The organism is Microlunatus parietis (assembly GCF_013407955.1).
Lineage (GTDB): Bacteria > Actinomycetota > Actinomycetes > Propionibacteriales > Propionibacteriaceae > Microlunatus > Microlunatus parietis.
In genome coordinates this window covers 6,661,910-6,716,637 of record NZ_JACCBU010000001.1, presented here as the reverse complement: position 1 = coordinate 6,716,637, position 54,728 = coordinate 6,661,910, and the positions used below count along the sequence as shown (strand labels likewise).

58 protein-coding genes and 3 pseudogenes (2 of these 61 running past the window's edge) are annotated in these 54,728 nt (G+C 69.8%); 31 read left to right on the top strand and 30 right to left on the bottom strand.

Features of this window, described 5'->3' with window-relative positions; all coding sequences use genetic code 11:
* The 3 genes in view from BKA15_RS32305 to BKA15_RS32295 are tightly spaced (at most 7 nt apart) and all read right to left on the bottom strand, a layout consistent with a single transcriptional unit that may run on beyond the window.
* Window positions 1-122, bottom strand: the beginning of a protein-coding gene (locus BKA15_RS32305; RefSeq protein WP_179757743.1) for an ABC transporter permease. Its footprint begins 751 nt before the window's first position; 122 of the gene's 873 nt are visible here — the first part of the coding sequence; its start codon is at window positions 120-122; its stop codon lies off the left edge, out of view.
* Window positions 109-1,059, bottom strand: coding sequence for an ABC transporter ATP-binding protein (locus BKA15_RS32300; protein ID WP_179757742.1), 951 nt, complete (start codon window positions 1,057-1,059; stop codon window positions 109-111). Before BKA15_RS32300 ends, BKA15_RS32305 begins: the two co-directional genes overlap by 14 nt.
* 7 nt (window positions 1,060-1,066) lie before the next feature.
* Window positions 1,067-2,137 (bottom strand): LolA family protein, encoded by a 1,071-nt coding sequence (locus BKA15_RS32295; protein WP_179757741.1) that lies wholly within the window; start codon window positions 2,135-2,137, stop codon window positions 1,067-1,069.
* A gap of 188 nt (window positions 2,138-2,325) precedes the next feature.
* Here BKA15_RS32295 and BKA15_RS37440 point away from each other — a divergent pair.
* From BKA15_RS37440 to BKA15_RS36080, 4 genes and pseudogenes are all read left to right on the top strand, one after another.
* Window positions 2,326-2,670 (top strand): annotated as a pseudogene (locus BKA15_RS37440) (DUF998 domain-containing protein); the annotation flags it as partial.
* 28 nt (window positions 2,671-2,698) lie between these two features.
* Window positions 2,699-3,010, top strand: a pseudogene (locus BKA15_RS32285) (hypothetical protein); the annotation flags it as partial.
* A 100-nt stretch (window positions 3,011-3,110) separates the two neighbouring features.
* Window positions 3,111-3,860 (top strand): DUF998 domain-containing protein, encoded by a 750-nt coding sequence (locus BKA15_RS32280; protein ID WP_179757739.1) that lies wholly within the window; start codon window positions 3,111-3,113, stop codon window positions 3,858-3,860.
* Between the two features lie 159 nt (window positions 3,861-4,019).
* Window positions 4,020-4,688, top strand: a pseudogene (locus BKA15_RS36080) (DUF998 domain-containing protein); the annotation flags it as partial.
* A 111-nt stretch (window positions 4,689-4,799) separates the two neighbouring features.
* On the opposite strand, the gene BKA15_RS32275 reads toward BKA15_RS36080, so the two are convergent.
* The 3 genes from BKA15_RS32275 to imuA' are packed head-to-tail and all read right to left on the bottom strand — an operon-like array spanning window position 4,800 to window position 10,523.
* Complete coding sequence (locus BKA15_RS32275; protein WP_179757738.1) at window positions 4,800-8,261, bottom strand: error-prone DNA polymerase; 3,462 nt, start codon at window positions 8,259-8,261, stop codon at window positions 4,800-4,802.
* 17 nt (window positions 8,262-8,278) lie between these two features.
* Window positions 8,279-9,826 carry a DNA polymerase Y family protein gene (locus BKA15_RS32270; protein ID WP_179757737.1) on the bottom strand — a complete coding sequence of 516 codons (1,548 nt, stop codon included), beginning with the start codon at window positions 9,824-9,826 and terminating at the stop codon, window positions 8,279-8,281.
* Window positions 9,827-9,851: 25 nt separating this feature from the next.
* On the bottom strand, window positions 9,852-10,523 hold the full coding sequence (imuA', locus tag BKA15_RS32265) for a DnaE2-dependent mutagenesis accessory factor ImuA' (RefSeq protein ID WP_179757736.1): 672 nt from the start codon (window positions 10,521-10,523) through the stop codon (window positions 9,852-9,854).
* 513 nt (window positions 10,524-11,036) lie between these two features.
* On the opposite strand from imuA', the gene BKA15_RS32260 reads away from it, so the two are divergent.
* Window positions 11,037-11,579, top strand: a complete 543-nt coding sequence (locus tag BKA15_RS32260) for a hypothetical protein (RefSeq protein WP_179757735.1) — start codon at window positions 11,037-11,039, stop codon at window positions 11,577-11,579.
* Between the two features lie 38 nt (window positions 11,580-11,617).
* Here BKA15_RS32260 and BKA15_RS32255 read toward each other — a convergent pair whose 3' ends face one another.
* Both BKA15_RS32255 and BKA15_RS32250 read right to left on the bottom strand, forming a co-directional pair.
* Window positions 11,618-11,824, bottom strand: a complete 207-nt coding sequence (locus tag BKA15_RS32255; RefSeq protein WP_179757734.1) for a hypothetical protein — start codon at window positions 11,822-11,824, stop codon at window positions 11,618-11,620.
* A gap of 93 nt (window positions 11,825-11,917) precedes the next feature.
* Window positions 11,918-12,634, bottom strand: a complete 717-nt coding sequence (locus BKA15_RS32250) for a TetR/AcrR family transcriptional regulator (RefSeq protein ID WP_218871670.1) — start codon at window positions 12,632-12,634, stop codon at window positions 11,918-11,920.
* A 1-nt stretch (window position 12,635) separates the two neighbouring features.
* On the opposite strand from BKA15_RS32250, the gene BKA15_RS32245 reads away from it, so the two are divergent.
* From BKA15_RS32245 to BKA15_RS32230, 4 genes are all read left to right on the top strand, one after another.
* On the top strand, window positions 12,636-13,496 hold the full coding sequence (locus BKA15_RS32245) for an alpha/beta fold hydrolase (RefSeq protein ID WP_179757733.1): 861 nt from the start codon (window positions 12,636-12,638) through the stop codon (window positions 13,494-13,496).
* 131 nt (window positions 13,497-13,627) lie between these two features.
* Window positions 13,628-14,374, top strand: coding sequence for a DUF899 family protein (locus BKA15_RS32240; protein ID WP_179757732.1), 747 nt, complete (start codon window positions 13,628-13,630; stop codon window positions 14,372-14,374).
* The gene (locus tag BKA15_RS32235) at window positions 14,371-14,700 is read left to right on the top strand and encodes a YciI family protein (protein WP_179757731.1); all 330 of its coding nucleotides are present in this window, start codon (window positions 14,371-14,373) and stop codon (window positions 14,698-14,700) included. Before BKA15_RS32240 ends, BKA15_RS32235 begins: the two co-directional genes overlap by 4 nt.
* Window positions 14,697-15,953, top strand: a complete 1,257-nt coding sequence (locus tag BKA15_RS32230) for an MFS transporter (protein WP_218871669.1) — start codon at window positions 14,697-14,699, stop codon at window positions 15,951-15,953. Before BKA15_RS32235 ends, BKA15_RS32230 begins: the two co-directional genes overlap by 4 nt.
* A gap of 52 nt (window positions 15,954-16,005) precedes the next feature.
* Here BKA15_RS32230 and BKA15_RS32225 read toward each other — a convergent pair whose 3' ends face one another.
* Window positions 16,006-16,797, bottom strand: coding sequence for an SDR family NAD(P)-dependent oxidoreductase (locus tag BKA15_RS32225; RefSeq protein ID WP_179757730.1), 792 nt, complete (start codon window positions 16,795-16,797; stop codon window positions 16,006-16,008).
* A gap of 124 nt (window positions 16,798-16,921) precedes the next feature.
* Complete coding sequence (locus tag BKA15_RS32220; protein ID WP_179757729.1) at window positions 16,922-17,815, bottom strand: LysR family transcriptional regulator; 894 nt, start codon at window positions 17,813-17,815, stop codon at window positions 16,922-16,924.
* Between the two features lie 82 nt (window positions 17,816-17,897).
* Between BKA15_RS32220 and BKA15_RS32215 the strand changes: the two genes are divergently transcribed.
* From BKA15_RS32215 to BKA15_RS32205, 3 genes are read left to right on the top strand one after another with little or no spacing between them, the layout of a single operon-like run.
* Window positions 17,898-18,770 carry an alpha/beta fold hydrolase gene (locus tag BKA15_RS32215; RefSeq protein WP_246322470.1) on the top strand — a complete coding sequence of 291 codons (873 nt, stop codon included), beginning with the start codon at window positions 17,898-17,900 and terminating at the stop codon, window positions 18,768-18,770.
* 49 nt (window positions 18,771-18,819) lie between these two features.
* Complete coding sequence (locus BKA15_RS32210) at window positions 18,820-19,803, top strand: ABC transporter substrate-binding protein (RefSeq protein WP_179757728.1); 984 nt, start codon at window positions 18,820-18,822, stop codon at window positions 19,801-19,803.
* Window positions 19,804-19,805: 2 nt separating this feature from the next.
* Window positions 19,806-20,624 carry an alpha/beta fold hydrolase gene (locus BKA15_RS32205; RefSeq protein WP_179758835.1) on the top strand — a complete coding sequence of 273 codons (819 nt, stop codon included), beginning with the start codon at window positions 19,806-19,808 and terminating at the stop codon, window positions 20,622-20,624.
* A gap of 13 nt (window positions 20,625-20,637) precedes the next feature.
* On the opposite strand, the gene BKA15_RS32200 is transcribed toward BKA15_RS32205, so the two are convergent.
* Together BKA15_RS32200 and BKA15_RS32195 are read right to left on the bottom strand one after the other, a co-directional pair.
* A complete protein-coding gene (locus BKA15_RS32200; RefSeq protein ID WP_179757727.1) occupies window positions 20,638-22,161 on the bottom strand; it encodes a pectate lyase family protein in 1,524 nt (507 codons plus the stop codon).
* 269 nt (window positions 22,162-22,430) lie between these two features.
* Window positions 22,431-22,901, bottom strand: a complete 471-nt coding sequence (locus tag BKA15_RS32195) for a hypothetical protein (RefSeq protein WP_179757726.1) — start codon at window positions 22,899-22,901, stop codon at window positions 22,431-22,433.
* Between BKA15_RS32195 and BKA15_RS32190 the strand changes: the two genes are divergently transcribed.
* Window positions 22,842-23,711 (top strand): S1 family peptidase, encoded by an 870-nt coding sequence (locus tag BKA15_RS32190; protein WP_179757725.1) that lies wholly within the window; start codon window positions 22,842-22,844, stop codon window positions 23,709-23,711. The genes BKA15_RS32195 and BKA15_RS32190 overlap by 60 nt on opposite strands.
* Window positions 23,712-23,735: 24 nt before the next feature.
* Complete coding sequence (locus BKA15_RS37115) at window positions 23,736-24,755, top strand: CobW family GTP-binding protein (RefSeq protein ID WP_179757724.1); 1,020 nt, start codon at window positions 23,736-23,738, stop codon at window positions 24,753-24,755.
* Window positions 24,756-24,851: 96 nt separating this feature from the next.
* Here the strand turns inward: BKA15_RS37115 and BKA15_RS32180 are convergent, their stop codons facing one another.
* Entirely contained in the window at window positions 24,852-28,664 is a 3,813-nt protein-coding gene (locus BKA15_RS32180; protein ID WP_179757723.1) for an efflux RND transporter permease subunit, read from the bottom strand.
* A 163-nt stretch (window positions 28,665-28,827) separates the two neighbouring features.
* Window positions 28,828-29,232: a hypothetical protein gene (locus BKA15_RS32175; RefSeq protein WP_179757722.1), complete on the bottom strand. Its 405-nt coding sequence runs from the start codon at window positions 29,230-29,232 to the stop codon at window positions 28,828-28,830.
* A gap of 147 nt (window positions 29,233-29,379) precedes the next feature.
* On the opposite strand from BKA15_RS32175, the gene BKA15_RS32170 reads away from it, so the two are divergent.
* Entirely contained in the window at window positions 29,380-29,865 is a 486-nt protein-coding gene (locus BKA15_RS32170) for an HNH endonuclease (protein ID WP_179757721.1), read from the top strand.
* Between the two features lie 9 nt (window positions 29,866-29,874).
* Here the strand turns inward: BKA15_RS32170 and murQ are convergent, their stop codons facing one another.
* A complete protein-coding gene (gene murQ / locus BKA15_RS32165; protein WP_179757720.1) occupies window positions 29,875-30,816 on the bottom strand; it encodes an N-acetylmuramic acid 6-phosphate etherase in 942 nt (313 codons plus the stop codon).
* A gap of 115 nt (window positions 30,817-30,931) precedes the next feature.
* On the opposite strand from murQ, the gene BKA15_RS32160 reads away from it, so the two are divergent.
* Window positions 30,932-32,188, top strand: coding sequence for an exo-beta-N-acetylmuramidase NamZ family protein (locus BKA15_RS32160; RefSeq protein WP_179757719.1), 1,257 nt, complete (start codon window positions 30,932-30,934; stop codon window positions 32,186-32,188).
* Window positions 32,189-32,353: 165 nt separating this feature from the next.
* On the opposite strand, the gene BKA15_RS32155 is transcribed toward BKA15_RS32160, so the two are convergent.
* Window positions 32,354-32,533, bottom strand: a complete 180-nt coding sequence (locus BKA15_RS32155; protein ID WP_179757718.1) for a hypothetical protein — start codon at window positions 32,531-32,533, stop codon at window positions 32,354-32,356.
* A 222-nt stretch (window positions 32,534-32,755) separates the two neighbouring features.
* Complete coding sequence (locus BKA15_RS32150; RefSeq protein WP_179757717.1) at window positions 32,756-33,553, bottom strand: class I SAM-dependent DNA methyltransferase; 798 nt, start codon at window positions 33,551-33,553, stop codon at window positions 32,756-32,758.
* Window positions 33,554-33,629: 76 nt separating this feature from the next.
* Here BKA15_RS32150 and BKA15_RS32145 point away from each other — a divergent pair, with 76 nt between their 5' ends.
* From BKA15_RS32145 to BKA15_RS32135, 3 genes are all read left to right on the top strand, one after another.
* Window positions 33,630-34,112 (top strand): GNAT family N-acetyltransferase, encoded by a 483-nt coding sequence (locus BKA15_RS32145; protein ID WP_179757716.1) that lies wholly within the window; start codon window positions 33,630-33,632, stop codon window positions 34,110-34,112.
* 102 nt (window positions 34,113-34,214) lie between these two features.
* A complete protein-coding gene (locus tag BKA15_RS32140) occupies window positions 34,215-35,189 on the top strand; it encodes a GNAT family N-acetyltransferase (RefSeq protein WP_179757715.1) in 975 nt (324 codons plus the stop codon).
* Window positions 35,186-35,887 (top strand): PIG-L deacetylase family protein, encoded by a 702-nt coding sequence (locus tag BKA15_RS32135; protein ID WP_312879597.1) that lies wholly within the window; start codon window positions 35,186-35,188, stop codon window positions 35,885-35,887. Before BKA15_RS32140 ends, BKA15_RS32135 begins: the two co-directional genes overlap by 4 nt.
* 4 nt (window positions 35,888-35,891) lie before the next feature.
* Here the strand turns inward: BKA15_RS32135 and BKA15_RS32130 are convergent, their stop codons facing one another.
* On the bottom strand, window positions 35,892-36,803 hold the full coding sequence (locus BKA15_RS32130) for a MurR/RpiR family transcriptional regulator (RefSeq protein ID WP_179757714.1): 912 nt from the start codon (window positions 36,801-36,803) through the stop codon (window positions 35,892-35,894).
* A gap of 139 nt (window positions 36,804-36,942) precedes the next feature.
* Here BKA15_RS32130 and BKA15_RS35135 point away from each other — a divergent pair, with 139 nt between their 5' ends.
* From BKA15_RS35135 to BKA15_RS32090, 9 genes are all read left to right on the top strand, one after another.
* Window positions 36,943-37,128, top strand: a complete 186-nt coding sequence (locus BKA15_RS35135; protein WP_218871668.1) for a hypothetical protein — start codon at window positions 36,943-36,945, stop codon at window positions 37,126-37,128.
* A 56-nt stretch (window positions 37,129-37,184) separates the two neighbouring features.
* Window positions 37,185-37,361 carry a hypothetical protein gene (locus BKA15_RS35130; protein ID WP_218871667.1) on the top strand — a complete coding sequence of 59 codons (177 nt, stop codon included), beginning with the start codon at window positions 37,185-37,187 and terminating at the stop codon, window positions 37,359-37,361.
* A gap of 30 nt (window positions 37,362-37,391) precedes the next feature.
* On the top strand, window positions 37,392-38,156 hold the full coding sequence (locus tag BKA15_RS32120; RefSeq protein WP_179757713.1) for a trans-aconitate 2-methyltransferase: 765 nt from the start codon (window positions 37,392-37,394) through the stop codon (window positions 38,154-38,156).
* A 10-nt stretch (window positions 38,157-38,166) separates the two neighbouring features.
* On the top strand, window positions 38,167-38,772 hold the full coding sequence (locus BKA15_RS32115) for a GNAT family N-acetyltransferase (RefSeq protein ID WP_218871666.1): 606 nt from the start codon (window positions 38,167-38,169) through the stop codon (window positions 38,770-38,772).
* Window positions 38,769-39,065 carry a GNAT family N-acetyltransferase gene (locus tag BKA15_RS32110; protein WP_179757712.1) on the top strand — a complete coding sequence of 99 codons (297 nt, stop codon included), beginning with the start codon at window positions 38,769-38,771 and terminating at the stop codon, window positions 39,063-39,065. The genes BKA15_RS32115 and BKA15_RS32110 overlap by 4 nt, the downstream gene beginning before the upstream one ends.
* Before the next feature lie 79 nt (window positions 39,066-39,144).
* Window positions 39,145-40,485 (top strand): histidinol dehydrogenase, encoded by a 1,341-nt coding sequence (gene hisD / locus BKA15_RS32105; RefSeq protein ID WP_179757711.1) that lies wholly within the window; start codon window positions 39,145-39,147, stop codon window positions 40,483-40,485.
* On the top strand, window positions 40,482-41,216 hold the full coding sequence (locus tag BKA15_RS32100; protein WP_179757710.1) for an SDR family NAD(P)-dependent oxidoreductase: 735 nt from the start codon (window positions 40,482-40,484) through the stop codon (window positions 41,214-41,216). Before hisD ends, BKA15_RS32100 begins: the two co-directional genes overlap by 4 nt.
* Entirely contained in the window at window positions 41,213-42,139 is a 927-nt protein-coding gene (locus tag BKA15_RS32095; protein WP_179757709.1) for a 3-hydroxyacyl-CoA dehydrogenase family protein, read from the top strand. The genes BKA15_RS32100 and BKA15_RS32095 overlap by 4 nt, the downstream gene beginning before the upstream one ends.
* A 75-nt stretch (window positions 42,140-42,214) precedes the next feature.
* Entirely contained in the window at window positions 42,215-42,433 is a 219-nt protein-coding gene (locus BKA15_RS32090) for a GNAT family protein (protein WP_179757708.1), read from the top strand.
* A 64-nt stretch (window positions 42,434-42,497) separates the two neighbouring features.
* On the opposite strand, the gene BKA15_RS32085 is transcribed toward BKA15_RS32090, so the two are convergent.
* The 10 genes from BKA15_RS32085 to BKA15_RS32040 all read right to left on the bottom strand — a co-directional run bounded on the left by BKA15_RS32085 (window position 42,498) and on the right by BKA15_RS32040 (window position 52,059).
* Window positions 42,498-43,409 (bottom strand): carbohydrate ABC transporter permease, encoded by a 912-nt coding sequence (locus BKA15_RS32085; protein ID WP_179757707.1) that lies wholly within the window; start codon window positions 43,407-43,409, stop codon window positions 42,498-42,500.
* Complete coding sequence (locus BKA15_RS32080) at window positions 43,399-44,277, bottom strand: carbohydrate ABC transporter permease (RefSeq protein ID WP_179757706.1); 879 nt, start codon at window positions 44,275-44,277, stop codon at window positions 43,399-43,401. The genes BKA15_RS32085 and BKA15_RS32080 overlap by 11 nt, the downstream gene beginning before the upstream one ends.
* A gap of 2 nt (window positions 44,278-44,279) precedes the next feature.
* The gene (locus tag BKA15_RS32075) at window positions 44,280-45,626 is read right to left on the bottom strand and encodes an ABC transporter substrate-binding protein (protein ID WP_179757705.1); all 1,347 of its coding nucleotides are present in this window, start codon (window positions 45,624-45,626) and stop codon (window positions 44,280-44,282) included.
* A 120-nt stretch (window positions 45,627-45,746) separates the two neighbouring features.
* Window positions 45,747-46,730, bottom strand: coding sequence for a dihydrodipicolinate synthase family protein (locus BKA15_RS32070; RefSeq protein WP_246322469.1), 984 nt, complete (start codon window positions 46,728-46,730; stop codon window positions 45,747-45,749).
* Window positions 46,731-46,737: 7 nt separating this feature from the next.
* Window positions 46,738-47,487: an amidohydrolase family protein gene (locus BKA15_RS32065; protein ID WP_179757703.1), complete on the bottom strand. Its 750-nt coding sequence runs from the start codon at window positions 47,485-47,487 to the stop codon at window positions 46,738-46,740.
* Complete coding sequence (locus BKA15_RS32060) at window positions 47,484-48,374, bottom strand: amidohydrolase family protein (RefSeq protein ID WP_179757702.1); 891 nt, start codon at window positions 48,372-48,374, stop codon at window positions 47,484-47,486. Before BKA15_RS32060 ends, BKA15_RS32065 begins: the two co-directional genes overlap by 4 nt.
* On the bottom strand, window positions 48,371-49,138 hold the full coding sequence (locus BKA15_RS32055; protein WP_179757701.1) for an amidohydrolase family protein: 768 nt from the start codon (window positions 49,136-49,138) through the stop codon (window positions 48,371-48,373). Before BKA15_RS32055 ends, BKA15_RS32060 begins: the two co-directional genes overlap by 4 nt.
* 52 nt (window positions 49,139-49,190) lie before the next feature.
* Entirely contained in the window at window positions 49,191-49,964 is a 774-nt protein-coding gene (locus BKA15_RS32050; RefSeq protein ID WP_179757700.1) for a creatininase family protein, read from the bottom strand.
* Between the two features lie 13 nt (window positions 49,965-49,977).
* A complete protein-coding gene (locus BKA15_RS32045; RefSeq protein ID WP_312879594.1) occupies window positions 49,978-51,003 on the bottom strand; it encodes a Gfo/Idh/MocA family protein in 1,026 nt (341 codons plus the stop codon).
* A 255-nt stretch (window positions 51,004-51,258) separates the two neighbouring features.
* Window positions 51,259-52,059: an IclR family transcriptional regulator gene (locus BKA15_RS32040; protein WP_179757699.1), complete on the bottom strand. Its 801-nt coding sequence runs from the start codon at window positions 52,057-52,059 to the stop codon at window positions 51,259-51,261.
* A 108-nt stretch (window positions 52,060-52,167) separates the two neighbouring features.
* On the opposite strand from BKA15_RS32040, the gene BKA15_RS32035 reads away from it, so the two are divergent.
* From BKA15_RS32035 to BKA15_RS32025, 3 genes are all read left to right on the top strand, one after another.
* Window positions 52,168-52,641 (top strand): RidA family protein, encoded by a 474-nt coding sequence (locus BKA15_RS32035; RefSeq protein ID WP_179757698.1) that lies wholly within the window; start codon window positions 52,168-52,170, stop codon window positions 52,639-52,641.
* A gap of 128 nt (window positions 52,642-52,769) precedes the next feature.
* Window positions 52,770-53,003, top strand: a complete 234-nt coding sequence (locus BKA15_RS32030; protein ID WP_179757697.1) for an AbrB/MazE/SpoVT family DNA-binding domain-containing protein — start codon at window positions 52,770-52,772, stop codon at window positions 53,001-53,003.
* Window positions 52,987-53,427, top strand: a complete 441-nt coding sequence (locus BKA15_RS32025; RefSeq protein WP_218871664.1) for a type II toxin-antitoxin system VapC family toxin — start codon at window positions 52,987-52,989, stop codon at window positions 53,425-53,427. The genes BKA15_RS32030 and BKA15_RS32025 overlap by 17 nt, the downstream gene beginning before the upstream one ends.
* Window positions 53,428-53,441: 14 nt before the next feature.
* Here BKA15_RS32025 and BKA15_RS32020 read toward each other — a convergent pair whose 3' ends face one another.
* Both BKA15_RS32020 and BKA15_RS32015 read right to left on the bottom strand, forming a co-directional pair.
* On the bottom strand, window positions 53,442-54,560 hold the full coding sequence (locus BKA15_RS32020; RefSeq protein ID WP_312879593.1) for a mandelate racemase/muconate lactonizing enzyme family protein: 1,119 nt from the start codon (window positions 54,558-54,560) through the stop codon (window positions 53,442-53,444).
* 2 nt (window positions 54,561-54,562) lie between these two features.
* Window positions 54,563-54,728, bottom strand: partial view of an aldose epimerase family protein gene (locus tag BKA15_RS32015; RefSeq protein WP_179757696.1) — the 3' end only. Its footprint extends 665 nt past the window's final position; only the last 166 of its 831 coding nucleotides appear in the window; its start codon lies beyond the right edge, outside the window; it ends in the stop codon at window positions 54,563-54,565.

Sequence of the window (54,728 nt, the reverse complement as noted above, 5' to 3'; positions counted from 1 at the left end):
TTGCGCCGGCGGGTGAAGATCAGCCGCAGCTCGGAACCGAGCAGCCGCCCCGGCAGCCGGAACCGGCCGCCGGCCTCGAGTTGCTCGGCCCGCTCCCCCTGCACCGCCTCAGCCGCTGACATCGAAGCCCTCCCCGGTCAGCTCGACGTACACGTCCTCCAGGCTCGGCGCGTCGACGGCGAACCCGAGCACCGGCACGTCGGCCGCGACCAGGGCCGGCACGATCTCCCGTACGGGCACCGCGGTCGAGTCCGGCTCCGGCCCGTCCAGTTCCGCGCGCACGGCCGCCGCGTCGGTGCGCACCCGGCGCAGGCCGAGCCGGTCCAGCACCGCGGCCGCCTCGGCCGGCCGGTCGGTCTCGACCCGGACCGTCCGTACCGCCGCCGAGCCGAGGTCGCCGGTCAGACCCTGGGCGATCAGCCGGCCGTTGTTCATCACCCCGACGTGGGTGCAGAGCTGCTGCACCTCGGACAGCAGATGGGACGAGACCAGCACGGTCACGCCCTCGGCGGCCAGGCCGGCGATCAGGTGCCGCACCTCCCGGGTGCCCTGTGGATCGAGCCCGTTCGTCGGCTCGTCCAGCACCAACAGGTCCCGCGGCATCAACAGCGCCGCGGCCAGCGCGAGCCGTTGCCGCATGCCGAGCGAGTAGGCCCGGAAGTTCTTGCCGGCGGCGCTGAGCAGGCCGACCCGGTCCAGGGCGGAGTCGACCCGGCGGCCGCTGGTCCGCGGATCGGCCGCGCGGTCGGCGGCGTCCAGCCGGTTCAGGTTGGCCCGCCCGGAGAGGTACGGATGGAAGGCCGGCCCCTCGACCAGGGCGCCGACCCGCGGCAGCACGGCCCGGGTCGAGGCCGGCATGGGCAGGCCGAACATCTCGTGGCTGCCCGCGCTGGGCCGGATCAGGTCCAGCAGCATCCGGATGGTGGTGGTCTTGCCGGAGCCGTTCGGACCCAGGAAGCCGTACGTCGAGCCGGCCGGCACCACCAGGTCGATGGCGTCGACGGCCACCTGCCGTCCGAAGCGTTTGGTCAGGCCCGACGTGACGATCGGATCGGTCACCGGCCGGTCATCGGCCGAGCGCGTCGTAGAGCAGTTCCGGCCGCACCGCGCCGGCGGCGACCCGGCCGTCGTCGGCGATCACCGCCGAGACCAGCCGGGAGCTGAACAGCCGGCCGCTGCCCCAGGCGCCGGACACCCGCGGCAGCGCCTCGAGGGTCGCGTTGTCGGTGATCGTGCCGGCGTCGCCGCCATCGGCCAGGTAAACCGCGGTCCAGCCCTTGCCGATCACGTTCGGCTCACCAGCGTCCTTCGAGCCCCGGTCCGGCTTCGCGTTCTTGTCCGGGCGGGCCGGCTTCTCGCCCCGGTCGGTCCCTTCGCGCTTGACGTCGGTGCCGGGTGGCGGGGTGAACTCGAAGACGCTCGGGTCGGGCGCGGTGAAGGAGATCTCGGTGAACGCCGCCTCGACGGACGGCTCCGCAGCGCCCTCGCCGAACACCTGGACCCGGAGCGGCAGGAACCGCTCGCCGTCCACGGCGATCCGGACCTGCTCGATCAGCGACCGGTCGTCCTTGGGCTGCAGGACCAGTTCGTACGCGGCCCGGCCGGCGATGGTCACGTTGCGTGCGACGCTGACCTCGGTGGTCGGTTCGATGGCCGCGATGGCCTGGGCCGCGAGCTGCTGCGGCGTGAGCTCCGGCTCGTCGGAGTGCCGTTCGCCCCGGTCCGGCACCGTGCGGTGGATCGCCGTCTTCTCCTGGCTGTTCCAGAGCCACACGTCGGAGCCGTTGCGGATCAGATCGGACTCGCCGAACGTTCCGTGCACGGCGACCCGGCTCTGGTCCTCGGTTCCGGCCCAGACCCGCACCGTGTTGGTGCCGGCCAGCAGCGCCTCGAAGTCGCTGCCGCGGCGGCTGCCCGGCAGGGCCGGCAGGCCGAGTTCGGCGCGAGTCTCCGCCGTCCCGGAGAACTGGGTCGGCCGGGCCTGGGCGACCTCGGCGACGAGTTGCTCGGCGGACCGTTCGGGCAGCGACGGCTCGGCGACTGCCGTACCGGCGACCAGGCTGCCGGCCACCAGGGCCGTGGCCGCGGCCACCGGGATGATCCACCGCAGACGGGGGCGGGACTGGAATGCACGCATGCGCCCATTGTTGTTCCGGATCGGCGTCCGTTCCACCCCCCAGCGGGTGAACTCCGTGGGGAGCGTCACACCACGGTGCTACGCGAGCGGCCCGCAAGCCACTCCGCCGAGCGCTAGGGACAGCCCGACTGTCGATTCGGCGGTCTGCCCGATTCCGCCGGATCGGCGGCATCGGTCACTCTTGACGCATGCCGAACCCTCTCGGACCGGAACACCAGGCCACGCGGACCCTCTCGAACTGGGTCCCGCCGGCCGTCGTGATCACGCTGGCGATGCTGTCGCCGCTGCCGGTGCTGGCCGGCCAGTTCTCCGGTACGAGTCTCGACCCGCTGTCCGCCCCGATCAGCCAGTACGTCCATCTGCCGGGCGGCTACCCGATGGTGCTGCTCGGGGCCTGGCTGCTGGCCGGCTGCGGCGCGGTGATCGCGGCTGATCTGCTCCGCGACGCGGACAGCCGGCAGCAGCAGTTCGGCGCGGTCCTGCTGGCCAGCTTCGCCGTCTCGCTGATCGTGGTCGGCGTGGTGCCGACGGACCCGGCCGGCAGCCACCGTCGTCTCGAACCGGGAACTGGTGCACCGCGTCGCCGTCGGCTGGGCCTTCTTCTCGCTGCCGCTGGCCGGTCTGGTGCTGGCCCGGGCACCGCGCCTGCTGGGCGCCGCCGGCGGTGCCGCCCTGACCCGGCTCGCCGCGGCCCTGCTTGGCGGCGTGCTGCTCTTCGGGTCGGTCCAGCTCCCGCTGCTCGCCGTCGGCGCGGAGGGGATCCCGGCCCTCGGCCTGGTCGAACGGATCGCGTTCGGTTTCATGATCGGCTACCTGATCCTGCTCGCCGTCGTGCTGCGCAGCCCGGCCCGGGTCGCCGTACCCGTTCCATGATCATCCGGTCCGCACCACGTCGCGGGTGGGGTTAACCCGAGGTCCGGTTCGGGTGGCTGCCTGATCGATCGCGACGGCGAATTCCGGAACGCTGTTGATCATGCCGATCACCCGCTCCGCAAGGCCTGCCCCGACCTCGGCGACCCCCTCGGTGGTGGCGACGCTGTCGCTGATCTCGCTGGTCCCGATGGCCGTCCTGCACGTGACCGGGACCGGCCTGAACCCGGTCGTCGCGCCGATCAGCCACTACGTCTTCGTACCGGGCGGCTACCCGATGGTGCTGCTCGGCTCGCTGCTGCTGGCCGGCTGCGGGCTGGTCATCGCGGCCGACCTGATCCGCCGGTACGGCAGCGCCCGGGCCCGCGGTCCGCTGGCCGCCGCCGGCTTGTTGATCAGCTTCGCCGTCGCCCTGATCTTGGTCGGGCTGTTCCCGACCGACCCGCCGGGCAGCGCCGCCGGGGCCGCGACCCTCTCCGCGATCATCCACCGAATCGGGGCGGCCTGGTCCTTCCTGGCGCTGCCGCTGGCCGGCGTCCTAGTCGCCCGTACCTCCGGCTGGTGCCGGGCCGGGCACGCCCGGTCCCTGGTCGGGCTGGCGATCGGCCTGCTCGGTGCGGTGCTGATCTTCCTGTCGATCCACCTGCCGCTGGCCCTGGCCGGGTCGGGGCTGCCGGCCTTCGGCCTGCTGGAGCGGATCGGATTCGCGTTCCTGATCGGCTACCTGATCCTGCTGGCCGTGGCACTGCGACCGGCCACCACGGTGGCGCCGCCGGCGGCGATCAGGGTGCCCGCGCGCGAGGCCGTACCGGTGCTCGGCGGCGCGGACCGGAATAGCGTCGAGGCGGCCTGAGTTGACCCAGGTGTGCTGCCGGGGAGCGTGACGACCACCAGGGTTGTCGCGACATACGGAACGAGGAGCGGCGCGCGTGCGCCGCTCGACGATATCCTGTCCGGGGTCTCCAGTGGCTGAACGTCCGGGTGGACCGGAAAGGGGTCGTAGCTGAGGCTCATGTCGAACGCGTCGAAGGCTTCTCGCTCGGCCCGGTCGAAGCAGTCGCGGTCGAAGTTCTCGCAATCATCGCTGCGGACCCAGACCTGGGTGACGGTCGGTGCACTGCTGGCCATCCCGCCCATGGTGATCGCTCATCTGACCGGAGCGGCGACGATCAACCCCGTGTTCGCACCGGTCAGCGACTACGTCTGGATCCCCGGCGGCTACCTCATGGTGTGGTTCAGCGCCTCGCTGCTGGCCGGGTGCGGCGTCATCCTGGCCCACCGGGTGCACCGGGCGGCCAAGCTGTGGCCGGAGCTGCGCGGTCGGCTGCGCTGGGTGGTCGGCCTGTTGATCAGCTTCGCCGTCGGTCTGTTCATCTCCGGCGTACTGCCGACGGACCTTCCGGAAGCCGTCAGCCCGACGGTCAGCTCGATGATCCACCGGATCGGAGCCGGCTGGGCGCTGCTGGCGCTGCCGGCAGCCGGACTGGTGCTGGCCCGCTCCGCCCCGGCCGTGGTGCTGGCCGGCTATCCCGGCAAGCTGACCACGGTCGCCAGTTGGCTGCTGTACGGGGTGCTGGCCGCCCTGGTGGTGCATTTCGCGATGTTCTTGATCACCGGGACCGGGCTGCCGGCCTTCGGGTTGTTCGAACGGATCGGCTTCGGCGTCCTGATCCAGAACCTGATCCTGCTCGGGTTCGCGTTCGGCAATCAGACCGCGGCCGAGCTGAACGCCGCCGCCGCTGCCGCCGAGGAACGGTTGATCAGCGCCAACGGCGGCCTAGTGACGGGTCCGCTAATGAAAGTCGCGGGAGCTATGGCGAGCCGGGATCATCGCGCCGAGCTCACCGAGCACGTTGGCGAGCGTTTCGATCCGGTCCGCGACCAGATTGGTGACGCCCGACGTGTGCTCGATCACGCCGCGGATGACCAGGCTGTTGCTGCCCCGCGCCGGCCGCCGATAGCGGGACCACAGGGACGCTGAACAGACCACGTTGAGCATCCCGGTCTCGTCCTCGAGATTGAGGAAGGTGACCCCCTTCGCGGTGCCCGGCCGCTGCCGGTGGGTGACCAGGCCGGCCACCCTGACCCGGCGCCGGTCGTACGCCGCGCCGAGGGCCGCGACCGGCAGGACGTCGTGACCGTCCAGCAGTTCCCGGAGATGGTCCAGCGGATGATCATCGGGCGAGATCCGGGTCGCCCACAGATCGGCCAGCGTGAGCTCGGCCGCGCTCATCCCCGGCAGCGTCGGCGGCGCCGCGTCGATCGCCGAGCCCGGCAGCTGCTCGGCGCTGTCGGCGTACCCGGCGTTCCACAGGGCCTGCCGCCGGCTCAGGCCGAAGCTGTCGAAGGCGCCCGCGGTAGCCAGCACCTCGGCCTGGGCGGTGGTCAGCCCGGCCCGGCGGATGACGTCGTTCATCGAGGTGTACGGACGCTCGGCCCGGGCCGCGACCAGCCGCTCGGCGACCTCTTCTCCGATCCCGTGCACGTCGGTGAAGCCGAGCCGGACGGCGAACCGGCCGTCCCGGCGATGCTCGGCGGTCCGGTCCGGTGAGTCCGGGTCGAACTTCTCGACCGGCGGCTGGTGCTCGTCGAGGCAGCGCGGATCGCCGGTCGAGCGGAGCGGGTGCACCGGGCCTGGTCCTTCGACAAGCTCAGGGAACGACGCCTCGCGATTCCCCTCCTCGAGCGGTTCGAGGTCGGAGTCGACGCCGGACCGGACGATGTCGGGCCGGAGCACCCGGACCCCGTGCCGGCGGGCGTCGGCGGTCAGCGACTGGACCGAGTAGAAGCCCATCGGCTGGGCCCGGAGCAGCCCGATCAGGAACGCCCCCGGATAGTGCAGTTTCAGCCAGGACGAGGCGTAGACCAGCAGCGCGAAGCTGATCGCGTGCGACTCGGCGAACCCGAAGTTGGCGAACGCCTGGATCCGGGCGTAGATGTCGTCGGCCAGCGCACCCTCGATGCCGTTGCGGGCCATCCCCTGATACAGCTTGTCGCGCAGCCGTTCGATCTTCTCGGTGCCGCGGCTGGAACCCATCGCGCGGCGGAGCAGGTCGGCGTCGTCACCCGTACAGCCGCCGACGGCCACCGCGATCTGCATCAGCTGCTCCTGGAACAGCGGCACACCGAGGGTCCGTTTCAGCACCGGCTCCAGCAACGGGTGCGGATAGGTCACCGGCTCGGCACCCATCTTCCGCCGCAGGTACGGGTGCACGGCGCCGCCCTGGATCGGGCCGGGACGGATCAGCGCGACCTCGATCACCAGGTCGTAGAACTTCCGTGGCTGCAGCCGGGGCAGGGTGCCGATCTGGGCTCGGCTCTCCACCTGGAAGACGCCGACCGAGTCGGCCCGGCAGAGCATGTCGTACACCCCGGCCTCCTCCTTCGGCAGGGTGGCCAGGGTCCAGGTCTCGCCGAGCTGCTCGGCGACCACGGTCAGCGTGTGCTGGATCGCGTTCAGGATGCCCAGGCCGAGGAAGTCGAACTTGACCAGGCCCATCGTCGCGCAGCCGTCCTTGTCCCACTGCAGCACGGTGCGGTTCTCCATCCGGGCCGGCTCGATCGGGCACACCTCGGAGATCGGCCGATCGGTCAGCACCATCCCGCCGGAGTGGATGCCGAGGTGCCGCGGGCCGCCCAGGAACTGCAGGGCCAGGTCGATCACCGGCTTGGGGATGTCATGATCATCGGCGGACCCGATCGCGGCCCAGCTGTCCTGCTGCTTGGACCAGGCGTCCTGCTGGCCGGTGGAGAAGCCGAGCGCCTTGGCGGCGTCCCGGATCGCTGACCGCGGCCGGTAGCTGATCACGTTGGCCACCTGGGCGGCGTTGCGCCGGCCGTAGCGGCGGTAGACCTCCTGGATCACCTCCTCCCGGCGGGCGGCGTCGAAGTCGACGTCGATGTCGGGCTCCTCGTCCCGGGTCGCGGACAGGAACCGCTCGAACGGCAGCCCGAACTTGATCGGGTCGACGGCGGTGATCTCGAGCACGTAGCAGACCACCGAGTTGGCCGCCGATCCCCTGCCCTGGCAGAGAATCCCCCGCTCCCGGGCGTACTCCACCATGTCGTGCACGATCAGGAAGTAACCCTCGAAGCCCTTGCTCTCGATCACCGCCAGCTCGCGCTGCAGCCGTTCCTCCGCCTCCTCCCGGTTGCCCCGGTAGAACTTGTCGGCACCGAGCCGGGTCAGCTGCCGGAGCCAGCTGGTCGGCGTGTGGCCGGGCTCCACCATCGCCAGCTTCGGCAGCTTCGGCTTGGCCAGGCTCAGGTCGAAGCCGCACTCGGCCGCGATCCGGACCGACTGCCGTACCGCCTCGGGATGGCGCCGGAACTTCGTGATCATCTCCTCGCCGGACCTGAGGAAGGCCGTCGGCGGCGGCAGCCAGCCGTCCATCGCGGCCAGGTCGCGCCGGGCCCGGACCGCCGCCATCGCCGTCGCCAACCGGTAGTCGTCGGGAGTCGCGTAGTGCACGTTGTTGGTCGCCACCACCGGCAGACCATGATCATCGGCGAGCCCGGCCAGCCGGTCGTTGATCAAGGAGTCGTCCGGTTGATCATGGTCGAACAGTTCCACGACGACGTTGTCGGCGCCGAACAGAGCGACCAGCCGGTCCAGCTCCGCGGCCGCCGCCGACTCGCCGCCGGCCGCCAGCGCCCGCCGGACCGGCCCCTTCCGGCAGCCGGTCAGCACCGTCCAGTGATCACGGCCGAACTCGGCCAACTGCTCCAGCTGGTGCACCGGCCGGCCCTTCTCCGGCGTCCGCAGGTGGGCCTCGGTCATCGCCGCGGACAACCGGTGATAGCCCTCGACGCCGCGGGCCAGCATCACCAGGTGCGACCCGACCGGATCGGCGACGCCGACCTGCTGCTCCGGCAGGTCGAGCGAGAGTTCCGCGCCGTAGACCGTACGCAGCTCGCACTCGGCCGCCACCTCGGCGATCCGGGGTGCTGCGTAGAAGCCGTCGTGGTCGGTGATCGCCAACGCCGACAGGCCGAGCGCGACGGCCGTCGCCACCAGGTCCTCCGGCTCGGAGGCACCGTCCAGGAAGCTGAAGTTGCTGTGGCAGTGCAGCTCCGCGTACGGCACCACCGGGCCGTCCGGCCGCTTGACGTCCCGGATCGGGCGGCGCGGCTTCCGTTGCTTCCAGCCCGGCGCCGAGTCGGTCTCGGGCGTCGCCCCGGGATGGGCCTCCGGCCGGCCGGAGAGCCGCCGTTCCAGTTCCGACCACGGGATGTCCGGGTTATGCCAGCCCATGGCGGCTCCCCTCCGGGCTACTCATAGCAGGCCTCCGCGTACCAGTCGTCGTTCTCCAAGATCAACAGCCAGGCGGTGCCGTCGGAGCCGACGACCTGGAAGCGGGCCAGTTTCCGGTGCCGGGCCGGGTCCCACCACTGTTCCTCGATCGGCCAGGGGCCGGCCCAGGCCTGGATCCGGCGGGCCCGGTCGGAGTCGGTACGGAAGCTGATCGGTTCGGTGGTGATCAGCCCGCGGTCGGTGAGCCGGACCGGGCGGCCGTCGTGGCCGTACACCATCGCCGGGCGGCGCTCGGCAAACACCCGGGTCGGGGCGGGCGGCGGGATGCTGCCGGGCCAGGGCAGCTCGACCGGCCGGCGACCGACCGGCTGCTCGCCCCACGCCGACGCCGACTGCCGGTCGGCCGGATCGCGGCCGCCCTGCAGCCCGACCGCCTGGACGCCTTCGTGACCGAGCATGCTCTGCAGCCGGGCGATGCCACGCTCGATCCGCTCATCCGGGGCGCTGCCCCAGAGTCCCTCACCCTGATCGCTGAGCGGCTCGATGCCCTCCGGGATCAGCCGAACCTCGATCACCGGTGCCGGTGCCGGATCGGCCTGCAGCTGCCAGCGCACCCGGTCGATCAGGTCGGCCGAGCCGAACCACCGCGGATGGGCCCAGCGGCGGGTGCCGACCCAGCCGTCGCCGGATCCCGATTCGGACCACAGCGGCTCGGTCTCGGCCTCGATCCGGACCGTGGTGCTGACCAGGCCGTGCCGGGCCAGTCCGGCGACAAAGGCGTCCGCGGTCTGCCGGAGGCTGAAGCCGATCGTCTCAACCGAGGTCAGGCCCGGCTCGAACCGGCAGACCCGGGTGAACTCCAGCGGCGGGGTACGGCTGGCCAGCAGCCCGGCGTCGGCGCCGCCGGCCAGCCGGTGCAGTCGCCCGCCGGGCTTGCCGAACCGGGTCACCACATCCCGCGCCGACAGCGCGGCGAACGCGCCGAGGGTCTTGATCCCCAACCGGGACAAGAGACTGACCAGCTCCGGCTCGTCGAGCGCCCGGATCGGCAGCGGCGCCAGGAAGGCGGCCGAGCCGCCCGGCGGCACCACCCGGTGCCCCTGCTGGTCGGCCAGCCGGGCCGCCTGCTCGGCCGCGAACACCCCGTCGGCGATGCCGATCCGGCAGTCCCAGACGCCGGACCGGACCAGTTGCTCGGCGATCACCGCGGCCGCCTCGCTCTCGCCGCCGTAGAAGCGGCTCGGCACCCGGACCGCGCACCGGCCCGGGGCGATCGGCATCACGCCGGTGCTGACCTCCTCCATCGCCGCCAGCACCGCGCCGAAGACCCGGAGATCGCGGTCGGGCTGATGGTCCAGCAGGGTCAACTCCGGGCACCGTCCGACCGCGTCCCGGCGGCGCTGCCCCACCCGTACCCCCTCGGACCGGGCCGCCGCGGAGCAGGCATACACCTCGCCGCGCGCGATCACCGCGATCGGCACGTCCGGTGCCAGGTCCTCCTCGGTCCGGGCCGCGACCACCGGCCAGTCCGGGCACCACACGACCATCACGCGGGCTGGTGGCATGACCCGCTCCGGACCGCGCGCCATCTCAGACCGCCTCCGCGATGCGTTCCTCGGCGATCTCGGGGACCGTGTCGACCCGGAGATCCGGACCGGGCAGCCACAGCTCGATCCGGCTCGCCGGGCGGCCGGCCCGGCGCACCGTCACCACGGTCCGGCGGCCGGTGATCCGCCCATGTCCCCGGCCCAGTCCGTCCCAGGCCGAGGACTCGATGCCCAGCCGAGCTTCGCTGCGCGGCCAGTCGCCCCAGCTGATCAACATCGCGTCCCGCTGCCGCAGCCTGGTCCGCAGCCTGGTCCGCAGCCGGGCCGCCTGATGCTCGGTCACCCGGGGCGGCCGGACCATGATCACCGAGACGATCTCGGCCAGCCCGGCGACTACGTCCGGCCAGCGCTCACCCGGCTCGGGCACCGCGATGGTCCGGGTCAGGTCGACGCCGAAGCCCGCCGCCGCCGCGAGCCCGAAGTCCGCCGCACCGACCACAGCGACCCATTCCCCCGCCTGGGACGGCGCCGCCATCAGCAGCATCGCCAGGCTCGGGCTGTCCACCACGTACGTCCCGCCGGTCCGGGGCACCAGCAGTGGCTCCAGCGGCGCGATCACCGGCAGGGCCCGGGAGATTCCGCTGCCCTGCATCCGCAGCACCCGGTCCTGCAGTTCGCGGATCCGCGCGGAGTCCGGAAGGCGGGCGACACTCATGAACCCATAATCGAACACAAGTTCGATAGAGTCAATTCCGAGTCAGGCCCCCGCAGGACCCTCTCCCGGATCGGAAGATCAGCGCCGTTGGTCGCGCACGTCAGTGCGGGGTCAGTGGCCCTGCCTAGAGTTCGGCGCAACCGAAGACCACCGGGCACCACGGCCAACCGGGATGGTGCGACCGAGGTGCGTCCCGAAGGGAGGGTGATGTGCAAGAGCTTCGAGCCGTGAAGGGGGCGGCCGGACTCGAGGCCGACGGCAGCAGTAGCCGACTGCCACCGGCGAACTGGCCCAAGCCCGCAGAGGTCACCAGTCGACACGAGCCCAAGGGTCCTGACGATGTGGCGTGAGGCGCGAGAGGCCGGGTACTCCGAACACGAGATCGCAGCGCTGCTGCCGCGGTTCGAGCCCAGCCGCCCACGGGATGCCGTCAGTGTGGTGCACCTCCGATCTGCCCTGATCCTCGTCGGGATCCCACTTCTCGCGTCGGCCCCGTTCCTGGGCGCATTTCCCGTGCCGAACGCTGTGGCAGCCACCGCCGTTCTGCTCGGGATGTGCCCGCTGGCGTGGCTCGTGGTGGCCCTGCCGGCGTTTCATCCCCTTCTCGTCACCATCGACGATTGCACGGTCCGGGTCTTCCTCGGACGGCGCCGGCTGCTCCGAATGGCCGGACCAGACCGGGCCCGCCCGGAACGGCGCCGGAAGCCATTGCTGCGGATCGTTGGTTGGTCGGTCTCGGCCGCGCTGCCGCTGGGTCTGGCCGCCCTGTATTCGGTGACGGGACACCTCCACCTGATCGGGCCAACGGTCGGCTGGATCGCGATCATGCTGATCGTCATCGCGGCGGCGCTGGCCCTCGTGCCCAGATCGGTGTTCCATCTCGTGATCTTGCGGCCCGGAGTTGAACCACTGCACCCTCGAGTCGCAGCCGTGCTGCTGGTCGACTATCTGGTCCGAGGCGGTGATCCCGGTCGACTCGGCACCGGAATCACCCTAGGCGAACTGCGCGTTCCGGCGACATTCGTCGACGGGACCGCCACCACGGAGTTCAGCTGATGCCCGCAGTTCGGATCCCGACGACCCTTCCTCGAAGATCACAGTTCGCCGAACGTGCGCGCCACCAAGCGAGATCGCCGGGCGAGCAGGATCCGGGTCAGGCTCCGCCAGGCGGCGCGGACCCGGGCCGGCGGTTGGAATTCCCTCCGCCGGCGCGACAGCCGGTGTGCCACTCTCTCCTCGGCGCGAGACACCAGCAGCTTGGCGTACTCTTCGCGGGGCGTTTCCGGAGGCATGAGATACATGACCGTCTCCTCGATCTGGTTGCTGACCTTTGCCCCACCGACGAAGGCGCCACCGCCCCGATCGACATCGCGGAGAGAATCTCCGGTAGCCACCTATCTCGAGGTACGGTGCGCGGGCGTCAAGGCGGCGACGAAGCGGCGTGCGATGTCGATCATGTGCTGTTGCGCGGCGGTACGGTCCTCGGCGGCGATGACGTACAGGGCAGCTTCGTCGGCGACGGCGATCAGTGCATGGGAGAGCGGCTCGATCGGTGCGCGTTCGAATTCGCCGGTGCTCATGCCCTGTTCGAGCGCGGCACGGATCAGGCCGAGGACGTGTCGTTTGCAGATCTCTCGCCACCGCTCCCAGCCGAGCACCGAGGGCCCGTCGAGCAGCACGATCCGCCGGGCGGCCGGATCATCACACGACTCGAGCCAGCGCACCATCGCGGCATCGAGCATCGCGCTCGCACTGTCGGTCGCGGCCGCTGCCCGCATCAGCTCGGCGGCGATGTCGCGCTCGACCTCCTCGACGACGGCGGCGAACAGTTCGACCTTGTCGCCGAACTGGTGGTAGAGCGCACCTCGGCTGACGCCGGCCGCGGCAACGATCGCGTCGGTGCCGACCTGGCTGAACCCGAGGTCGGCGAACAAGGTTCGGGCCGCATCGAGGAGCGCGCGCTTGGTGGCTGCGGTCCGGTCGGCCTGGGTGCGGCGGGCGCGGGGACCTCGATCGTCGGTCGAAGTCCCTTGCCTCGGCGGAGAGTTTTTCATACAGTCTGTCTGTAATTTTCGTGCAGGTTGTCGGTTTTTCTTCAGTCTAGGAGCCAAGGTGCCTTTTCTCGAACTTCCCTCCGGCGCGGTGCGCTACGACATCTATGGGCCCGAGGTGTCGGCGGCGCCGCCGGTGGTGCTGGTGCACGGGCTGCTGAACGACGCCGTCATCTGGACGGAGGTCGCGGAACGGCTCGCCGGGCAGGGCATCCGGTCCTATGCGCCGGACTGGCCGCTCGGATCGCACACGGTGCCCCGTGATCGTGATGCCGATCAGTCGCCTCGGGGTATCGCCCGGCTGATCGTGGAGTTCCTCGCCGGCCTCGAGCTGAGCAACGTGACGCTGGTCGGCAACGACACCGGCGGTGCCTTGTGCCAGTTCGTGATCGATGAGGATCCGAGCCGTGTCGCACGGCTGGTGCTCGGTAACTGTGACGCCTTCGACGTCTTCCCGCCCGAGGCTTTCGCGCGACTGTTCGCCGCCATGCGCAGCGAACGACAGGTCGCCCTCCTGGCCAAGCTCATGCGCCTCCGGCCGCTGCGCCAGTCCGGTCTGGGCTTCGGGCCGTTGGCCCACAACCTCCCGGCCGACCTGACCGCCCGCTGGATCCGCCCGCTCAACGAGAACCCGGGCAGCGTCGCCGACCTGGCCCGGTTCGCCCGCGCGGTCGATCCCGCCGAGCTGCTCGAGCTGTCCACCCGGCTGCACCGCTTCACCGGTCCTGTCACGTTGGCCTGGGGAACCGACGACCAGGCCTTCACCGAGGAACTCGGGCGCCGGCTGCAGCAGGCGTTCAGCGACGCCACGTTCGTGCCGATCCCCGGCGCCCGGACCCTCACTCCGCTCGACGCGCCCGAAGCCCTCGCCGAACAGATCGCCGCCATCGCCGCGAGGCCTGCCTCGACCGACCAGAAATGATCGCGGCCGATGTCGATCCCGGCCCATCCTTCTTCGTCGGTCGGTCAGACAACGTCACCGCGGAAGGAACGCCGATGACCACGTAAGCCGACCGACGTTCCCCCGCCCGAGAGTCAAGGAGCTGACCCCGAATGACCATCGAGAACGCCCCCGAGCCCGTGATCGCCGACCGTACGACCTTCGAGGCCGAACTGGCCGAACTGCGAACCCGGGAGAAGGCCCACACCCGGGCCGGCGACGCCATCGCCGCCGCCCGGCGCCGACTCCCCGTGGTCGAGGTCGACCCCACCACGCCGTTGATCGGCGCCAACGGCCCGGTCCCGCTGATCGACACCTTCGAAGGCCGACACCAGTTGATCACCTATTACTTCATGTGGCACCACGGCCGGCCCGCACCCGAGCAGTGCGAAGGCTGCACCTGGAACAACACCCAGCTCGACGAACTCTCCTATGTCCACTCCCGCGACATCACCTACGCCGTGTTCTGCCAGGGACCGTACGAGGAGAGCCGCCGCTACCACGACTTCATGAACTGGACCATGCCCTGGTACTCCGCCCAGGACTCGCTCGAGACGCTGCTGGTCGGGCGGCAGATCGGCATGATGCACGTGGTCTGCTACCTCCGCCGCGGCGACCGCGTCTTCGAGACCTACTGGACCAACGGCCGTGGCGTCGAGGCCGTCGACATCAACTACCGGCTGATCGACCTCACCATCTTCGGGCGTCAGGAGCCGTGGGAGGACTCGCCAGAAGGTTGGCCCCGCAACCAATGGGAGACCGACCCGAGCGTCGTCGACGTCCACCCCTTCCGTACCAACGGCCGTCCCATCGCCCACTGGTCACGGATCCACGCCGGCCGATCGGACGACCTGTCATGAAGTACGTCCTGCTGATCTGTGACGACGAGATCGATCCGCCCACGACCCAGGAGATGCTCGTCGATCCGGTGCACCAGATCTGGGAGGAGAAGGTCCGCGGCTCCGAGCTGTGGGGTGCCCGACTGCAGCCGACGGTCAACGCGACGACGATCCGGGTCCGCGGCGGGGAGGTGCTCGTCTCCGACGGGCCGTTCGCCGAGACCAAGGACTTCGTCGGCGGCGTGGTCGCCATCGAATGCGACAACCTCGACGACGCCATCGACATCGCGGCCAGCCATCCGTACGCACGCCGCGGGAGCGTCGAGATCCGCCCCGTCTGGGAATGATGACGGCACCGGCGCCGCCGCTACGCAACCGGAAGTTCCTGACCGTCATCGGCGGCGAAGGGCTGTCGATGATCGGAGACGCCGCCTTCGCCATCTCGCTGGCCTGGCTCGTCCTGGAGTCCACCGGTTCCGTCGCCGCCCTGACCGGGGTGCTGCTGGCCCAGACGATCCCGCGGGGCGCGCTGCTCCTGCTGGGCGGGATCGTCACCGACCGGCTCACCCCTCGGGTGGTCATGGCGGCCTGCCATCTTCTCCGCGCCGCTGCCACCGCGGTCACCGCGATCGCCGTAGCCACCGACCAGTGGAGCCTGTGGCACCTGTACGTGCTCGCGGTGTTGATGGGCGTCACCGGAGCCTTCTTCACCCCCGCCTCCGAGTCGGTGCTGCCCCGGTTGATCCGGCCGGCCGACTACGCCCGCGGCAACGCGATCCAGAGCATGACCGAGCAGCTGTCCTTCCTGGCCGGCCCGCTGATCGGAGGCTTGATCACCACGGCCTACGGACCGGGCCCGGCCATGATGGCCAACGCCGTGACGTTCGGCATCGCGACGCTGACCTGCCTCGCCATCCCGGCCGGACGCGCCGAACCCACCCCGGACAAGGGATCGGCGGGTGTGGTGGGCCAGCTGAGGGAAGGCCTCCGCCACGCCTGGCGCAGCCACAGCGTCCGGTTGGTTCTCCTGATCGTCTCCGCAGCGACGCTGAGCTACTCCGGGCTGTTCGCCGTCGGCCTGCCGACCCTCGCACTGTCGCTGGGCGAATCGGCCCTCGGCCTGTCGATCCTCGTCTCGTCCTGGGGCGCCGGCCAACTGATCGGCACCATCGCCGCCGCCATCACCGGCCTCCCCCGGCGCTGGGGAATGTTGATCATCGGGATGACCCTCGCCGAGGGTGTGGTGTTCGTGCTGCTGGGCCAGGTCGGCAGCGTATGGTGGGCAGCAGCGCTCCTCATTCCGCTCGGCATCGGCGTCGCCTACAGCTCCGACGTCGCGCTACCCACGTTCGTCCAGACCACCACGCCGCCACACCTGCTCGCCCGCATCAGCTCCCTGATCGCCCTCCCTCGGGTGATCTTCGAACCGCTCTCCATCGCCCTGATCGGCCTGGTCCTGCAGCAATCCGTGCCGTGGGGCTTCGCCATCGCCGCCCTGCCCGTACTGGTCGCCGGAACGATCTTGGCCGCCGACCGCCGCGCGCGCCGGCTCTCCACCGACGACGCCGGAGCACAACCGGCCGACAGGTCGACTGCCTGACCGGCAGCACGACCGCCCGCCGCGGCGATGAACCGATGATCAAGGACGGCTCCTACAGCGCCTCGCCGGGAGTGTACGGGCGCTCGAGCCGGGTCCCGGCGCTCTGGCCGCCGTCGACCGGCAGCGTCACACCGGTGACGTAGGACGCCGCGTCGGAGCAGAGCCAGAGCACGGCCGCCGCAATGTCGTCGGTCGTCCCGACCCGACCGATCGGGACCGCCGCGGCGGCGGCCTGCTGCGCCGTCGGCCCGGCCGCCCGGAGGTGTTCGGTGAGGATCGGGCCGGGGGCGACCACGTTCACCCGCACTCCTTGCGGGGCGTAGTCGAGGGCCGCCGTCCGGGACATCCCGATGATCCCCGACTTCGCGGCGACGTACGCGGTGAAGTGGCTGATCCCGCCGAGCGCGGCGACCGAGGCCAGGTTGACGATCGCGCCGCCGCCGGAGTCGATCATGGCCGGGATCTGATGGCGCATCCCGAGGAAGGTCCCGGTCAGGTCGACGCCGATCGACCGCTCGAAGTCCGCCGGGGTCAGCTCGGCCAGCAACCGCGGCGGCGGCCCGTCGGCCGCATTGTTGACCGCGACGTCCAGGCGGCCGAACTCCTCCCGTGCCGCCGCGACGGCGTCCCGCGCCGAGTCGTCACGGGTGACGTCGCCGACGACGGCCCGCGCCGCACCACCGGCCGCGACGATCCGATCCGCCACCTCGGCCAGTCGATCGGCCCGCCGGGCCATGATCACGACGGCCGCGCCGGCGGCCGCGAAGGCCTCGGCCAGTGCCGCCCCGATGCCCTGACTCGCCCCGGTGATCAGGGCCACCCTGCCGCTGAACTCTCGCTGCACCGCGCACCTCCTGGAAAGACTCCCCTCACCGTTGCACAGGCCCGGCCTCGCCACATCGACCGGACGGCGACGTCCGACTACGTACTCCGACGTAGTTCCGGGTCGGGGCCGGCAGTGCCGGCTGTCACATCCGGTCGGCCAGCTCCTGGGCGCACTCGACGGCGATGTCCACGGCCTGGGCCGCGAGCGGCGACTGGGTGCGCCCGACCGGCCAGTACAGGTACCAGATACTGATCGGCGACGGCCGCAGCGGATGGAGGGTGAGCCGGTCGTCCGACCAGGCCTCGGATCCGTACACGGCGAGCCAGGGCAGCACCGCCGAACCGATGCCCGCCCGCACCATCGACACGATGGAGTCGTGGCCGGCGGTACGGAACACGATCCTGGGCCGGGCCCCCGAGCCGATCAGCTCCCGCTCCAACCAGCGTTGATGAGCGTTGGCGGGCCACGCGACCAGCGGAGCACCGTCGAGTTGCGCCACCTCGACCGGCCCCTCGGGAAACGTGCCGGCAGCCGCCACCAGCAGGTACGGCTCGTGAAGCAGCTCGGCGTGCTCGACGTCGCCGTCGATCCGGGCGTAGTGGAACAGCAGGTCCAGCTCACCGAGCCGCGGCTCCTCCGGGCCTACCTCGGACAGCCGGATGTCGCAGCCCGGATGCTCGCGCAGCAGCCGGCTCATCACCGCCGGCAGGATGAGCCTGGTCGCGCCCGGGAAGGTGCCGATGTCGATCCGGCCGTTGCCGGCCCGGAAGCGGTCGACGGCGTCCGCGAGCGCCCCTGCCTTGGCGAGCACCTCGCGTCCGTGGGCCAGGATCACCTCGCCGAGCGGCGTGACCCGGACCGGCCGCGGACCTCCGGGCCGGTCGAAGACGGCGCCGCCGACGGCCTTCTCCAGAGCCGCGACCTGCTGGCTGACCGACGACTGGGTGTAACCGAGCCGGTCGGCCGCCCGGCCGAAGGTCCCCTCCTCGGCGATCGCCACCAGGGTTCGCAGGTGACGCAACTCCAGGTCGACCACACCAGGAGCATAGCCAACGACGATCGATTTGATCAGAAATCATCGCTTTTCTGAATGGCTGGCCGCGCCTAGCGTCAGTCCCATGACCATCAAGTCGAATTCCACGGCCGAGCGCATGATCGATGTCGGCACCGCCGAACTCTGTGTCGAGACCTTCGGCGACCCGGACCGGCCGGCCGTGCTGCTGATCGCCGGTGCCGCGTCGTCGATGCTGTCCTGGGCCGACGGTTTCTGCGAACGGCTGGCGAACGCCGGTCACCACGTGATCAGGTACGACCAGCGCGACACCGGCCGGTCCACCTGCGACCCGCCCGGCAAGCCTTCGTACGCCATGCCGGAGCTCGCCTCCGAGACCGTGGCCCTGCTGGACGCGCTCCGCTTGCCGAAGGCCCACCTGTTCGGCATGTCCATGGGCGCCGGCATCACGCAACTGGTCGCCCTCGACCACCCGGAGCGGGTCGCCTCGATCATCCTCACCGGCGGTACGCCCGGCGGTCCCGGCCCGTTCTACGACGACCTGCCGAGGCCGGCCCCGGTGATCATGGCCACGTTCGCCGAGGAACAGGCCGAGCCCGACTGGACCGACCGGGAGGCCGTGATCCGCTGGCTGATCGAGGCCGAGCGCCCGTACGCCGGGTCGGCCGGCTTCGACGACGCGGCCTGGCTCGACCTCGCCTCCCGGACGTACGACCGCGCGGTCAGCATCGCCAGCCTGAACAACCACTTCGTGATGGGCGACGGACCGGAATGGCGGGACCGGCTCGGCTCGGTCCGGGTGCCGACGCTGGTGTTGCACGGGGCCGACGACCCGATGTTCCCCGGGCACGGCGCCTTCCTCGCCCGCGAGATCCCGGGCGCCGAGTTGATCAACCTCGCTGGCGTCGGTCACGAGACGCCGCCGAGGTTCGCCTGGGACCGGGTGGTCGCCGAGATCGGACGCCGCACCGGGGCCTGATCGACGTGAGGTAAGGTCAGCCTGACCTTTGTGACGGGAGAGACCTTCGATGCGCATCCGGTATGCCCTGTTGGCGATCATGCTCGTGCTCGCCAGCGCCTGCCAGTCCACCACCACCGAGGCGCCGGCCGGGCCGCCGGCGGCCGCCTCCGACGCGGGTTTTCCGCGCACGATCAAGCACGCGATGGGCGAGACCGAGATCCCGTCCCGCCCGTTGCGGGTCGTTGCGCTGGACCAGACGTTCGTCGATGCGGTGCTCACCCTGGACACGGAGTTGATCGGCTACACGACGTACCGGGCAATCGAGGGCGGCGAGCTGCCCGACTATCTCGAGCCGGTGCTGGACCAGGCCGGTCAGGCCGTCCCGGTCGGCTCGCTCGAGGAGCCCAATCTGGAGGAGATCGCCAAGCTCGAACCGGATCTCATCCTGTCGGCGAAGGTCCGCCACGAGAAGCTGTACGAGCAGCTGTCGGCGATCGCCCCGACGGTGTTCAGCGAGACCACCGGCGCGCTCTGGAAGGACAACCTCCGGCTCACCGCGACGACGCTCGGCCAGGAGCAGCTGGCCGAGCAGCGGCTGGCCGACTACGACCGGCGGACGAAGGCGATCGGCGCGGCGATCAAGGAGAAGCAGGGCGCGATGCCGGAGATCTCGATCGTCCGGTTCGCCGGCGAGCCGACGATCCGGCTGTACGTCGAGAACTCCTACTCCGGCCTGGTGCTGTCCGACGTCGGCTTCGTCCGGCCACAGGACCAGCCGACCACGCAGGACTCGATCGTGGTCGACGTCAGCCCGGAGAACATTCCCGATCTTGATGCCGAACACATCTTCGTGGCCACCTGGGACGACCCGACGGCCCGCGAGGCGCAAGGCAAGATCATCGCGAATCCCTTGTGGGACAGGCTCAAGGGCACCAAGCACGAGGTGTCCGACCTGATCTGGATGAGCTCGGTCGGCCTGCAGGGCGCGCATGCGATGCTGGACGACGTGGCCAAGATCTTCGAGGTGGATCCGGCCGCCGACGCCCGTTGATCATGGAGTTGGCGGAGACGTTCGCCTGGCGCGGCCGGACCGTGCGCTGGCAGCGGCTCGGGGCCGGGCCGCCGGTCGTGTTCTGCCACGGCACGCCCTGGTCATCCTGGCTCTGGCGTCCGTACGCGGAGGCACTGGCCGCCGAGTTCAGCACGTACCTCTGGGACATGCCCGGGTACGGCAGCTCGTCCAAGCACCCGGAGCACCGGGTGTCGCTGGACGTGCAGGGCGAGCTGCTGGCCGACCTGATCGACTTCTGGGGACTGGACCGGCCGCACGTGGTGGCGCACGACTACGGCGGCGCGGTCTCGCTTCGGGCGACCCAGCTGCACGGCGCCCGATACGCGTCGCTGGCGCTGGTCGACGTGGTCGCCCTGGCGCCGTGGGGATCGCCCTTCTTCCGGCTCGTCGGCGAGCACCCGGACCTCTTCCCGCAACTGCCGCCGTCGGTGCACGAGGGCGCGCTGCGCAGCTATCTGGGCACCGCGAGCCATCACGGGCTGACCCCGGAGCAGGAGTCGGCGCTGGCCGGGCCGTGGCTCGGCGCGGAGGGGCAGGCCGCCTTCTACCGGCAGATCGCCCAGGCCGACCAGTCTTACACCGATGAGATCGAGCCGCGCTACGGCGAACTCGATCTGCCGGTGTCGATCATCTGGGGTGCCCAGGACCGCTGGATCCCGGTCGACCGGGCCCACCGGCTGGCGGAGCTGATCCCGGGCGCCCGGCTCGAGGTGATCGACGGTGCCGACCATCTGATCCAGCTCGACCAGCCGGTCCGGCTGGCGACCAGCCTGCACCGCTGGCTCACCCGGCAACCTTGATCAAGATCGATGATCAGCGGAGTCGGTCGGCCAGCTGCGCCTGGTACAGCGAACCCGGATTGAGCCCGGCCCGGTTGGCACCCTCGATGTGCCCGGCCGGGTGATCGAACGGTCCGTCGCCGGTGATCACGCCGCGACAGCCGATCGCGTAGTTCTGCCCGGTCGGCGGCCGCTGCACGACCAGCTTCTTCCCGGCCATGTCGCAGTTCCAGCCGACCGAGTGCACCGTCGCCCAGCCATGCCCGGTGCCGTAGTCGCCGCGGTTGTAGATGCCGAGCGTGATCGAGGTCGCCGGGTCGACCTCGCGGTGGTTGTCCCAGAGCATGCCCTGGCTCCACCTCCGGTGACCTTCCGAGGCGGCGAGGCTGCCGACCGAGGTGCCGCGCAGGAAGACCAGGCCCGACGCACTGCTGGTGCCGTTGGAGATGAACGCGTGCCTGGCCTTGGTGGCATAACAGTCGCTGAACAGGATCTGCTGCGAATACCCTTCGCTGTTGAAGTTGTAGCGCATTCCGCCGGTGATCACCGACGCCGGGTCCAGCGCCCGGCAGTCGGCGACCGTGACCCGGGTCGTCTCATTGGTCTCCACGCCCGCCTTGGCGAAGTGCAGGAACGTGCAGCCGGTGACCCAGCCGTCCTGCAGCCCGCGCAGCCGGACCGCCACCCAGGCATGATCTTCGTCGGCGTCCGGATCGCCGGCGAATTCGATCATGATCCGAAGGTCCTCCACTCCGGACTCGGTGACCAGCCCGGCCCGGTCCCAGCGGTGCACTGTCGAGGTGGCGAGGGAGCGGTCGAGGTGGTTGTAGACCGGCACGTCGACGGTGATCGACTTCCCGGAGATGCCTGTGACGAAACGGTTGTACGTGATCGGCTGGCTGCCGACCGTCCAGCCCGCGTCGGCTCCGGTCGCACCATGATCGACGGCGGCCAGCCACTCGGCCGTGCACGGGTGGACGATGATCACGTTGTCACCCGGCCGGTACGACGACGAATCCGCCACCGAGAACGTACGGGATCCGACGGGGACCAGGTCGGAGGTCACGTCGGTCCTGGTCCCGGGCACCTCGCCCGCCCACCTGGTGCTGGCGCCGCTGCCGATCACCAGCACGTCCCGGCGCACCGGGGTGTTGCCAGTGGCCCGGATGATCGTGCTGACCGCCGGGTCGTCGCCGTCACCGACCCCGCGCAGCACCACGCCGCTGTACGGGATCCGCAGCGTGCCCGCCACCGGGTAGGTCCCGGCCTCGAGCAGCAGCGCGCCGCGGTGCCCGTCCGGGCCGAGCGGGAGCGCGCCGACCGCATCGATCGCGGCCTGCAGGTGCGCCGTGTTGTCGCCCTCCACCGGCCGCACGGTCGCCACCGTCGGCACCTCGGGCAGGTCGACACCGCCGCCGCGGTAACCGGCATGACTGAAGTCGGGGATCTCGTTGCCGTCGGCGTCGGCCCGATAACTGAGCCGGCCGCGCCCGTCGAGGCGGACCAGCCTGGACTGCCAGCCCGCGGCCTCAGCCGTCGTCGTTCCGAGGATCGACAAGGCCGCCACTCCTCCGCCTGCTGCCAGGAGACGTCGTCGGGTCAGTTCGTTCATGATCACCGCACCTCACCACGTTGTCGAGACGGTCCAGGGGTGCCCTCAGTCTCGTCAGAACCCCAGAGCTCGGGCAAGCGTTTGCCAGGAGTTTCCGGCTCGGGAGTGGTTCGTTCTCGTCGCGTCCAACCATCACTGATGTCGTGATCACGGACGCCCGCGTGTGCGGCTGTTGGTTCCGGATCGTCATCAAGTTCTCGGGGGAATGAGTGCGTTCACGAGTTGTCATCGCCGCGGCTGCCTTCGCCTTCGCGGTGTTCGCCGCGACCCAACCCGCGGCGACCGCCGACACAGCGGCAGCCGATCCACGCGTGCCTGCCGGATATCTCGCAGACGCGAGTGACCCGGCCGTCACCTCTCTCGCCGCGGACTTCGGCCTCACGATCGGTGAGGCCCGGGCCAGGATCGGCTGGCAGGAGGCAGCGATCGAGCTCCATGATCGACTGGTGACCGACGATGCCGAGCACTTCGGTGGCCTCTGGATCGATCAGGCCGACGGCGGCCGGGTCAAGATCGGCGCCGTCGGCGATGCGACGAAGATCAACACCGTCGTCCAGGCGGCCGGAATCGGCAAGATCACCGATGTCGTCCGGGTCCGGAACACCTGGGCGGACCTCAGCGCGGACATGCTCGAACTCGAGCAGACTGTCGCGCAGCTCAACAAGGCCGCGGTCGGCCCGGCGCAAGCCATCACCATGGCGACCAAGCCGAGCGAGAACCGGAACGTCCTCTACGTTCCCGACCAGGTCACCAAACTTCCAGCCGTGGCCGCAGCGCTCGACGGAATCAGATCCCGCAGTGCCGGGCGTCTGATCGTCGACACGAGCGAAACGCCGGTCGTCACCAAGGAAGCGTGCCTGCTCAGTCCTCGCACCTGTGATGCCCCGCTGCGCGGCGGGCTCTACTTCAAGCGCCCGGTCGCCGGTGGCTACTGCTCGACCGCGTTCAATGCGCGGAGCAATTCCGATGGCAAGTGGTACATGATGACCGCAGGACACTGTGGCAACGAGGGCACCGTCTTCGACGTGTATCAGCCCTCGACCGGGCAATGGCACCGGGTCGGACACATGCACGCTCAGCGAGACTTCGTCGACGACGACTACGGAATCGTCACGATCAACAACGTCGCCGGCTGGCGGCCGACCAGATGGGTCCGAGTCTATGGATCCAGCGACACCGTGGCGGACAACAGCTACCCGATCTATGGAACCTCGACCAGCCCCGAAGGCACCCGGGTCTGCCTGTCCGGTGCGAGAACCGGCTCGTCCTGCGGCGATGTCGTCGAGCTGAACTACCGCGGCATCAGCGGTGGCTTGGCACGGGCCCACTACTGCCACGGACCGGGTGACAGCGGTGGCGCGATCTACTCCTACAACAGAGCGCGAGGCATCCACGTCGGGTCCGGCAACGGTGACGACGACGCCTGCCACTGGGGCCTCTTCCAAGGTATCCGGGAAGCAGAACGCAACCTGAACGTGCACGTCTACACGGGCTGAGATCGCACGACTAGGGTTGAGCCCGTGCCTCGGCCTCCGATCCCGATCATCGTGCTCGCCGGATTCCTCGGGTCCGGCAAGACCACCGTGCTGAACCATCTGCTGCGGAACAGTCTGGACGTCCGGATCGGGGTCGTGGTCAACGACTTCGGGGCGATCAACATCGACGCCATGCTGGTTGGCGGGCAGACCGACAGCATGATCACCACCAGCGGCGGCTGCCTCTGCTGCGTCTCCGACGGCGGCGAGATCGCCGGCATGCTGGACCGGCTGGCCGCGCCGTCGGCGAAGATCGACGTGATCGTGATCGAGGCCAGCGGGATCGCCGAACCGGGAGCCATGGTGCAGCTGGTGTTCCAGGCGCTGGACGACCGGATGGCATACGGCGGCCTGGTGGAGGTGGTGGACGCGGCCGCGTTCCCGGAGTCGCGGCTGGAGCACCCGGAGCTGGACCGGCACGTCGAAGTGGCCGACCTGGTGATCGTCAACAAGATCGACCGGATCGACGAGACCGAGCAATCCCTGCGCCGCAAGGAGATCCGGGAGTTGAACCCGATCGCACCGATCCTCTGCACCACAGAGGGCCGGGTCAACCCGGAGCTACTGTACGAACTCGAACTGCGCCCCAACCACCAGCCGACGCTGGCCCTGGCCGACCATGATCACGATCATGACGACCATGATCATCTGCACGACCGGTTCGAATCGGTGAGCTTCGAGACCGAACGGCCGCTGCACCCCCGGCGACTGATGGCGCTGCTCGACGACGACCTGACCGGGGTGTTCCGGATCAAGGGCTTCGCCACGTTCGCCGTGCCCGGTGATCGCCGCCGGTACGTGATCGGCAAGGTCGGTCCGTCACTGCGGATCGACCCGGAACGCCGCGGCGCCGACCGGTCGAGCCAACTCGTCTTGATCGGCGCCGGAATCGACCGGGACCGGCTGACGAAACGGCTCGAGGCCTGCATCGCGACCGACGACGAGGCCGCCGCCCTCACCGAGGACGACCTGATGGGCGTCCTCCGGTTCTCGGGCCAGACCTAGGACGACGTTCCCTGAGCAAGGCGGAAGGGCAAAGCACATCTGACCTTGACCTTCGACAAGCTCAGGGCGCCTTCATGGGCCTGGCACTCGACAGGCTCAGTGCGTGCCGGGCCCGTCGCGGCGCGGCTCGTCGTCGAGCGGGAAGACCGTGTCCCGTTCCTCGGCCGGCTGATCCGGCTGTTCCTGTTGATCTTGCTCCAGCGGGGTCGGCGACGCCTCGGCCTGGCCGTGGTCGGGCCCACCCTCCGGCGGCGTGGCCGGCTGCTCCGCCGCGGGCTGGGCGGGCGGCTTGTAGCCGATCTTGGAGACCAGGCTGTAGAGCACCGGGACCAAGATCAGGGTCAGGATCGTCGAGGAGACCAGGCCGCCGATCACGACCACGGCGAGCGGGCGGGAGATGAAGACGCCGCCGCCGGTCAGGCCGAACGCCATCGGGGTCAGGGCGCAGATGGTCGCCGCGGCGGTCATGATGATCGGCCGCAGCCGGAGCCGGGCACCGTCGACGATCGCCGCCTGCGGCTCGGCACCGCGCTCCCGGTAGGTGTTGATCAAGTCGATCAGCACGATCGCGTTGGTCACCACGATGCCGATCAACATCAACAACCCGACCATCGCGGGTACGCCGAGCGCGGTGTTCGTGGCCAGCAGGCCGACCAGGGCACCGGTCGCCGCGAACGGAATCGACACCAGCAGGATCAGCGGCTGCAGCAGGCTGCGGAACGTCGCCACCATGATGATGAAGACGAGCACGATCGCCAGCAGCATGGCCAGCCCGAGCTGGACGAAGGCCTCCTGCTGCTCGGCCGAGGCGCCGCCCTGCTCCTGGGCGATCCCCGGCGGCAGTTCGACGCCGTTCACCGCGGTCATCAGGGCGGCCGACACCGCGCCGAGGTCGGACCCGGTCGGCGTCGCGGTGATCGTCACCGCGCGCTGGCCGTCGACATGCTTCACCGTGATCGGCGTCTTCTGCTCGACCACCTTGGCGAGGCTGCCGACGGTGATCGCGCCGGCCTTCAGATCGGCCAGGTCCTGTTGCTCCTCGGCCAGCTTCTTCTGGTCATCGGCCAGTTCCTCCTGCAGATCGGCGATCCGCTCCTGCTCGTCGGCGAGTTCCTCCTGATCCTGGGTCTGCTCGTCGCTCTTCTCCTGCTGCTCGTCCATCGCCTCGAGCTGCTCGTCGATCTGCTCGAGCGCCTGCTCGGCCTGCTCGACCGCGGCCTGGAGCTGGGCGATCGCCTGCGCGCGCTGCTCCATCTGCTTCTGCCAGGCGAGTTGCTCCTGGGTCACCGGAAGACCACCCGGACCGGGCGGCTGGCCCGGCGACGGCGGCGCGGGCGGCGGGGGCTCCGGGCTGTTGCGCAGTTCCCGGAGCTGGTCGCGCAGATCGGCCAGCGACTCCTGGGCGTCGTCCCGGGACTCCTCCAGGTCGCGGCGCTGATCCTCGGTCTGCTCCTCGGCCTCCCGCTTGGCCTCGTCGGACTGGTCCTTCTGGGTCTCCTGCAGGTCCTTCTGCCGCTCCTGCAGGTCCTCCTGCCGCTTCTCCAGCGCGTCGGACTTCTTCTCCAGCTCGTCCTGCGCCTTCTCCTGCGCCTTCTGCTGCTGCAACTGCGACACCGGCAGCTTCAGTTGCTCGATGTCCTCCGGCCCTGCGGTGCCCTTGAACGTCCGCAGCACCAGGTCGTGGGTCTCGCCGTCCAGGGTGACCTCGCCGATCGGCGTACCGCGCAGGGCGCCCGCGACCGCGGCGCCGATCTCGGCCTGGGTGAAGCCGTAGTCGGCCGCCTTCTGCTGGTCGACCTGGACCCGGAGCACCGGACGCTGCTCGGAAAGATCGGTGCGTACGTCGGTCAGACCCGGCACCCCGGCCACGGCCGCCTGCACCGCTGCTGCGGCGGCGTCGAGCTGCTTCTGATCATCCCCGGTCAGGGTGACGGTGACGTCGTTCGAGGTGTACGCGGCCGTCGCCGAAGTGACCCTGACCTCGCCGGCGTCCGGGATCGCGGCCAGCTGCTCCCGGATCCGGTCGGTCGCCGCGCCGGCATCGGCCTCGTCGGTCAGGGTGATCGAATAGGTGGCGACGTTCGCCTCGCCCGGCTGGCCGATCGTCGACTGGTAGCTCTTCACGTCCGGGTCGTCGGCGAGCACCTTCTCGATCTTGGCCGCCGACTCGGCGGTCGTTTCGAGCCGGGTGCCGGACGGCAGCTCCTGGTTGATCTGCAGCGCCCGGTCGTCACCGAGCGAGCCGAGGAAGTCGGTCTTCAGCAGCGTCGATGCGCCGAGCGTCCCGAGGAAGATCACGAAGGAGATGATCAAGGTGATCACCGGGTGCCGCAGGGTCCAGTTGAGGACCGGCAGATAACCCTTCTGCAACGGGGTGACCCGCTCCGGGTTCTCCTCTGCCCGGGCCGGCGCCGCGCCCGCCTTCTGCTTGCGGCCGCGGAAGAACCAGAACGCCAGCAGCGGCACGATGGTCAGCGACACCAGCAGCGAGGCGGCCAGCGCGATCGCGACGGTGACCGCGAACGGCCGGAACAACTCGCCGGTGGAGCCGGTGACGAAGGCGACCGGCAGGAACACCGCGATCGTGGTCAGGGTGGACGCGGTGACGGCGCCGGCGACCTCCTTGACCGAGTCGACCACCTGGTCGATCGACAGCCGGCGTCCGCTCATGCCGAGGCTGTGCCGTTTGATGTTCTCGACCACCACGATCGAGTCGTCCACCACCCGGCCGACCGCGACGGTCAGCGCCGCCAGGGTGAACAGGTTGAGCGAGTACTGCCCGATCCACAGACCGACCATCGCGATCAGCAGGGACAGCGGGATCGAGATCGCGGTGATCAGCGTCGACCGCGCGGACAACAGGAAGAGCAAGATCACGATGATCGCGAAGACCAGGCCGAGCCCGCCCTCGACGGCCAGGTCGTGCAGCGACTGCTCGATCATCGGCGCCTGGTCGAACACCGTACTGAACGAGGCGTTGTTGCCGAGCTCGGTCTGCAATCCCGGCAGCGCGGCCTGGACCGCGTGCGAGACCCGTACCGTGTCGGCGTCGGGGGTCTTCATCACCGCGAGACCGAGCGACGGCCGGCCCTCGGCGCGCGCGATCGAGCTGCGGGCGACCGACTGGAGCTTCACCTCGGCGATCTCGCTGAGCCGGACCGGCCCGTCCGACGTCGCGATCGCCAGCTTCTTCACCGCGTCCACCGAACCGGGTGCCGCGCCGACCTCGACCGACAGTTCGGTACCGCCCCGATAGGTAGTGCCGGCCGGCAGCACACTCAGCTGAGCTTCGAGCGTCTGGTTCACCTGCTGGGCGGTCAGTTCATGATCATCAAGCTTCTTCTGGTCCAGCGTGACCGCGAGTTCCTTGGTGTCCTGACCGGACAGCGTCACGTCACGGACGCCGGGCAGCCCCTTCAGGGCGCTCACCGCGACGTCGTCCACCAGCGGCCCGAACTTGTCCAGGGGCAGGTCGGAGGCGACCGCGAGCTGGATCACCGGGATGTCGTCGGTGCTGCCGGCGAACACCTCGGTCGTCACCTGCTCGGGCAGGGTCGACTTCGTCGCCGAGACCGCGGAGTTGATCTCTCCGAGCACCTTGTCGTCGTCCAGCCCGTACTCCCACATCACCGTGATCTGGGACGAGTTCGTGGAGGAGACGGAGTCGACCTGGGTGACGCCGGAGACGTTGCGGACCGCCTGCTCCAGCGGGGCTGCGGCATCGTCGGCGACGATGTCCGGCGCTGCACCCGGGTACTGCACGATCACCACGGCCTGCGGCGCGGTGATGCTGGGCAGCAACTCCTGCTTGAGCGAGGTGGTGGCGATCACGCCGAAGACGATGATCGCCAACGAGATCAGCGCTACGACGAGCCGGTTGATCAAGCTGAGCCGGGTCAGCAGGGCCATGACAGGCGGGTCCTCTCCAACACCTGGGCGGCCCAGGTGAGACGCTCCCCCGAGGCCATGGTCGGCACCCTAGCGGTGACCGCTCGGGTGCTGGCAAAACCCTAATGATCAGGGGCAACCCTGGCCGTGCCCAGGGTCCGCCTCACCCTTTCGGGGGAGGCGGTCAGGCAGCTCCGCCGCGCTCTCCCGGCAGCACCTCGCGCAGCGCCTCGGCGGCGGCCATCACCTCGTCCTGCAACGGCCCGATCTGCTCCAACTCCGGCGGGATCGGACCGGTGAACACGGGCCGTACCTCGAACACGAGATCGAGCAGCCGGTCCCGGGACAGGGTCGCCTGGCGCTGGGTCATCGCCTCGCCGGCCAGCCGCCCGTACTCGGCGACGCGTTCCCGCCAACCGGGGTTCTGCAGCCGGGTCCGATCCTCCTTCATCGCGGCGACGAGCGCGTCCAGAGACTGCTCCAGTCGCAGCAGCTGAGCCTTGCGCTGTTCGACGTCAAGAGTGATCGGAAGGTCCGGCCCGGACTCCTCGTCATCGGATCTGCCGAACAGCCGCTTGAGGAAATTCACCCTTCATTATGACCAGATGCGTCGAGCCGCCGACCCGAGGTTGGGTGCCGTCGGCAATAATCTCCATGGAATAAGCCGATGACAAGGTTTCGATCCATCGGGCACCCTGGTTGGTCGGAACGGCTAGTTCGACTGAGGAGGTGCAGCATGTCGGTCATCGCGACAGCGGCCGGGCCCTTTCGTGCTGCCCCCGGAGTCCTGGTCCTGAACACCGACAACACCGCTCTGCACACGGTGACCCTGAAGCACGCGATCCGGATGCTGGTCCGTGAGGTCGCGGTGGTCGAGCAGGCCCACGAGGACCGCCGGATCGGACCGTACCCGTGGCCGCTGGTGCTGCGGTTGATCCGCTACGTCAAGACCACGTTCCTGTACGCCCGCAGCCCGCTGTGGTCCAAGCGCGGCGTGCTGCGCCGGGACCGGCACACCTGTGCCTACTGCGGCCGCAGGGCGACCACGGTCGACCACCTGATGCCGCAGTCCCGCGGCGGCCGGAACACCTGGCTGAACACGGTCGCGGCCTGCCAGGACTGCAACGCCCGCAAAGGGAACCGGACTCCGGCCGAGGCCGGGATGCTGCTCTCCTGGAAGCCCCGGGTGCCCGGCTGGCGCGAGCACGCGAACGCCTGCTGACGCCTGCTCTCAGGACAGGGCCGGATGGCGCGAGCTGGGCAGCCCGATGGCGACGCCCAGCCGCCCGCCGGCCTCGTCCACCAGCTTGCGGGCCTGGTCGGCGTCGACGCCGCGGGTGATCATCACCGAGGCCGTCTTGACCTCCTGATCGGCCGCGTCCAGGGCCTCCTCGGCCGGGCCGGCGTCGACCTGGGCGATCGTGCTGACCAGCCGGATCGCGCGCTGCCGCAGCTTCGCGTTGGTGGCCTGCATGTCGACCATCAGATTGCCGTACGTGCGGCCGGTGCGGACCATCAGTGCGGTGCTGATCATGTTCAGCACCAGCTTCTGCACCGAGCCCGCGTTGAGTCGGGTGGAGCCGGCCACGACCTCGGGCCCGGCCGGCGCCTCGATCGGGTGATCGGCGTGCTGGGACAGCTCGGCCGGGCTGTTGCAGGACAGCGAGATCGTCACCGCACCGGCGCTCTTGGCGGCCTGCAGCGCGCCGCGGACGTACGGGGTCCGGCCGCTGGCCGCGATGCCGACCACGGTGTCGTCCGGGGTCGGCTTCAGGGCCGTGATATCGGCGGCACCGGCGGCGGAATCGTCCTCGGCGCCCTCGATCGAGTCGACCAGCGCGGTCCGTCCGCCGGCGATCACCCCGACCACCCGGCCGGGGTCGGTGTGGAACGTGGGCGGGCACTCCGAGGCGTCCAGTACGCCGAGCCGGCCGGAGGTGCCGGCCCCGACGTAGATCAGCCGGCCGCCGGCCGCGAAGCCGGGTTCGGCGGCCGAGATCGCCGCGTCGATCTGATCGCCGGCCGCGGCGACCGCCCTCGGCACCGCGAAGGCCGCCTCGGTCATCGTGTCCACGATCTCGGCCACACTCATCTCGTCCAGGCGACCGAACCGCCGGTCGTACGCCTCGGTCCCGAGACCCTCGAGACGTGGCCGGTCCGGAGGTGGCGTCATCTCTCTCCTCGTTGGTCCTGCACGGCCCAAAACGCTTGGTGCGGTATTTACCCGCACAGTCGACCTTGGGTAATTTCTCTACCTGTAGCCCGCATCGTAACCGGAAAGGTCACCGATGGCCGACATATCCCGCAAGCAGCCCCGACCCGGTCCCGCCGACCCGTCCGGCCCATCCAGCCTGTCCGGCACGTCCGTCACCAGTGGCGCGGACCGGCTGATCCTAGACCCGGGGCTGTTGGGCGGTGACGGCCCGGTCGGTCTGATCACGAACTTCACCGGTGTGCGCCGCGACCTGCGGCCGATCGCCGGCGGGCTGCTCGAGGCGGGGATCGAGCTGACCTCGCTGTTCGGGCCGGAGCACGGGCTGCTCGGCACGGCGCAGGCCGGCTTCGTCGAGGCCGGTGATCATGATCCGGTGACCGGACTTCCCTTGTACGACACGTACCGGACGACGCCGGAGCAGCAAGATCAACTCATCGAGAAGTCGGGCGTGTCGACCCTGCTGTTCGACCTGCAGGACATCGGGGTGCGCTACTACACCTACATCTGGACGATGTTCGACCTGATGCAGGCGGCCGGCCGGGCCGGGCGCCGGTTCGTCGTCCTGGACCGGCCCAACCCGCTGACCGGGCTGGTCTCCGCGGGCCCGTTGCTGGAGCCCGGCCAGGAGAGCTTCATCGGCCGGGTGCCGATACCGTTGCGGCACGGGCTGACCGTCGGCGAGCTCGCCGATCAGCTCAACCGGACCGCCGTCGCGGACCGGCTCGGGCAGCCGATCGACCTGGATGTGATCACCGCTGACGGCTGGAGCCGGGAGCTCTGGTACGACGAGACCGGGTGGGCCTGGGTACCGCCGTCGCCGAACATCCCGACCCTGGACACGGCGATCTGCTATGCCGGTACGGGCTTGTTCGAGGGCACCAACCTGACCGAGGGCCGGGGCACCACCCGGCCGTTCGAGACCCTCGGTGCCCCGTTCTGTGATCACCGACTGGCCGACGCGGTGACCGAGCGCGGCCTGCCCGGCGTGCTGGTCCGAGCCACCTCGTTCGTCCCCACGTTCCACAAGTTCGTCGACCAGACCTGCCACGGCGTCGCCCTGCACGTGATCGACCGGGAGGCGTTCGACCCGCTCCGGACCAGCCTGGTGATCATGGAGGTCGCCGGGGAGCTCTACCCCGAGTTCGGGGTTCGGGAGGACGGCGACACCGGCATCGACATCCCCGGCGCCCGGGGCTTCGCCCTGGACAAGCTCTGGGGCTCCCCCGCCCTCCGCGAGGCGATCGCCGCCCGCTCCCCCTTGGAGCCCCTGCTCCCGCCCTCGACCCACCCCACCGCCTGGATCGCCACCCCCGACCTCCTCCGCTACTGACAACCCGCCGACCCGTCACAAAAGCAGGCGTTTGGGCGGCGTGTCGCTGCGCTTGTGACCGGTCGGCGCGGAGGAGCGGGCCCGGTGTCGAGCACTCGCAGCGCCCAGCCTGTCGCGATTTCTCTTGTGGTCGCGCACTCCCGGCTTCTGAAGCGCTTTATCACTTCATGCGAAGAGAAATCGCGACACTCCGGAGGTGAAGATCAGGTCGACGGTCCGCCCGTTCGCGCCGCCGTCGACCGGAACGTCGATCCAGGCGGCGTCACCGGGCGGCGCACAGTCGGTGCGCACCGTACTGCCGCCGCCGTACGACCGCACCTCGAAACGGGGGTCGCCGATCAGCACCCGCTCGATGCAACGGCCCGGCGCGCGGGACCCTGCAAAAGCCGCAGCCCATCCCGATCGGCAGCCTCCGGCGCAGGAACGCCGGCCGCCACCCGGCCGGCTGCCAGCTGCGGGCGGCCCCCGGCACCCCAGCCCGCCCCCGGCCTCTCGCCGACCGGTCACTTCTGCAGCGACACGCCGACAAAACGCCTGCTTTTGTGACCGGTCGGCGGGTTGGGGGGGTTAGGGCTTCTCCCAGACGGAGATGTGCTTGGTGCTGTCGGCAGTGAAGGCGGAGCGGTCCCAGTCGGACCAGCGGTGCTTCAGGCGCATCCCGGCGATCCGGGCCATCAGGTCCATCTCGGCCGGCCAGGCGTAGCGGAACGGGATCCGGTAGAACCGACCCTTGCCGTCCGGGGTCACGGTGACGTGGTTCGAGCTGAACTGCTGGGTGACCACGTCGTACTGGTCGAAGCCGACGTAGCCGCCGCCTTCGGCGCTCGGGGCGACGGTGAACGGGACCGTGTCCTGGCCCGGCGGCAGCCGGCGCAGATCGGGTACGCCCACCTCGATCAGGAACAGGCCGCCCGGCCGCAGGTGTGCGGCGGCATTGCGGAACACGTCGACCTGGCCGTCCTGGGTCGTCACGTTGCTGATCGTGTTGAAGACCAGGTACGCCAGCGAGAACTCGCCGGGCACCCGGGTGGAGGTCATGTCGCCGATCGTCACGGCGACCCGGTCCCCACCCGGCTTCGTCGCGACCCGCTCGGCCATCGCCCGGCTCAACTCGATCCCGCTCACCGCCACGCCGCGGGAGGCCAGCGGGGCGGCGATCCGGCCGGTGCCGACGGCGAACTCCAGGGCCGGTCCGCCGGTCGCCAGGTCCTCAAGCAGGTCGACCGCCGGGGTGATCGCCGCCGGATCGTTCGCACCGCCCGGGCTGTCGTAGTTCGTCGCCACACTCTCCGGGAACCAGCCGTCGGCCGCATCGTCGCCCGGCCGGAGGATCGCCGCCAGTCCGTCGTCCGCCACATTAGTCATGATCACGACGCTAGTGATCAACCCGGCGGACCGCCACCTGATTTGGCCCGCCGTCGCCGTGTGAGAGCATCCGTCGATGAGCACCGTGAACGTCCGGCCGATGACGGACGACGAGTATCCGCAGTGGCTCCGGGCGCTGTCGGAACGGTTCGCCCGCGAGCAGGTCGAGGCCGGCACCTGGGCCCCGGAGGGGGCTCTCGAGGCCGCCCTGGCGAAGAACCAGAACTTCCTGCCGCAGGGGCTGGCCACGCCGGGAATGTTGATCTTGGTCGCGACGGACCAGACCGGGTCCCCGGTCGGCCGGGCCTGGGTCGGTCTTGATCATCCGGCCGGCAAGGCCGACTGCGCCTTCCTGTACGACATCGAGATCGAACCCGCCCAGCGCGGCCGCGGGTTCGGCCGGGCCCTGCTCGAGGCGGTCGAACAGGCCACCCGGGAGGCCGGTGCGCCCGCGCTCGAGCTGAACGTCTTCGCTCCCAATCGGACCGCCGTCGCGCTCTACGGTTCGGCGGGCTACACAGTGACCACCCAGCAGATGCGCAAGGACCTGGCCAGCTGACATGTTGAGAACCCACACACCGAGATACCCGCCGGAGATTTATTGACCCGGCTCGGCTAGGCTCGGTTGACTGGTCACGTTCACGCGACAAGAAGGTTGATCATGAACGACACTGCCACCCCTTCCGGGGCAGCGATCCGCGGCTTCCGGACCGGCGACGGGCCACGGTTGGCCGAGGCCTGGACCAGAGCCGCGCCCGGCGACCCGATCGGCTACCGGCGGTTTCGGGACCTGGTCCTACTGGACCGCAACTTCGACGCCGACGGCCTCCGGGTGGCCGAGCTCGACGGTGCCCCGGTGGGTGCCGCCTACGCGGTGCGCCGGCTGATCCCGGAGGCCGGCGGTGATCTTCAGCCGGAGACCGGCTGGATCGGCTTCTTCTTCGTCGACCCGGCGGCGCAGCGGCGCGGCATCGGCCGCGAGTTGATCATGAGTGCTCTGGACTGGCTGCGGTCCCAGGGCTGTCGTACCGTCTTCTTCTCCCCCACCACGCCGAACTACTTCCTGCCCGGATTGGACGCCGACCGCTATCCGGCAGCCGATGCGTTGCTGCGCAGCCAGGGCTTCCAGACCCACTACCAGGCCGTCGCAATGGACCTGAGCCTGAACGACTATGCGATGCCGACCGACGTCAGTGATCAACTCGCCCGGCTCACCGGCGACGGCTACCGGTTCGGCACCCCGGACTCCGACGAGCTGCCGGCCTTGATCAAGATCGCCGGCGAGGAGTTCAACGCGGACTGGGCGCGGGCCATCCGGGAAGCGGTCGTCGCCGGGCTGCCGCTGGACCGGATCGTCGCCGCGTTCGGTCCGGGCGGCGAGCCGCTCGGCTGGGCGATGCACGCCGCGTACGAGCAGGTGCCGGAGCGGTTCGGCCCGTTCGGCGTGCTGCCGGCCCAGCGCGGCCTGGGCCTGGGCAAGCTGCTGCTCCACCTCACCCTGGAACGGATGCGGGGCGCCGGCTGCCACAGCGCCTGGTTCCTCTGGACCGGACTCCAGTCGGCGGCCGGCCAGCTCTACCTGAAGACCGGCTTCACCGTCACCCGTACGTTCACGATCATGAAGGCGGCCCTGTGACCGAGCAGCAGCCGAGGACGGTGCTCGCGGTGGGCGGGCACATCGGCGACATGGACCTGACCGCCGGCCCGACGCTGGCCCGGGTGACCGGCGCGGGCGGCCGGGCGATCATCGTCGCCCTGACGTACGGCGAGCGCGGCCACCCCAGGCTCTCGCCCGCGGACTACAAGGTCCAGAAGATCAACGAGGGCCGAGCGTTCGCCGACGGGATCGGCGCCGAGTTCCACGTCTTCGACTACAGCGACGGCTTCCTGCCGAACGACGACCGGGTGACCGAGCAGCTGGCGACCCTGATCCGGCAGACCAAGCCGGACACCTTGATCGCGCACTGGAAGCACAGCATTCACCGTGATCATGAACACGCGTCCGCGATCACCGAGCGAGCCCGGTTCCTGGCATCGCTACCGGGTGATCATGAACTGCCCCGGCACGGGATCCGGCAGTTCCTGTACGCCGAGAACTGGGAGGACGCCGACGGCTTCGTCCCCAACGTCTCGGTGCCGATCCCGGACCAGGCGTTCGACCGCTGGCACGCCGCCATTTCGGGCCAGGCGTTCGCCCGCGGCGAGACGTACGGCTTCCGCTACATCGACTACTACACGGCGCTGATGACGGTCCGCGGCTGCCTGGCCGGACACCCGCGCGCCGCCGGCTTCCATCGCCCGCAGACCGGCGCGCAGGTGCTGACCGACTTCTAGCCGGCTAGTGCCGCTTGCCGGAGGTGTGCCGCGACCGGACCACGGCGTAGGTGCTCTCCAACGCCTCGATGGCCGTGTCGTAAAAACGCTGCGCCACCCCGGCGAACAAACAGTCGACCAGGGCCAGCTGTGCGATCCGGCTGGACATCGCGCCGGACCGGAAGGTGGTCTCCCGGGCCGCGGTGATCAACAAGTGATCGGCGACCTCGCCGATCGGCGAGCCGCGGAAGTTCGTGATCGCAATCGTGGTCGCACCCCGCTGCCGGGCGGCGCCGAGCATGTCGATCGTGTCCACCGTGGTCCCGGTGTGCGAGATGCCGACGGCGACGTCGCCGGGGTTGAGCACCGCGGCGGAGGTCAGCGCCTGATGCGGATCGGGCCAGATGAAGGAGATCAGACCGATCCGGTGCAGTTTCTGATGCAGGTCACCGCCGACGAGCGCGCTCGCGCCGGCACCGTAGATGTCGATCCGGCCGGCGTTCGCGACGGCGTCGACCGCGGCCTCCAGCTCGGTCAGGTCGAGCGCGGTCGCGGTCTCCTCGATCGCCCGCGCATCGGCGTGGGTGATCTTGCGGACGACGTCGGCCAGCGAGTCGGTGGCGCTGATCTTGCCCGTGATCGGGCCATCACCGTTCTGCCCGGACTCCTCCCACTGGGCGGCCCGGGCCAGGGCGATCCGCAGTTCGGGGTAGCCGGCGAGCCCGAGCGCCCGGCAGAACCTGAGCACGGTCGTCTCGGAGGTCTCGCATTGTCGGGCCACCGCCGTGATCGAGCTCTCCGAGACCGCGGCCGGGTCGGCCAGGACGGCCTGGGCGACCCGTTGCTCGGCCGGCCGCAGATTCGGCAGGATGCCCCGCACCCGGATCAGAATCGAACCGGGTCGCGGCGTCTCCGCCGTGCCATTCGTCGTCGGCATGTATTCCTCTTCACTCAGGTCGACAGCATGGGAGTATCCCCCACTGAATCCCCCGCGTACTCGGCGAACCCTCGTCCCTGGTGCTTGGAGCCTACCGAGACCAGCTCCGGCGCGCAGGGAACCCACCGAAGGACACCCCATGACGTCGAAATCCACCGCGTTCCTGATCCACGGCGGCCTCTGGGCCGAGCAAGACGCCGCCCGGTTCTGGCACGGCCCCGGCATCGTAGCCGGACTGATCGCCGCCGGGATCCGGGTGCTGGCGCCGGACCGTCCACCCCGCCCGACTGGGCCGCGGAGGCCCAGGACCTGGAGCGGCTGCTGACCGGCGACACCCTGCGCGGAATCGGTGACGCCGAACTGGCCGCCCTGGCGGTGCCCGTGACCGTCTTGCCGTCACTACGGGAGAACCCGCCGCACCAGTGCCGGACGGTCGATGCGCTGCTCCGCCTCGTGCCGGGTGCGGTCGAAGTGCCCGGCTCGCCGGAGCCGCCGCGGCCCGACTTCGCGGGGCACCCGGACGCGCTCGTCGCCACCCTCGCCGACCTGATATCTTGACGTCAAGATATCCCGACTCGAGGAGCCACGATGCCGGTCTGGAACCCGTCCGTCTATCTGCAGTTCGCCGACCAGCGGTCCCGGCCGTTCTTCGATCTCGTCGGGCGGGTCGACGCCGACCGCCCGCGGACCGTGGTCGACCTCGGTTGTGGGCCGGGCCAGCTGACCGCTTCGCTGGCCGAGCGATGGCCGTCGGCCACCGTGATCGGCCTCGACTCCTCGCCGGAGATGATCGAGCAGGCGCAGGCGTACGCGAGCGATCGGGTCTCCTTCGCCGTCGCCGATCTACGCGACTGGCAGCCGGACGGACCGGTCGACGTGATCATCAGCAACGCAACGCTGCAATGGATCCCGGAGCATCGCGACCTGCTGCCGATCTTGATCGACCGGCTCAGCGACGGCGGCTGGCTCGCCTTCCAGGTGCCGGGCAACTTCGATCAGCCGAGCCACGTCCTGCTGTACGAACTCGCCCGCGACCCGCGCTTCGCGCGCTGGACCGAGGGCACCGCGTTGCGCCCGGTGATCGGCGCCGCCGAGTATCTCGATGATCTTGCCCGCTTCGGCCAGGTCGATGCCTGGGAGACGACGTACCTGCATCTGCTGGAGGGACCGGACCCGGTGTTCCGCTGGATCTCCGGCACCGGCGCCCGCCCGGTGCTCCAGGCCCTGCCGGAGCCGCAACGGACCGAGTTCGTCGCCGAGTATCAGGCCCTGCTGCGCGAGGCCTACCCGGCCCGGGAGCACGGCACCGTGCTGCCGTTCCGCCGGATCTTCGTCGTCGTCCGGAAGCCCTAAGGTTGGGCGCATGGTCTCGCCCGACTCACCCTGGTTCGACCCCGTCCCGCTGACCGGCCGCATGCTCCGCCTCGAGCCGCTGACCGAGGCCGACGCCGACGACTACGCGGCAGCGCTCGGGGACCCGGCCACCGCGGCCGAGGTGGTGGCCCACATGTCCTTCCTGCCGCCCACCTCGAGGGCCGACATCGTGAAGATCATCGCCGCGGCCACCGCCGACCCGGGACGGATCGCGTACGCACAGCGGCTGCGGGACACCGGCGAATTCGTCGGCACCACGTCCTTCTACGAGATCACCCCGAACGTTCGCGCGCTCGCAATCGGGCACACCTGGATCGGTCGCCGGCACTGGCGCACCGGGGTCAACACCGACTCGAAGTTGATCATGCTCGGCCGGGCGTTCGACGAGCTCGGCGCGGAGCGGGTGGTCTGGCACACCGACATCCGCAACACGCGCTCCCAGGCCGCCATCGAACGCCTCGGCGCGACGAAGGAGGGTGTCTTGCGGCATCATCGGATCCGGCCCGACGGCAGCTGGCGCGACACCGTGCAGTACTCCATGCTGAGCACCGAATGGCCGGCCGTCCGCCAACGACTCGAGGAGAGCAGCCGATGACGAGGATCGACCCGGACCGCCTCACGTTCCTCCGGGACGAACGGAAATCCCGCTACGAGGCACGCCTCGACGACACGGTGGTCGGCGTGGTCGAGTACTCACCGCGGGACCGGACCATGATCATCGTGCACACCGGGACGAAGCCCGAGTTCCGCGGTAACGGGATCGCCGCCCGGATCACCCAACACGTGCTCGACGAGGCTCGGAAGCTCGACCACCGGGTGGTCCCCGAGTGCCCGTTCACGGCCCAGTTCGTCGCCGAACACCCGGAGTATGCCGACCTGGTCGCCTGACCTTCCGCGAGCGGCGCCGACCACCTGGCCGCCGATGATGTATACGTATACAATCCTCACCAGCGAAGGGAGATCCGCCATGACCACGACCCAGCCCACCGAGTTCCCGGTCGCATCGACGCTGCTCAAGGCGCCGGCCGCCGGACAACAGCAGCGCAGCGCCGATCCGGAGGTCCGGCAGACCGTCGAGGCGGTGATCAACGACATCGCCGAGCGCGGCGATGCGGCCGTTGCCGACTACTCGGCGAAGTTCGATTCCTGGTCACCGGAGCGCTTCCGGCTCAGCGCCGAGGAGATCGAGGAGATCGTCGCGCGGGTGCCGGACCAGGTGATCGAGGACATCACGTTCGCGCAGGCCCAGGTGCGGCGGTTCGCCACCCGGCAGCTCGAATCGCTGACCGACTTCGAGATCGAGACGCTGCCGGGCGTGCACCTGGGCCAGAAGAACGTCCCGATCCGCGCCGCCGCCGCCTATGTGCCGGGCGGCCGCTACCCGCTGCTCGCCTCGGCGCACATGACGATCGTCACCGCCAAGGTCGCCGGCGTCGAGCGGGTCGTCGCGGCAACCCCGCCGATCAAGGGCGAGATCCCGGACGCCACGATCGCCGCGATGCACCTGGCCGGTGCCGACGAGATTCTGCTGCTGGGCGGGGTCCAGGCGGTGGCCGCGCTGGCCATCGGCACCGAGTCGATCGCGCCGGTGGACCTGATCGCCGGGCCCGGCAACGCCTACGTCGCCGAGGCGAAGCGGCAGCTCTTCGGCCGGGTCGGGATCGACCTGCTGGCCGGCCCGACCGAGATCTTGATCATCGCTGATGATCAGGCGGATCCGTACCTGGTGGCGGTGGACCTGCTCAGCCAGGCCGAGCACGGACCGGACTCCCCCGCGATCTTGATCACCACGTCCGAGGATATCGCCCGGTCGGTGCTGGAGCACATCGACCGGATCCTGCCCGGCATGCCGACCAAGGACTTCGCCGAACCGGCCTGGCGTGATCATGGTGCGATCCACGTCGTCGCCGACCTGGCCGATGCCTGGCGACTGGGTGATCACTACGCCGCCGAGCATGTCCAAGTGCTGACCGCGGAGCCGCGGCGGGCGCTCACCGACCTGCACCACTACGGTGCCCTGTTCCTCGGCGAGGGGACCTGTGTCAGCTACGGTGACAAAGTGATCGGCACCAACCACGTGCTGCCCACCCGCGGCGCGGCTCGCTACACGGGCGGGCTCTGGGTCGGCAAGTACCTGCGTACGGTGACGTACCAGGAGGTCACCGACCCAGCGTCGTCGGCACTGCTCGGCGAGGTGTGCGGCCGCGCCTCCCGGGCCGAAAGGTTCGAGGGCCACGCTCGGTCCGGCGATGTGCGTGCCGCCAAGTTCGGTTCCTCCACCTACGACTGGGATCCCGGCCGTCCATGATCGACTTCTCGCTGACCGGCCGGACCGCCCTGGTCACCGGGGCCAGCCGCGGGCTCGGCCTGGCCATCGCCGACGGGCTGGCCGAGCTAGGCGCGACCGTGTTCGGGACGTCCCGGTCGGCAGAGGAGTCGGCCCGGATCGCCGAGCGGTACAGCAGCCGGCCGTGCCCACTCGACGTGTCCCGGCCGGACACTTTCGCCGCGTTCGCGGATGCCCTACCCGACGTCGATCTCTTGATCAACAACGCCGGGACGATCGTCCCGGCCGCGGCCGTGGACGTCCGGGTCGAGGACTACGACGCGGTGATGGACGTCAACCTGCGCGGGACGTTCTTCCTCACCCAGGCGTTCGGCCGGCGCTGGATCGCCGCCGGAACCGAGGCAAGCGTGGTCAACGTCGGGTCGCAGACCGGGACGGTCGCGATCGAGGAACGCTCCGTGTACGGCGCGTCGAAGGCGGCGCTGGACAACCTGACCAAGAACCTGGCCCTCGAGTGGGCCCCGCACGGCATCCGGGTCAACGCGATCGCGCCGACCTGGATCCGGACCGAGCTGGCCGAGCTCACGCTGTCCCGGGCCGATCTGGCCGAGCGGCTGCTGGCCCGGATCCCGCTGGGGCGGTTCGGTGACCCGGTCGACGTGGTCGGTGCGGTCGCGTTCCTGGCCGGGCCGATGGCGAAGTTGATCACCGGCCACACGCTGATGATCGACGGGGGTTACACGATCCGATGACCGAGCAACTCGCCGTCGTCGGCGGCGGCTACATGGGCGGCGGTATCGCCCAGACCCTCGCCCTGGCCGGCTTCCGGGTCGCCCTGGCCGACGTCGACGCCCGCACCACCCGTGACCTGCGGGAGAAGTTGATCATGGGTGTGCAGCGGTACGCCGAGCAGGGCCTGGTCGATCGCGACGCCGCGCGGCGGGTGCCGGAGCTGCTGACCGCGGCCGGGTCGGTCGCGGAGGCTGTCGGCGAGGCGGTCTATGTCAGCGAGGCCGTACCGGAGGATCTTCGGATCAAGCGCACCGCGCTGGCGGCCATCGCTACCGCGGCTCCCGAACGGACCGTGATCGCCACCAACACGTCGTCACTGCCGCTGGACGCGCTGGCCGAGGCCGTCGACCGTCCGTTCATCGCGGCGCACTGGTTCAACCCGGCACCGTTCCTGCCGCTGGTCGAACTGGCCGGCGACGACGAGGATGCGCTGGCGCTGGCCGAGCGGCTGCTGGCCCGGGCCGGCAAGATCACCGTACGGGTGCCGGCGGTGCCGGGCTTCCTGGCCAACCGGCTCCAGTTCGCCCTGTTCCGGGAGGCGGCCATGATCGTCGAGGAGGGGCTCGCGACGCCGGAGCAGGTGGACCTGGTGGTGAGCAACTCGTTCGGCTATCGGCTGCCGTTCTTCGGCCCGTTCCAGGTCGCCGACATCGCGGGCCTGGACGTCTACGCGGCCTCGTACGCGACCCTGGTCGAACGCTACGGCGACCGCTTCTCCGTCCCGCCGTCGCTGGCCGAACGGGTCGCCGCCGGTGATCTCGGACTGAAGACGTCCGGCGGTTACCGGCAGACGCCGGCCGACCGGCGGGACGCGCTGCAGGACTACCGCGATCACGCCTTCACCGCCCTGGCCGCCTTGCGCGCGAAGGTCTCCCCGGCGTAGACCACCGCCATAGACGTCACCATCCGACCCCGCCGCGACACCGACCTCGCCGCCCTCCTGCAGGTCTGGCGCGCCGTGGTCGAGGCGACGCACCTGTTCCTCACTCCCGCCGACATCGACGGCTTCGCCGACCTCGTCGCCGGCTATCTGCCGCGGATGAATGATCTTCGCGTGGCCGTCGACGCCGCGGACCGCCCGCTCGGCTTCAGCGCCCAGGACGGCGGCGAGATCCACATGCTGTTCGTCGACCCGGCCGCCCACGGACAAGGCATCGGAACCCTGGTCCGACCTTGATCACCAAGGCCGCCCCTTCCCCTGCTCCACCTGAGGGCGCTCGCTCCCGGATCCCGTCGGCCTCCTACTTGAGGGAGCCGGCGGTGAGGCCTCTCGTGATGTGCTTCTGCAGGAAGGCGAAGACGACCAGGACCGGGATGACGGTGATCATCATGCCGGCGAACAGGGTGACCCACTGGCTGCCGTAGGTCGCGGCCTGGTTCAGCTGCCAGAGGCCGACCGGCAGCGTCATCCGCTCCGGAGTGGTGATGAACACGAGGGCGTAGAAGAATTCGTTCCAGTTGTTCAGGAAGCTGATGATCGTGATCGAGGCCATGCCGGGGCCGAGCAGCGGGACGATCACCCGCAGGAAGGCGCTGACCGGGCCGGCGCCGTCCACGGCGGCGGCCTCCTCGAGCTCCCGCGGCAGGGTTTTCATGAAGCCGACCATCACGTACACGTTGAACGGCAGGTTGTACGTGGCGTAGACCAGGATCAGGCCGAGTTGGCTGTCCAGCAGGCCGAGGTCCTGCAGGGTCAGGTAGAGCGGGATGAACGTCACCATCCAGGGCACCATCAGGCCCGAGACGATCACGGCGAGCACGATCGACGAGCCGCGGAACCGGACCCGGGCCAGCGGGTAGGCGGCGAGGACGGCGAAGCCGACGCCGATCGCGGTGGCGCAGACCGAGACCAGCACGCTGTTGCCGAAGTACGTCGCCACGCCTGCGGTCTGCCAGGCCTCCAGGTAGTTGCCGAACGACCAGGTGCTGGTGATCGCGAACGGCGAGGTGCCGATGAAGTCGACATTCGTCTTCAGCGACGCGTTGATCACCCAGAGGTACGCGGCGATCGCCGACGCCCCGCCCGCGCCCATGATCAGGTAGAGCACCAGGTGGAACAGCCGGAACGGCGGATGCTCGCCACGGCTGCGCCGACGCCGGACGCCTCCGATCCGGGCGGTACGGCTTGGCGCCGCCATCGTGTCAGTACTCAAGATCGTCTCGCTTCAACAGCCGGTTCAGCCCCAGCGCGACGACGAGCAAGATCAACACCAGCACGATGCCCATCGCGGCCGCGTAGCCGTAGTCGGCCTGGTCGGTCGCGGTCCGGTACATCAGGGTGGCGGTGATCTCGGTCGACCCGAACGGGCCGCCGCCGGTCATGATGAAGACGAACGCGAACGCCTGCAGGCTCTGCACGAACCACAGCACGATCAGCACCCGGAACAGGTCGCTCATCATCGGCAGCATGATCCGCCAGAAGATCTGCCACTCCCCCGCCCCGTCGATCCGGGCCGCTTCGATCACCTCGCCGGGCAGCCGGGCGAAGCCGGCGGAGATCAGGATGATCCAGATCCCGATCCCGTGCCAGACCGCCGCGAACGCCACCGCCGGCAGCGCGGTCCGCGGATCGCCGAGCAGCACCGGGATCAGGTCACCCAGCCCCATCGCGGCGAACGTCGGATTGATCAAGCCGAACGTCGGATGGAAGATGAACGTCCACATCAGCGCGACGACTGCGACCGAGAGCACCACCGGCGAGAAGATCAGGAACCGGAAGACCCGTTCTCCGTACAGCCGGTGGTGGAACGCCCAGGCGATCGCGATCGCCGGCGGGAACAGCATGAACCCGCCGATCACCGCGAGCAGGATCGCGTTGCGCAGCGAGTTCAGGTAGTCGCCGTCGCCGAACACGCCGAGATAGTTCTCGAACCCGACCAGCGTCGACCGGCCGGTCCGCGAGTACTCGCTCAGGGAGATCACGAACGTCCGGCCCAGCGGGAAGAGGAAGAACGTCCCCAGCAGGGCCAGCGCCGGCAGCAGGAAGGGGATGGTGATCAGCCGCTGGGACCGGGCGAACATGATCAGTTCTTGTGCTGCTTGCGCAGCATCGCGTCCAGCCGGTCCAGGGTCTGCTGAGCGTCCTGCTCACCGAAGAACAAACGGGCGATCTCGGCGTAATACGGCTCGTACACCTTGGTCCCGCTGAGCGAGAACTCGCGCGGCACCAGGGCCGACGCCTCGCTGATGATCTTGTCGATTCCGGTCACGCCGGTCGGGCTCGGTACGCCGACGACGGCGGAGAGATCGCCCAGCTTGGTGGCCCGCTCCGTCTGCACCTCGACGCTGGTCAGCCGGCTGGCCCAGGTCAGCGCCATCCCGAGGTTCTTGCTCTGGGCGTTGATCGAGATCAACTGCGCGGCAGCCATCAGCGCCTGCTGATCACCGGCACCGCCGTCGACCGCCGGGAACGGCAGCACGCCGACCTCGAAGCCCCTCGGGATCACGGCCTTCATCTCGCTGACCAGCCAGTTGCCCATCAAGATCATTCCGGCCTTGTTCTGGAAGAACAGCGCCTGAGCGGGCGTGAAGTCGGTGCCCTGGAAGCCCTTGATGAACGCGCTCGCGTCGCGCAATTCCTGGACGTGCTGCAGCCCGGCCAGGAAGCCCGGGTTCTCGGTGATGTGGCCCTCGCCGGTGACCAGCACCTTGTTGGCGGCCTCCCAGCCGACCGTGCGCAACCACAGGTTGTCCGACCACATGCCCATGTAGGGCTGGAAAAGCCCGGTCACGGCGATCGGGTCGACCCCGGCCGACTTCAGCGCCTCCACCGCGGCCATCAGCTCGGTCCAGGTGGTCGGCGGGGTGATCGACTTCTCGGTGAAGAGCTTGGCGTTGTAGAAGAGCACCTGGGTGGACAGTTCGGTCGGCACGCCGAAGATGCCGCCGGTGTCCGGGTGGGTCATGAAGCCGCGGGCCGCCGGCGAGAAGTTCTCCAGCCAGGGCTTGCCGGTGGCCGGGTCGTTCTGCTCGAGGTACGGCTTCAGGTCGAGCAGCATCCCGTCGTCGGCCCAGATCCGCTGCGCCGGATTCGTACCGTCGAACATGCCGTAGTCGACGTCCAGGCCGTCGCCGCCGCGCCAGCGCTGCTCCAGCGCCGGCCGGGCCTCGGTGTTGGCGAACGTCAACGTGATCTCGGCTCCGGAGACCTCGGATTCGATCTTCTTCGCCAGCTGCTCCAGGTACGTGAGCCCAGGCGTGCCCTTGGCCGTCAGCACCCCGGCCTCGATCGGGCCGCCAGTCACCTGCGACCGCCAGTCCTCGGCCTTCGGCGCCTCGGACGGCGTCCCGCCCCCGCCCGCACTGCACCCCGACAGCGCCATCCCGGCCGCTACGGCCCCCGCGCCGAACAAGAGTTCCCGCCGTCTCATGTCTCCCCCTCCCACGTATCTTCAGTATGTCGTAAACGTATCCAGAATATTGAGAACTGTACGCCGAGCGGCGGGTGCCTGCAAGGAATTCGGCACCCTGTTACGCACCCGAAACGCTGATCAACGCAGCGACGGCAGCAGGTCGCCGAACTCGGCCAGGAAGCGGTCGATCATGGCCAGTTCCTCGGCGTCCAGGTCGTGCCGGGGCGGCCGGCAGTGCGGGCTCTGGATCAGCCCGCGCCGGTACGAGATCATCTTCTCGGTCGCGATGATCCGCTCCGTGTCGAGCATCCAGTACGAGATGTACGGGAGCAGCCGGGCGTGCAGCCGGTCCCCGCCGGCAAGATCACCGTCGGAGAAGCGGCGCCAGATCTCGCAGTAGACCTCGGTCAGCGAGCAGCCGGGCTGGGTGCCGACGCAGCCGCGCCGGAACGCGTCCGGCAGCTGCACGCCGGCATAGCCCTCGACGGCCGGGATCGGCGGGTCGAGCCGGCCCAGCTCGGCGATGTACGGCCCCGGCGGCGACGACTCGACCTTGACCAGGACCAGGTTGGGATGATCCCGGACCAGGCCTGCCAGGCCCTGTGGATCCAGGCTCGTTCCGGTCTCCGCCGGCGCGTACTGCAGCACCACGGCGGTGTCCGGCACCGCGGCCAGCACGGTCCGCAGGTGCGCCTCGATCGCGGACGCCGAGGGCGCCAGCAGGTGTGGCGGCAACAGGTTGATCGCGTCGGCACCGGCTTCGACCGACCAGCGGGCCCGCTGCACGGCGAGCCGAGTGGCGTGATCTTGGACCGCCGCGATCACCGCCACCTCGGTCCCGGTGTCGACGGTGAGTTCACGCACCTCGGTGATCAAGATCTCGGTGAGCAGCCGCCGCTCCTCCTCGGACAGCTTGTAGAACTCGCCGGCGAAGCCCGGGAACATCACGCTGGTGACACCGGTCCCGACGACGTACCGGACGACGCGCCGGAAGTCCTCGACGGCGATCTCGCCGTCGTCGGTGAACGGCACCTCCAGCACCGGGGAGACGCCGCGGATCAGCGCGGCGGCCTCCGCCGGACTGCGTCCTGAGCCGGTCGAAGGACGTTGGGACGTGATCATGGTCATCTCAGGCCCGGTCCGTCCCGCGCTCGAGCAGCCTGGCCAGCGTGCCGCCGCTGACGGCGGCCTTCTCGTCGTCGCCGATCGGCCAGTCCCGGATCCGTTTCACCTCACCGGCCGGCGTCGCGTACGGCAGATCGGTGCTGAATATCACCCGGGACGCCCCGATCTCGGGATCCCGGACGAACTCCGAGAGCACCGTGTCCCACGGTGCGTAGCTCGTGTCGGCGTAGAGGTTCGGCGCGTACCGCAAGGCGGGCGCTGCGTCGATCCAGAAGTCGGTCGCGCCGCTGCGGCCCATCAGGAAGTCGATCTTGGGGAATCGGCGGGCCAGCAGCGCCAGCGGCAACGGCAGGTGGCCGGGTGGAGTGCCGGTGCGGACGTAGACGAACCAGCCCGCCGACTCCGCGTACGAGAGCAGCGGGTCGACCAGCCCGTCCAGCAGGTCGAAGCCCTGCAGGCTGGAGTCCACCGCCAGGGCTCGGGCGCCGGCGGCATGGGCCCGCTCCAGCTCGGCGACCGCATCGTCGCCGGCCCAGGGATTGGCCACGGCGTAAGGGATCAGCCGACCGCTCGAGGCTGCGGCCGCAGCGGCGGTGGCCTCGTTGCCGGCTCGGTTGGCGTACGCGATCTGCGCCTCGCTCGGCGCGATCATGGTCTTGTCGATGCCGTGCTCGTCCATGATCGACAACAGCTCGGCGACCTCGAGCGCACACTCCCGCTGCTGCCCGATCCTCACGTGGGCGTCGATGATCATGACTTGGTCCTCCCCCGCGGGTCTGCCAGCCCGAGCGCGCCGAGTGCGTCGGCGTTGATGATGTTCTCGATCACCTCGTCGGGGATCCTGGGAAACTTCGTACCCTCGACGATGTCGTTCGCGCGGCGCAGCCCGGCGATCGCCTCCGCGGTGGTGGCGATCGGGAAATCCGAACCCAGCAAGAGCTTCCCGGCCGCACCCCACTCGGTGGCGAACAGCAGCGACTCGTACAGCACCCACGGCCGCAGGTAGATCGAGGACACGTCGGCGTACACGTGCGGGTGCTTGCGGATCGTCACGACGGTCTCCCGGGCCCACGGATGACCCATGTGCGCCATCACGATCCGCAGTTCCGGGAACGCGATCGCGACCTCGTCGGTGACCAGCGGAAACGTATACCGCAAGGGCGCGTGCCGGATCGGCGAGGCGCCTTGATGGAACAAGATCGGCAGACCTTCGCGCTCGCAGTACGCGTAGAACTCCAGCGCCGGCTTCCCGAGCGGTTCGAACTCCTGGTAGTTGGCGCCGAGCTTGACGCCGACCAGCCCGAGCTCGCGGGCCCGTTCGACCTCGTCCCAGACATCCGGTTTGGTCGGGTTGACCGACATGAAGCCGATCGCCTTGGTCGGGTTCTCCTTCACGTAGGCGGCGGTCGCCGTGTTCGTGTCCTCGGGCCGGTAGGACAGGCCGGTCGAGCCGAGCGGGTCGTCAGCGGCGATGTTGAACACGATCGCCACGTCCGCCGGCTCGATCGCCGCGTCGAAGTCGGCCCAGGTGTTGGACGTGACCACGTCGCGGTCGGTGCGCCAGGCGCTGAACGACCGGAAGTCCTCCTCCGGCACCTCGTGGGTGTGGGTGGGCGTATGGCAGTGGACGTCGACGATCATGAACGCGTGAGCCTCTCCAGCAGTGCGGCGGGGTTGTCGATCAACATGGCCTGCTTCTGTTCCGCGGTGATGCCCCAGTGATCAATCTCGAGCACGCGAGCCTGGGCGTAGTCCTGGCTGGCCTTGTCGGACAGGCCGGCGTCGGTGCCGAACAGCACTTTGCCCGGTGCGCCGCGGCGGCAGATCTCCCGGGCCGCGTACGGGGGCGTACCGCAGATGCAGATGTAGAGGTTCTCCGTCTCGTTCGTGTACGCCAGCGACTCCCGCCACAGGTCGTGCAGCCCGGCATGGCCGAGCACCACCGGTACGGTCGGGTGCCGCCGGGCCAGCGCCGCGATCTGCCCGGCGGTCGAGTACGGCGGCGTACCGTCATGGCAGAGCAGGATGCCGGAATGTTCCGCCACCACCTCCATGATCGGATCGAGCGACGTCTCGTGCGGGCTGAAGCCCTGCAACCAAGGGTGCAGCTTGAGCCCGCGCAGCCCGAGCTCGGCGAAACTCCGCTTCGTCTCCGCCAGGGCCTCCGGCCGGCGCGGGTTGTAGGAGCCGAAGCCGATCAGCCGGTCGGGATACTCGGCGACGAAGGCCGCCAACGCCTCGTTGGCCTGCGGCGTGGAATTGAACAGCCCGTCGTGACTGAGCACGACGGCCCGGTCGATGCCCGCGATGTCCATGAACTCGACGAACTCGGTGGCACCGAACGTGGCTCCACCGAGCCACGTCGCCGTCTCCCAGGCCGGAGTGTGGGTGTGGAAGTCGATCACCTCGGGGTCCTCGCGAATCGTGGAGCGAAGCGGAGCGATTCGTGGGGTGGGGTCATGTGTTCGTCTCCTCCTGCGCCAGTTCCATGATCACGGACTCGGTCGCGGCGACCAGCTCGTCGAGCAGTTCCCGGCCGAGGGCGGCCGTCGCGCGTTCCGGATGGTCGGTGTACCCGTCGGTGGCCAGCCAGGCCCCCGCGGCGTGGATCGTCGCGCCGCCGGTCGACGAGCCGATCGCCGGCGGATCCGAACGGATCGGGCGGTCCGGCACCAGCTCCGGCCGTACGGCCATGATCATCGCGGTCTCGAACTCGCCGGCGTGGCCCGGCACCGGGCCGGTGCAGGTCGCCCGGGCCGTCCAGCGGGAACGGTCCTGGCCGCCCGCGGCCCAGTAGTCCAGGTGTCCCACGATCAGCTCCGGCGCCGCGTTGGTGGCGGCCGCGGCGGCCGCGGCGCAGCCGCCCATGTTGCCGCCGTGCCCGTTGACGATCAGCACCCGGCGGCCGCCGCAGGCCACGATCGAGGACAGGATCTCGGTCAGCATCGTGGTCAGCGTGGCCGGGCTGATCGACAGAGTGCCGCCGAACGGCAGGTGATGATCGGAGGCGCCGACCGGCAGCGTCGGCGTGATCAACAACTCGGTGGACAGGTTCGTCGCGGCCCGCTCCGCGGCCCGGGCAGTGACCTCGCCGGCCAGCAGGTGGTCGGTCCCGGTCGGCAGGTACGGGCCGTGCTGCTCGGTGGCCCCGATCGGCAGCAGCACCAGCGCTTCGGGCAACAGCCGGGTCAGCGTCTCCCGGTCGGTCTCGGCCCAGTAGCGAACGGTCATCGGTGATCACTCCTCATCGGTTCGTTCCTGCCGATGTTGCCAGCTGCTGCAGCCGCTGGCTGGTGATCAGCGCGGCGATGCCGTCGTCGAGGCTCGGTTCGGCACGGCCACCGGCCAACAGATCGGCGAACCGGACGGCCTGCCGGTCGAAGCAGCGGGTGGCCCGGTCCGGCTGGAACTCGTACCGCTGGAGTGGCCGTCCGGCCAGTTCGACGGTGAGGCCGAAGCTGCCGCCGTCCAGGGTCGCCAAGCCGCCGTCGCCGACGAAGATCAACACGCAGCCGGGCAGGATCGGCGTGTACCAGCCGAACTCGACCAGCACCGTCGCGCCGGGGTACGTCAGCCGGCCGCCGATCAGGTTCGGTGCGGCGAGGCCGGGCCTGGTGGTCAGGGCCCAGGCGTCGTCGATCTCGCCCGGCCCGCCGAACAGGCTGGTCAGCCAGTCGAACACGTGGGCGCCCTCGTGGATCACCGGCGAGCCGTGCTTCAGGGTCTCGGTGATCAACCGGTCGTGCGCCGGGTCGCCGTCGGCCGGCTCGTCGTAGATCGACGCCCGGACCAGCAGCGGCCGGCCCAGCGCACCGTCCTTGATCAAGGTACGGAGCTTGTCCAGGGCCGGGTCGTGGCGATAGGTCAGCCCGATCTGGATCCTGGCCCGCTGATCGGCGTCGAGCACCCGGTAGCGGTCCGCGTCCTCGATCGACGGGGCGACCGGCTTCTCCGCCAGCACGGCGATCCCGGCCTGCGCTGCCCGTACCGCGAGGTCTGGGGTGACCCAGGGCGGCGTCGCCAGCACCACCCCGTCGACGCCTGCGGCGAGCACAGCCTCAAGATCATCGAGGATCGCCACGTCGTCCCGGCCGGCCCGGGCCAGCTCCGTGCCGATCACCGCGCGGCGCTCCGGGGACGGATCGGCCACGGCGACCAGCCGAAGCCGACTGGACCGGAGCAAGGCCGGAAGATGAGCCGTGGACCCGATCGCGCCGAGCCCGACCAGTGCCACGCGCGGGGCCGCACGCTGAGCCGCTGACTCCGTCACCCGATGATCACCCCCGCCGTCGAGGATTCGAAATAGCGAAGATACTTTCACCTCGCCGAACAAAGGCTAATGCCCATCCGACGTCGATGCAAGATCACCCCGGCCTCCGTGAGCGCAGCGGGAACCACCGACCCCACCAGCCCCGCCTCACCAGGTTTCCTGTCGCTTTACCAGAGAAGCAACTGTGGTATAGCGCCAGTTTTTCACGTTACGTGAAAAACTGGCGGGCGCGCGCGGGGCGGGCGGGCGCGGGGGTCAGCGCAGGGCGGCGTGGTAGCCGAGGCGGGTGGAGATGGTGGCGGCGATGTGGGTGAGGCCGTCGGTGGTGCGCTGGAGCAGGTCGCCGACCAGGTCGCGCTTGAAGCCGGTGACGCCGACCGCGCCGGCCGGGCCGCCCTCGGCGTCGAAGAACGGTGCCGCGACGCAGGCGATGTCGGCGCGTTCCTCCTCCACCTCGATCGCGTACCCACGGGTCTTGATCTCGGCCAGCTGGTTCAGGAACGCCTTCCGACCGGCGGGCAGGGCGCCGGGTCCCTCGCCCTTGCTCAGTTGGTTCAGCAGCGGGCTGAGCCGTTCCTCGTCCAGGAAGGCGGCGATCGCCTTGCCCAGCGCGGTCAGGTTGTAGGGCGCCATCTTGCCGGGGTACGTGTCGAACTGGATGAAGTCCGAGGTCGCCGCCTTGGCGACGTAGACCACCGAGGCGCCGTTCAGGACGCCGATGTGCACCGGCATGTTGATCTCGATCGCCAGCGCGCGCATCTCGTCCTGGGACACGGTCGCAAGATCAACTTTGCGGACCAGCTGGGTGGCCAGCCCGTACAGGCCGAGGGTGGCACGCCAGAAGTGGCTCCGGCCGACCACCTTGCGTGCGGCGTACCCGCGTTGCTCGAGCGTGTAGACGATGGAGGCGCAGGTCGCCAGCGGAATCCTGGTCGCCTGGGCGAGCGCGGTCAGGGTCATCCCGTCGTCGGCCGCGACCAGGGTCTCCAGCACGGTCAGCGTGCGCGCGACCGACTGCGACGGCGCCTTGGTCTCGGTCGTTGTGGTCCCTGCCATAACGGACAGAATAGAGGCACCCGCCCGCGGACCGCCGTATGATCTCTGCGAAACTTCGGAGACATCTTCGAAATCTCGCATGCCGACCCGCACCGGAGGAGCCTTTCCGTGACCGCCGCCGAACGCCACCAGTCCGCCGCAGCCGAGCCGCCCGCCCAGTCCGCCCCGCCGACGATCGCCCCGGCCCGGATCTACGGCGACCAGCTGATCACCTCGGGCCAGACCGCCCACATCGACGGCACGAACATCGCCGAGGGCATCGTCGGCGACGGAATCGATCTTGACACGGCACGGCGGTGCGCCTGGCAGTGCGCCCGCAACGTCGTCGAGGCCGCCCGCGGCGAGCTGATCAAGGCCGGCCGCGACCTGGACGCGATCACCGGCGTCACCCGGGTCACGATCTTCGTCGCCAGCGCCCCGTCGTTCACCGACCAACACCTGGTCGGCCACGCCGCGACGCAGTATTTCCTCGAGGTGTTCGGCCCGGAGATCGGGTTCCACACCCGCGCCGCCCTCGGCCTGGCCGCCCTGCCGACCAACAGCCCGGTCGAGATCGAGGCGATCTTCCAGCTCGCCGACTGACCCAGCTCTCCCAGACTCCGCCTTCCGCACCGGAGGGCGGCGTCTGCCTTTTCTGGACATTCATGATCAAGATCGGTTTGCCAATATTCCGGCACCAGCCATGGAAATTTGCTTGGTAAGCTAGTGGTATGAGAACCACCATCGATCGTGCCGGGCGACTGGTCATTCCCAAGGCACTGCGCGATCGGGTAGGAATGTCGGCAGGCGAGGTCGAGATCACGATCGAAGGATCGACCCTCTCGATCGCTCCCGTGACCACCGACGAACTCGTCGAGCACGACGGGTTCCTGCTCCTGCCCACGGCGGACGGAAGTCTGACCGATCAAGACATTCGAGAGCTGCGCCTTGCCGACCAGGCGTAGGACGCGGCGCGTTCCGAGCTCGGAATGCCTGCTCGACACCAGCACCGCGATCGCCTTCGTTCAACCCGATCATCCGGGTCACGAGGACACCTTCGATCGGCTGTCGGCACGATCCATGGGGCTCGCCGGTCATGCGTTGTTCGAGACCTTCTCGATCCTGACCCGCCTCCCACCCCCGCAGCGACTTGCTCCGGAAGCGGCACGACGCCTGATCGAGCACAACTTCCCGGACAGCAGGTTCATCTCGGCAGAGCGGTCCAGCACACTGTTGGCCGAGTTCACCAAGCTAGGAATCTCCGGCGGCAGCATCTATGACGCACTCGTCGGATGCGCGGCCCGGGAACACGAACTGCCGCTGGTCAGCCGTGACCGCCGAGCAGCCGAGGTCTACCTGAGCCTCGGAGTCGACCTCGAACTGATGTGACGGACCCTGAACCTTCAGCGGAAGGCCGCCTCGAGGTCTTCCGTGAGCGTCACGCCGAGTCCGGGTCCGTCGCCGAGACGGGCCCGGACTCCGGTGGCGTCCAGGCCGCCGGCCAGGATGTCGCTGGTGTAGTAATGGGCGCCGATGATGTCGGACGGGATCTCCTCCGACAGCCGGTCCAGGGCGCAGGCCACGTGCAGCTGGGCCGCGGCACCGACGCCGAGCTCCCCGTTGGAGCCGATGATCACATCCAGACCGGCCGCGGCGGCGATCCGGCCCATCGCGACGGCACGGCCGGGACCGCCGCTCTTGCCGACGTAGAGGCTGATCACGTCGGCCGCGTCGGCGGCCAGCACGGCCATCAGGTCGTCCATCCCGAAGACGCTCTCGTCGGCGACGATCGGCAGTCCAAGATCACGGAGCGAGGCCATCCCGGGCAGGTCGCCCGGCTGCACCGGTTGCTCGAAGAAGGCCGGCTCGTACGGCAGCAGCAGCCGGCCGGCCCGCCGGGCGGCGGTGCGGCTGTAGCCCCCGTTGGCGTCCAGGCCGATGAACGCGTCCGAACCGACCAGCTCGCGCAACTCCCGCAGCCGCGCCACGTCGGTCGGGACGTCCATCCCGATCTTGATCTTGTACGCCTCGAAGCCGGCCGCCCGGGCGTGCTCCAGCCCGGTCCGCAGCCGCTCGCCGTTGCCGCTGAGTGAGCACTTCACCGCGATGTCGGTCCGGCGCGGGCCGCCGAGCGCCACCGCGAGCGGCACGTCCAGCGTCCGCGCGTACGCATCCCAGAGCGCGATCGAGATCCCCGCCTTGGTGAACGGGTGCCCGGCCAGCACGGTGTCCATCGCGGCCTCCAGCTCGGCCACCGGGGTCAGCGGCTTGCCGATCAGGGCCGGCCGCAGCACCGTGTCGATCACGTGCTGGGCGGTGGTCGAGTCCTCGCCGCTCCAGGTCAGCGTCGCACTCACCTCGCCGATCCCGGCGACGCCGGCCGAGGTGATCATCTTGACCAGCAGGAAGTCGCTCCGGTCGTGGCTGCCGCGAGCACCACTGACCAGCAGCTCCGGCTTGACCCGCGGGCTGATCGCCACGGTCTTGAGTTCGGCCACGGTGGCCTGCAGGGAACGGTTCACAATCAGTGATTCTCCTCGTCGCGCCAGGCGAGGTCGATGGTCAGGTCGAGCGCCTCGCCCGGGCGCAGCAGGTGGTCCATCCGTTCGGCCGGGCTGGTCACCGGCTCGACACAGATCCCGCGCGGGTGGACCGAATAGACCGTCAGGTACGGAGAATCGTGGGCGATC

What these genes read in the sequence shown, in the direction of transcription:
- BKA15_RS32080 (WP_179757706.1), bottom strand. Translation starts at nt 44,277, where the DNA reads ATGTTCGCCCGGTCCCAGCGGCTGATCACCATCCCCTTCCTGCTGCCG.
- BKA15_RS35135 (WP_218871668.1), top strand. Translation starts at nt 36,943, where the DNA reads ATGACGTCGAAATCCACCGCGTTCCTGATCCACGGCGGCCTCTGGGCC.
- BKA15_RS32190 (WP_179757725.1), top strand. Translation starts at nt 22,842, where the DNA reads ATGCTCGAACTCGAGCAGACTGTCGCGCAGCTCAACAAGGCCGCGGTC.
- BKA15_RS32215 (WP_246322470.1), top strand. Translation starts at nt 17,898, where the DNA reads ATGACCATCAAGTCGAATTCCACGGCCGAGCGCATGATCGATGTCGGC.
- BKA15_RS32160 (WP_179757719.1), top strand. Translation starts at nt 30,932, where the DNA reads ATGGCCGACATATCCCGCAAGCAGCCCCGACCCGGTCCCGCCGACCCG.
- BKA15_RS32235 (WP_179757731.1), top strand. Translation starts at nt 14,371, where the DNA reads ATGAAGTACGTCCTGCTGATCTGTGACGACGAGATCGATCCGCCCACG.
- murQ (WP_179757720.1), bottom strand. Translation starts at nt 30,816, where the DNA reads ATGACGCCACCTCCGGACCGGCCACGTCTCGAGGGTCTCGGGACCGAG.
- BKA15_RS32100 (WP_179757710.1), top strand. Translation starts at nt 40,482, where the DNA reads ATGATCGACTTCTCGCTGACCGGCCGGACCGCCCTGGTCACCGGGGCC.
- BKA15_RS32230 (WP_218871669.1), top strand. Translation starts at nt 14,697, where the DNA reads ATGATGACGGCACCGGCGCCGCCGCTACGCAACCGGAAGTTCCTGACC.
- BKA15_RS32060 (WP_179757702.1), bottom strand. Translation starts at nt 48,374, where the DNA reads ATGATCGTCGACGTCCACTGCCATACGCCCACCCACACCCACGAGGTG.
- BKA15_RS32120 (WP_179757713.1), top strand. Translation starts at nt 37,392, where the DNA reads ATGCCGGTCTGGAACCCGTCCGTCTATCTGCAGTTCGCCGACCAGCGG.
- BKA15_RS32145 (WP_179757716.1), top strand. Translation starts at nt 33,630, where the DNA reads ATGAGCACCGTGAACGTCCGGCCGATGACGGACGACGAGTATCCGCAG.
- hisD (WP_179757711.1), top strand. Translation starts at nt 39,145, where the DNA reads ATGACCACGACCCAGCCCACCGAGTTCCCGGTCGCATCGACGCTGCTC.
- BKA15_RS32170 (WP_179757721.1), top strand. Translation starts at nt 29,380, where the DNA reads ATGTCGGTCATCGCGACAGCGGCCGGGCCCTTTCGTGCTGCCCCCGGA.
- BKA15_RS32065 (WP_179757703.1), bottom strand. Translation starts at nt 47,487, where the DNA reads ATGATCATCGACGCCCACGTGAGGATCGGGCAGCAGCGGGAGTGTGCG.
- BKA15_RS32040 (WP_179757699.1), bottom strand. Translation starts at nt 52,059, where the DNA reads ATGGCAGGGACCACAACGACCGAGACCAAGGCGCCGTCGCAGTCGGTC.
- BKA15_RS32275 (WP_179757738.1), bottom strand. Translation starts at nt 8,261, where the DNA reads ATGGGCTGGCATAACCCGGACATCCCGTGGTCGGAACTGGAACGGCGG.
- BKA15_RS32130 (WP_179757714.1), bottom strand. Translation starts at nt 36,803, where the DNA reads ATGCCGACGACGAATGGCACGGCGGAGACGCCGCGACCCGGTTCGATT.
- BKA15_RS32110 (WP_179757712.1), top strand. Translation starts at nt 38,769, where the DNA reads ATGACGAGGATCGACCCGGACCGCCTCACGTTCCTCCGGGACGAACGG.
- BKA15_RS32210 (WP_179757728.1), top strand. Translation starts at nt 18,820, where the DNA reads ATGCGCATCCGGTATGCCCTGTTGGCGATCATGCTCGTGCTCGCCAGC.
- imuA' (WP_179757736.1), bottom strand. Translation starts at nt 10,523, where the DNA reads ATGAGTGTCGCCCGCCTTCCGGACTCCGCGCGGATCCGCGAACTGCAG.
- BKA15_RS32280 (WP_179757739.1), top strand. Translation starts at nt 3,111, where the DNA reads ATGCCGATCACCCGCTCCGCAAGGCCTGCCCCGACCTCGGCGACCCCC.
- BKA15_RS32030 (WP_179757697.1), top strand. Translation starts at nt 52,770, where the DNA reads ATGAGAACCACCATCGATCGTGCCGGGCGACTGGTCATTCCCAAGGCA.
- BKA15_RS32270 (WP_179757737.1), bottom strand. Translation starts at nt 9,826, where the DNA reads ATGCCACCAGCCCGCGTGATGGTCGTGTGGTGCCCGGACTGGCCGGTG.
- BKA15_RS32205 (WP_179758835.1), top strand. Translation starts at nt 19,806, where the DNA reads ATGGAGTTGGCGGAGACGTTCGCCTGGCGCGGCCGGACCGTGCGCTGG.
- BKA15_RS32295 (WP_179757741.1), bottom strand. Translation starts at nt 2,137, where the DNA reads ATGCGTGCATTCCAGTCCCGCCCCCGTCTGCGGTGGATCATCCCGGTG.
- BKA15_RS32075 (WP_179757705.1), bottom strand. Translation starts at nt 45,626, where the DNA reads ATGAGACGGCGGGAACTCTTGTTCGGCGCGGGGGCCGTAGCGGCCGGG.
- BKA15_RS32095 (WP_179757709.1), top strand. Translation starts at nt 41,213, where the DNA reads ATGACCGAGCAACTCGCCGTCGTCGGCGGCGGCTACATGGGCGGCGGT.
- BKA15_RS32180 (WP_179757723.1), bottom strand. Translation starts at nt 28,664, where the DNA reads ATGGCCCTGCTGACCCGGCTCAGCTTGATCAACCGGCTCGTCGTAGCG.
- BKA15_RS32070 (WP_246322469.1), bottom strand. Translation starts at nt 46,730, where the DNA reads ATGATCACGTCCCAACGTCCTTCGACCGGCTCAGGACGCAGTCCGGCG.
- BKA15_RS32240 (WP_179757732.1), top strand. Translation starts at nt 13,628, where the DNA reads ATGACCATCGAGAACGCCCCCGAGCCCGTGATCGCCGACCGTACGACC.
- BKA15_RS32255 (WP_179757734.1), bottom strand. Translation starts at nt 11,824, where the DNA reads ATGTATCTCATGCCTCCGGAAACGCCCCGCGAAGAGTACGCCAAGCTG.
- BKA15_RS32150 (WP_179757717.1), bottom strand. Translation starts at nt 33,553, where the DNA reads ATGACTAATGTGGCGGACGACGGACTGGCGGCGATCCTCCGGCCGGGC.
- BKA15_RS32140 (WP_179757715.1), top strand. Translation starts at nt 34,215, where the DNA reads ATGAACGACACTGCCACCCCTTCCGGGGCAGCGATCCGCGGCTTCCGG.
- BKA15_RS32115 (WP_218871666.1), top strand. Translation starts at nt 38,167, where the DNA reads ATGGTCTCGCCCGACTCACCCTGGTTCGACCCCGTCCCGCTGACCGGC.
- BKA15_RS32050 (WP_179757700.1), bottom strand. Translation starts at nt 49,964, where the DNA reads ATGACCGTTCGCTACTGGGCCGAGACCGACCGGGAGACGCTGACCCGG.